The 55,549-nt window shown below is 63.0% G+C and carries 52 protein-coding genes, 2 tRNA genes and 1 pseudogene; 28 read left to right on the top strand and 27 right to left on the bottom strand.

All coding sequences use genetic code 11. The features are described 5' to 3' along the window. Positions 1-41: 41 nt before the first annotated feature. The 3 genes from AC0L2D_RS14365 to AC0L2D_RS14355 are packed head-to-tail and all read left to right on the top strand — an operon-like array spanning position 42 to position 1,756. Positions 42-707 (top strand): glutathione S-transferase family protein, encoded by a 666-nt coding sequence (locus tag AC0L2D_RS14365; protein WP_013532130.1) that lies wholly within the window; start codon positions 42-44, stop codon positions 705-707. Beyond that, on the top strand, positions 704-1,111 hold the full coding sequence (locus AC0L2D_RS14360; RefSeq protein ID WP_013532131.1) for a hypothetical protein: 408 nt from the start codon (positions 704-706) through the stop codon (positions 1,109-1,111). The genes AC0L2D_RS14365 and AC0L2D_RS14360 overlap by 4 nt, the downstream gene beginning before the upstream one ends. Before the next feature lie 3 nt (positions 1,112-1,114). After that, a complete protein-coding gene (locus AC0L2D_RS14355; RefSeq protein ID WP_013532132.1) occupies positions 1,115-1,756 on the top strand; it encodes a Pr6Pr family membrane protein in 642 nt (213 codons plus the stop codon). Positions 1,757-1,832: 76 nt separating this feature from the next. Here the strand turns inward: AC0L2D_RS14355 and AC0L2D_RS14350 are convergent, their stop codons facing one another. After that, on the bottom strand, positions 1,833-2,084 hold the full coding sequence (locus AC0L2D_RS14350) for a DUF1127 domain-containing protein (RefSeq protein ID WP_013532133.1): 252 nt from the start codon (positions 2,082-2,084) through the stop codon (positions 1,833-1,835). A gap of 92 nt (positions 2,085-2,176) precedes the next feature. On the opposite strand from AC0L2D_RS14350, the gene AC0L2D_RS14345 reads away from it, so the two are divergent. From AC0L2D_RS14345 to AC0L2D_RS14320, 6 genes are all read left to right on the top strand, one after another. Next, positions 2,177-3,586, top strand: coding sequence for an aminotransferase-like domain-containing protein (locus tag AC0L2D_RS14345; protein WP_473541382.1), 1,410 nt, complete (start codon positions 2,177-2,179; stop codon positions 3,584-3,586). A gap of 119 nt (positions 3,587-3,705) precedes the next feature. Then, a complete protein-coding gene (gene purL / locus AC0L2D_RS14340) occupies positions 3,706-5,937 on the top strand; it encodes a phosphoribosylformylglycinamidine synthase subunit PurL (RefSeq protein WP_473541381.1) in 2,232 nt (743 codons plus the stop codon). Next, on the top strand, positions 5,934-6,446 hold the full coding sequence (locus tag AC0L2D_RS14335) for a hypothetical protein (RefSeq protein WP_024504561.1): 513 nt from the start codon (positions 5,934-5,936) through the stop codon (positions 6,444-6,446). The genes purL and AC0L2D_RS14335 overlap by 4 nt, the downstream gene beginning before the upstream one ends. Before the next feature lie 125 nt (positions 6,447-6,571). Beyond that, positions 6,572-6,805: a BolA/IbaG family iron-sulfur metabolism protein gene (locus AC0L2D_RS14330; RefSeq protein ID WP_010909092.1), complete on the top strand. Its 234-nt coding sequence runs from the start codon at positions 6,572-6,574 to the stop codon at positions 6,803-6,805. A 141-nt stretch (positions 6,806-6,946) separates the two neighbouring features. Further along, positions 6,947-7,282 (top strand): Grx4 family monothiol glutaredoxin, encoded by a 336-nt coding sequence (gene grxD, locus AC0L2D_RS14325; protein WP_013532137.1) that lies wholly within the window; start codon positions 6,947-6,949, stop codon positions 7,280-7,282. 163 nt (positions 7,283-7,445) lie between these two features. Then, positions 7,446-8,714 carry a multidrug effflux MFS transporter gene (locus AC0L2D_RS14320; RefSeq protein ID WP_082826441.1) on the top strand — a complete coding sequence of 423 codons (1,269 nt, stop codon included), beginning with the start codon at positions 7,446-7,448 and terminating at the stop codon, positions 8,712-8,714. On the opposite strand, the gene AC0L2D_RS14315 is transcribed toward AC0L2D_RS14320, so the two are convergent. The 4 genes from AC0L2D_RS14315 to rpsD form a co-directional block, all read right to left on the bottom strand. Continuing rightward, positions 8,711-9,118, bottom strand: coding sequence for a hypothetical protein (locus AC0L2D_RS14315; protein WP_473541380.1), 408 nt, complete (start codon positions 9,116-9,118; stop codon positions 8,711-8,713). The two genes, AC0L2D_RS14320 and AC0L2D_RS14315, sit on opposite strands and share 4 nt — an antisense overlap. Before the next feature lie 59 nt (positions 9,119-9,177). Next, on the bottom strand, positions 9,178-10,005 hold the full coding sequence (locus tag AC0L2D_RS14310; protein ID WP_127384845.1) for an inositol monophosphatase family protein: 828 nt from the start codon (positions 10,003-10,005) through the stop codon (positions 9,178-9,180). Then, on the bottom strand, positions 9,995-10,882 hold the full coding sequence (ttcA, locus tag AC0L2D_RS14305) for a tRNA 2-thiocytidine(32) synthetase TtcA (protein WP_473541379.1): 888 nt from the start codon (positions 10,880-10,882) through the stop codon (positions 9,995-9,997). Before ttcA ends, AC0L2D_RS14310 begins: the two co-directional genes overlap by 11 nt. Before the next feature lie 107 nt (positions 10,883-10,989). Continuing rightward, a complete protein-coding gene (rpsD, locus tag AC0L2D_RS14300) occupies positions 10,990-11,607 on the bottom strand; it encodes a 30S ribosomal protein S4 (protein WP_013532142.1) in 618 nt (205 codons plus the stop codon). A 375-nt stretch (positions 11,608-11,982) separates the two neighbouring features. Here rpsD and AC0L2D_RS14295 point away from each other — a divergent pair, with 375 nt between their 5' ends. Further along, complete coding sequence (locus AC0L2D_RS14295) at positions 11,983-12,192, top strand: hypothetical protein (protein ID WP_013532143.1); 210 nt, start codon at positions 11,983-11,985, stop codon at positions 12,190-12,192. 112 nt (positions 12,193-12,304) lie between these two features. On the opposite strand, the gene AC0L2D_RS14290 is transcribed toward AC0L2D_RS14295, so the two are convergent. From AC0L2D_RS14290 to AC0L2D_RS14280, 3 genes are all read right to left on the bottom strand, one after another. Beyond that, positions 12,305-12,493 (bottom strand): DUF3008 family protein, encoded by a 189-nt coding sequence (locus tag AC0L2D_RS14290; protein WP_013532144.1) that lies wholly within the window; start codon positions 12,491-12,493, stop codon positions 12,305-12,307. A 64-nt stretch (positions 12,494-12,557) separates the two neighbouring features. Further along, the gene (gene murI, locus AC0L2D_RS14285) at positions 12,558-13,358 is read right to left on the bottom strand and encodes a glutamate racemase (protein WP_013532145.1); all 801 of its coding nucleotides are present in this window, start codon (positions 13,356-13,358) and stop codon (positions 12,558-12,560) included. Continuing rightward, positions 13,351-14,265, bottom strand: coding sequence for an RNA methyltransferase (locus AC0L2D_RS14280; protein ID WP_024504565.1), 915 nt, complete (start codon positions 14,263-14,265; stop codon positions 13,351-13,353). The genes murI and AC0L2D_RS14280 overlap by 8 nt, the downstream gene beginning before the upstream one ends. Positions 14,266-14,481: 216 nt before the next feature. Between AC0L2D_RS14280 and AC0L2D_RS14275 the strand changes: the two genes are divergently transcribed. Next, on the top strand, positions 14,482-15,693 hold the full coding sequence (locus tag AC0L2D_RS14275) for an NADP-dependent isocitrate dehydrogenase (protein ID WP_224619623.1): 1,212 nt from the start codon (positions 14,482-14,484) through the stop codon (positions 15,691-15,693). 12 nt (positions 15,694-15,705) lie between these two features. Next, positions 15,706-16,332, top strand: a complete 627-nt coding sequence (locus AC0L2D_RS14270) for a glutathione S-transferase family protein (protein WP_473541378.1) — start codon at positions 15,706-15,708, stop codon at positions 16,330-16,332. 52 nt (positions 16,333-16,384) lie between these two features. Here the strand turns inward: AC0L2D_RS14270 and alaS are convergent, their stop codons facing one another. Beyond that, positions 16,385-19,051, bottom strand: a complete 2,667-nt coding sequence (gene alaS, locus AC0L2D_RS14265) for an alanine--tRNA ligase (RefSeq protein WP_473541377.1) — start codon at positions 19,049-19,051, stop codon at positions 16,385-16,387. 292 nt (positions 19,052-19,343) lie between these two features. Then, positions 19,344-20,441, bottom strand: coding sequence for a recombinase RecA (gene recA / locus AC0L2D_RS14260; RefSeq protein WP_013532151.1), 1,098 nt, complete (start codon positions 20,439-20,441; stop codon positions 19,344-19,346). 280 nt (positions 20,442-20,721) lie between these two features. Here recA and AC0L2D_RS14255 point away from each other — a divergent pair, with 280 nt between their 5' ends. Next, on the top strand, positions 20,722-21,666 hold the full coding sequence (locus AC0L2D_RS14255) for a carbohydrate kinase family protein (RefSeq protein WP_473541376.1): 945 nt from the start codon (positions 20,722-20,724) through the stop codon (positions 21,664-21,666). A 74-nt stretch (positions 21,667-21,740) separates the two neighbouring features. Then, positions 21,741-22,658, top strand: a complete 918-nt coding sequence (locus AC0L2D_RS14250) for a pseudouridine-5'-phosphate glycosidase (RefSeq protein WP_473541375.1) — start codon at positions 21,741-21,743, stop codon at positions 22,656-22,658. A gap of 243 nt (positions 22,659-22,901) precedes the next feature. On the opposite strand, the gene AC0L2D_RS14245 is transcribed toward AC0L2D_RS14250, so the two are convergent. Further along, on the bottom strand, positions 22,902-23,225 hold the full coding sequence (locus AC0L2D_RS14245; protein ID WP_024504570.1) for a TfoX/Sxy family protein: 324 nt from the start codon (positions 23,223-23,225) through the stop codon (positions 22,902-22,904). Between the two features lie 90 nt (positions 23,226-23,315). Between AC0L2D_RS14245 and AC0L2D_RS14240 the strand changes: the two genes are divergently transcribed. Next, positions 23,316-23,813, top strand: coding sequence for a GFA family protein (locus AC0L2D_RS14240; protein ID WP_473541374.1), 498 nt, complete (start codon positions 23,316-23,318; stop codon positions 23,811-23,813). 183 nt (positions 23,814-23,996) lie between these two features. Here the strand turns inward: AC0L2D_RS14240 and sufA are convergent, their stop codons facing one another. From sufA to AC0L2D_RS14205, 7 genes are all read right to left on the bottom strand, one after another. After that, positions 23,997-24,377, bottom strand: coding sequence for a Fe-S cluster assembly scaffold SufA (gene sufA / locus AC0L2D_RS14235; RefSeq protein WP_013532156.1), 381 nt, complete (start codon positions 24,375-24,377; stop codon positions 23,997-23,999). Positions 24,378-24,480: 103 nt separating this feature from the next. Continuing rightward, the gene (locus tag AC0L2D_RS14230) at positions 24,481-24,873 is read right to left on the bottom strand and encodes an SUF system Fe-S cluster assembly protein (RefSeq protein ID WP_013532157.1); all 393 of its coding nucleotides are present in this window, start codon (positions 24,871-24,873) and stop codon (positions 24,481-24,483) included. 20 nt (positions 24,874-24,893) lie between these two features. Next, positions 24,894-26,138: a cysteine desulfurase gene (locus tag AC0L2D_RS14225; RefSeq protein ID WP_473541373.1), complete on the bottom strand. Its 1,245-nt coding sequence runs from the start codon at positions 26,136-26,138 to the stop codon at positions 24,894-24,896. A gap of 4 nt (positions 26,139-26,142) precedes the next feature. Continuing rightward, the gene (sufD, locus tag AC0L2D_RS14220) at positions 26,143-27,411 is read right to left on the bottom strand and encodes a Fe-S cluster assembly protein SufD (RefSeq protein WP_473541372.1); all 1,269 of its coding nucleotides are present in this window, start codon (positions 27,409-27,411) and stop codon (positions 26,143-26,145) included. Between the two features lie 19 nt (positions 27,412-27,430). Continuing rightward, positions 27,431-28,186: a Fe-S cluster assembly ATPase SufC gene (sufC, locus tag AC0L2D_RS14215; RefSeq protein WP_023810312.1), complete on the bottom strand. Its 756-nt coding sequence runs from the start codon at positions 28,184-28,186 to the stop codon at positions 27,431-27,433. Positions 28,187-28,213: 27 nt separating this feature from the next. Then, a complete protein-coding gene (gene sufB / locus AC0L2D_RS14210; protein WP_013532161.1) occupies positions 28,214-29,731 on the bottom strand; it encodes a Fe-S cluster assembly protein SufB in 1,518 nt (505 codons plus the stop codon). A gap of 242 nt (positions 29,732-29,973) precedes the next feature. Then, the gene (locus AC0L2D_RS14205) at positions 29,974-31,137 is read right to left on the bottom strand and encodes a cysteine desulfurase family protein (RefSeq protein WP_063167808.1); all 1,164 of its coding nucleotides are present in this window, start codon (positions 31,135-31,137) and stop codon (positions 29,974-29,976) included. Positions 31,138-31,373: 236 nt separating this feature from the next. Here AC0L2D_RS14205 and AC0L2D_RS14200 point away from each other — a divergent pair, with 236 nt between their 5' ends. Both AC0L2D_RS14200 and AC0L2D_RS14195 read left to right on the top strand, forming a co-directional pair. After that, positions 31,374-32,048, top strand: a complete 675-nt coding sequence (locus AC0L2D_RS14200) for an alpha/beta hydrolase (protein ID WP_013532163.1) — start codon at positions 31,374-31,376, stop codon at positions 32,046-32,048. A gap of 21 nt (positions 32,049-32,069) precedes the next feature. After that, positions 32,070-32,720: an FMN-binding negative transcriptional regulator gene (locus AC0L2D_RS14195; protein WP_473541371.1), complete on the top strand. Its 651-nt coding sequence runs from the start codon at positions 32,070-32,072 to the stop codon at positions 32,718-32,720. An 11-nt stretch (positions 32,721-32,731) separates the two neighbouring features. Here the strand turns inward: AC0L2D_RS14195 and AC0L2D_RS14190 are convergent, their stop codons facing one another. Then, on the bottom strand, positions 32,732-33,562 hold the full coding sequence (locus AC0L2D_RS14190) for a phosphatase PAP2 family protein (RefSeq protein WP_063171956.1): 831 nt from the start codon (positions 33,560-33,562) through the stop codon (positions 32,732-32,734). Positions 33,563-33,607: 45 nt separating this feature from the next. Next, a complete protein-coding gene (locus AC0L2D_RS14185) occupies positions 33,608-35,251 on the bottom strand; it encodes an ArnT family glycosyltransferase (protein ID WP_473541370.1) in 1,644 nt (547 codons plus the stop codon). 285 nt (positions 35,252-35,536) lie between these two features. On the opposite strand from AC0L2D_RS14185, the gene tyrS reads away from it, so the two are divergent. Then, a complete protein-coding gene (gene tyrS / locus AC0L2D_RS14180) occupies positions 35,537-36,790 on the top strand; it encodes a tyrosine--tRNA ligase (protein WP_063171954.1) in 1,254 nt (417 codons plus the stop codon). 6 nt (positions 36,791-36,796) lie between these two features. On the opposite strand, the gene AC0L2D_RS14175 is transcribed toward tyrS, so the two are convergent. Then, entirely contained in the window at positions 36,797-40,177 is a 3,381-nt protein-coding gene (locus AC0L2D_RS14175; protein ID WP_473541369.1) for a hypothetical protein, read from the bottom strand. A 95-nt stretch (positions 40,178-40,272) separates the two neighbouring features. Here AC0L2D_RS14175 and AC0L2D_RS14170 point away from each other — a divergent pair. Both AC0L2D_RS14170 and AC0L2D_RS14165 read left to right on the top strand, forming a co-directional pair. Continuing rightward, positions 40,273-40,739 (top strand): annotated as a pseudogene (locus AC0L2D_RS14170) (peroxiredoxin). 150 nt (positions 40,740-40,889) lie between these two features. Further along, on the top strand, positions 40,890-42,194 hold the full coding sequence (locus tag AC0L2D_RS14165) for a M23 family metallopeptidase (protein WP_063167800.1): 1,305 nt from the start codon (positions 40,890-40,892) through the stop codon (positions 42,192-42,194). Between the two features lie 49 nt (positions 42,195-42,243). Here AC0L2D_RS14165 and AC0L2D_RS14160 read toward each other — a convergent pair whose 3' ends face one another. Next, positions 42,244-43,473, bottom strand: coding sequence for a M20 metallopeptidase family protein (locus AC0L2D_RS14160; RefSeq protein WP_473541368.1), 1,230 nt, complete (start codon positions 43,471-43,473; stop codon positions 42,244-42,246). Beyond that, positions 43,460-44,638, bottom strand: a complete 1,179-nt coding sequence (locus AC0L2D_RS14155) for a M24 family metallopeptidase (protein WP_473541367.1) — start codon at positions 44,636-44,638, stop codon at positions 43,460-43,462. Before AC0L2D_RS14155 ends, AC0L2D_RS14160 begins: the two co-directional genes overlap by 14 nt. A gap of 222 nt (positions 44,639-44,860) precedes the next feature. Between AC0L2D_RS14155 and AC0L2D_RS14150 the strand changes: the two genes are divergently transcribed. The 6 genes from AC0L2D_RS14150 (at position 44,861) to AC0L2D_RS14125 (ending at position 50,473) form a co-directional block, all read left to right on the top strand. Then, positions 44,861-46,027 (top strand): ROK family transcriptional regulator, encoded by a 1,167-nt coding sequence (locus tag AC0L2D_RS14150; protein WP_013532174.1) that lies wholly within the window; start codon positions 44,861-44,863, stop codon positions 46,025-46,027. After that, a complete protein-coding gene (locus tag AC0L2D_RS14145) occupies positions 46,024-46,788 on the top strand; it encodes an ATP-binding cassette domain-containing protein (protein WP_013532175.1) in 765 nt (254 codons plus the stop codon). The genes AC0L2D_RS14150 and AC0L2D_RS14145 overlap by 4 nt, the downstream gene beginning before the upstream one ends. A 39-nt stretch (positions 46,789-46,827) precedes the next feature. Next, entirely contained in the window at positions 46,828-47,868 is a 1,041-nt protein-coding gene (locus AC0L2D_RS14140; protein WP_027162389.1) for a sugar ABC transporter substrate-binding protein, read from the top strand. Positions 47,869-48,013: 145 nt separating this feature from the next. Beyond that, on the top strand, positions 48,014-49,009 hold the full coding sequence (locus tag AC0L2D_RS14135; protein ID WP_013532177.1) for an ABC transporter permease: 996 nt from the start codon (positions 48,014-48,016) through the stop codon (positions 49,007-49,009). 13 nt (positions 49,010-49,022) lie between these two features. Then, on the top strand, positions 49,023-49,793 hold the full coding sequence (locus AC0L2D_RS14130; RefSeq protein WP_063171951.1) for an SDR family NAD(P)-dependent oxidoreductase: 771 nt from the start codon (positions 49,023-49,025) through the stop codon (positions 49,791-49,793). Further along, complete coding sequence (locus AC0L2D_RS14125) at positions 49,790-50,473, top strand: GNAT family N-acetyltransferase (protein ID WP_473541366.1); 684 nt, start codon at positions 49,790-49,792, stop codon at positions 50,471-50,473. Before AC0L2D_RS14130 ends, AC0L2D_RS14125 begins: the two co-directional genes overlap by 4 nt. On the opposite strand, the gene AC0L2D_RS14120 is transcribed toward AC0L2D_RS14125, so the two are convergent. Beyond that, positions 50,461-50,536 (bottom strand) — tRNA-Val (locus AC0L2D_RS14120). The two genes, AC0L2D_RS14125 and AC0L2D_RS14120, sit on opposite strands and share 13 nt — an antisense overlap. Positions 50,537-50,752: 216 nt before the next feature. Here AC0L2D_RS14120 and AC0L2D_RS14115 point away from each other — a divergent pair. Further along, positions 50,753-50,829 (top strand) — tRNA-Asp (locus AC0L2D_RS14115). A 145-nt stretch (positions 50,830-50,974) separates the two neighbouring features. Here the strand turns inward: AC0L2D_RS14115 and rbsK are convergent. Genes rbsK through AC0L2D_RS14100 form a run of 3 tightly spaced genes read right to left on the bottom strand, consistent with a single transcriptional unit; the run spans position 50,975 to position 53,441 of the window. Then, positions 50,975-51,904: a ribokinase gene (gene rbsK / locus AC0L2D_RS14110; RefSeq protein ID WP_473541365.1), complete on the bottom strand. Its 930-nt coding sequence runs from the start codon at positions 51,902-51,904 to the stop codon at positions 50,975-50,977. A gap of 4 nt (positions 51,905-51,908) precedes the next feature. Further along, a complete protein-coding gene (locus AC0L2D_RS14105) occupies positions 51,909-52,361 on the bottom strand; it encodes an RbsD/FucU family protein (protein ID WP_027162392.1) in 453 nt (150 codons plus the stop codon). Positions 52,362-52,382: 21 nt separating this feature from the next. After that, positions 52,383-53,441 (bottom strand): ABC transporter ATP-binding protein, encoded by a 1,059-nt coding sequence (locus AC0L2D_RS14100; protein ID WP_024504587.1) that lies wholly within the window; start codon positions 53,439-53,441, stop codon positions 52,383-52,385. Positions 53,442-53,730: 289 nt separating this feature from the next. Between AC0L2D_RS14100 and AC0L2D_RS14095 the strand changes: the two genes are divergently transcribed. Continuing rightward, positions 53,731-55,395: an ABC transporter substrate-binding protein gene (locus AC0L2D_RS14095; protein ID WP_473541364.1), complete on the top strand. Its 1,665-nt coding sequence runs from the start codon at positions 53,731-53,733 to the stop codon at positions 55,393-55,395. Positions 55,396-55,549 lie beyond the last annotated feature (154 nt).

The raw sequence follows: 55,549 nt of genomic DNA, 5'->3' as shown, positions 1-55,549 counted from the left end.
CTCTTTGGAGCAAGTCTGGTTCATTGGGGAGAGAGACGGTCATGAAACTCTATTCGCGGCCGTTGTCGCCCTACTCGTCGATCGTGCGGGCATTGGCCTACATCAAGGACGTACCACTCAAGATCATCGCGCCGCCGCCCGGTTTTCCCATCCCGGAAGAGTTTCGCGCCATCTCGCCGATGAACCGGATTCCGGTGCTGATCACCGGCTCGGGCGAGACGATCGTCGAATCGGTGGTCATCGCCGAATATCTCGAGGAACGGTTTCCGGAACCGGCGCTGCTGCCGCCCGATTCCAAGGACCGTGCGCTGGTGCGCATGTTCGCCCGCATCACCGATCTCGATGTGCTGACCCCGTTGATGAAGCTTTTCGAGCTTCATTCCGTGCCGAAGCGCAACAATGCCGAGATCGACGCTCAGTTCGCCCGCCTGCATCATGGACTGGCGGCAATCGAGGCCCGTATGGCGCAAGGGCCCTTCGCACTCGGCGACGACATCAGCTTCGCCGATGCCTGGCTGACGCCGACGCGGTTCATCTTCAACAATTTCCGCGCCATGACAGGACGCCACGACCTGCTCGACGCCTATCCCAAATTCGACGCCTACCAGCAGATCGCCTCGCAACACCCGGCATTGTCGCGTGTGTGGGGCGAGATGACCGACGGCTTGAAAATCTTCCTGTCCGAGCTTGAGATGGGTGCCGCTTGATCAAGTCGAGGACGATCGCGCTGGTCGCCGCGGCGGGCTTTGTGCTGGCATCCTGCCAGTCGACGCCAAAGAGCACGCCTGTTCCCTCGGGCAAAAGTGCTGCGCTGCTGGCCATGGAACAAGTGGCGATCGCCGCCCACAAATGCTGGATCGCCAGCAAGGACCCGGCCTTCAAACCGTATCAGATGGCCAATGAGCTGAATTCGTTCAGCGGCACGCCGCGTTTCCTGCTGGTTCCGGCCAAGCACTATGGCGGCAAACCTTTGCTGGTCGTGCAGGCGCAAGGCAATTCTAGCCGTGTCGACGTCTTCGGACCGCTGATGAACGATCCGCTCGGCGCCCGCATCGGCTCCGATATTTCCCGCTGGCAGGCCGGCAATCCGGCCTGCGCCGCGACGGCCTAGCCCATGGGCCGGTTCCTGCAGATTGTGGGGCTGGTCATCGGTCTGGCCGGGCTCATCCTGCAGTTCTGCATCAGCATTCCTGCATCGATGGAAGCAGGCCGCAGCCTGCTTGGCTCCGTCATTTTCGTCTTCAGCTTCTTCACCATCCTGACCAACATCGGCGCGGTGCTGGTGTACACGTCGCTGCTGTCACCCACCTTCTATGCCTGGCTGCCGGCCTTTGCAGGGGCGCGGATGCGCACCGGCGTTGCGGTTTCGATCGCACTGGTCTTCATCATCTACGCAACGGTTCTGGCACGACTCTGGCAGCCGCAGGGACTGTTCCTGCTCTGCGATGTTCTCCTGCACTACGTCACGCCGGTGCTGTTCGTGCTGTGGTGGCTGATATCGGGCGCCGACGGCCGGACACGCTGGAGCGACATTTCGTGGTGGGTGATCTATCCCATCGCTTATCTGGTCTATGCGCTGGTGCGGGCGCCGCTTGCCGGCGAGGTGCCCTACCCTTTCCTGAACATCGCCAAGAACGGCGCGACCAGCGTCGTCATCTCAGCTGCAGCCATCACCGGACTTTTCCTCGTGCTGTGCGTGGTCGCCGTCCTTGCGGACCATGCCGTTGCACGCACAAGGGCGTCGAGGGTCCGTTAGAACTGTGCGGACCTTCTGTCCGGATTTCCCGGGACCATCATCTTTCCCAAACCGGTTCCCACTTTTGGGATCACGGTCAGTCCCAGAACGGCCTGATGCCCTCGCGGTGGGCGTCGCAGCGCGTGACGCCGATATCCTTGAGCTGGTCGTCGGTCATCTCCAGCAGAGCCAACCGGCTGCGGCGGCGATCCAGCAGGTTGTCGATCCATCTTGCCAGCGACCTCAGCACGCGCACAAGGCGGCTGACAAAGCCGCGCTGAGCCGACGGGCGTGTCGATTGGGCCGATAATGCAGCGCTCGAATGACGTATTGTCGCGATTGTATTCATTTTCTTTCTGCCAAAGTCCTAAATTGTACCCTTTTGGCACGCGATCGATATGTATTGACTCATCTATCGGTGCAATATAGAAAATTGTCACCATGACAAATTGGCTTCCAGATCTCACTGCCGGCTCCGGCCCGCTGTATCAGCGGCTGGCGGATTCCATCGAGACGGACATCGATCGGGGCGTGATCGATGCCGGCGCAAAGTTGCCGCCGCAGCGCGACCTCGCCTACGACATCGGCACCACCGTCGGCACGGTCGGCCGGGCCTATCAATTGCTGCGCGAGCGTGGGCTGGTGAGCGGCGAGGTCGGGCGTGGAACCTATGTGCTCGGCCAGCGCGCGAAGCCGGATTTTCCGGCTCCGGACGTCGGCGGCGAAGGCACGCGCTATATCGATGCGCCTAAAGGCAAGCTGCGTTTCGACAGCACCGCAGCACCTGATATCGGCCAGGGCGACATTGCCGCCGGTGTCCTGTCGCGCACGGCGCAGGACCATCCGCATGAGATTTCGAGCTACACCAGGGATTTCCCCGAACGATGGTACGAAGCCGGCGCCCGCTGGTTGGCGCGCAATTCCTTTCGCCCGGATGCCGACACCATCGTTCCCACGCTCGGCACCCATGCGGCGGTGATGGCGGCGATCGCGGCGCTCACCATGCCTGGCGACTATGTTGCCTTCGAGCACCTCACCTACTCGCAGGTTTCCCGCAGTGCCGGCTTGATCGGCAGGCGCACCGCGTTGGTGGCATCGGACGATGAAGGCATCGATCCGCAGGATTTTGAGCGCGTCTGCGCGCAAAAGCATCCCAAGATGATCTTCCTGATGCCGACGGCGCAGAATCCGACGCTGGCCACCTTGTCGGCGGCGCGCCGCGAAGCGATCGCCCATGTCGCACGCGAATACAATGTCGTCCTCATCGAGGACGATCTCTACGGCAATCTGACCGATGATCCGACGCCGTTGCTGGCCGAATATGCTCCTGAGAGGACCATTGTCGCGGGCGGCCTGTCGAAGTCGGTCGCAGCCGGTGTGCGCGGCGGCTGGCTTTCCTGCCCGCCCGCCTACCGCCACCGCATCCGCGTCGCCCACAAGATGATGACCGGCGGCATGCCCTTCCTGCTGGCGGAGGTGAATACAAGGCTGGTGCTGTCCGGTCAGGCGGATGAGATACGCAAGCGCAGCATCGCCGAAATCAGCGCCCGCATCGCCATCGTGCGCGAGACTTTGGCCGGCTTCGCCTTCAAGTCACATGACAGGGTGCCCTTTGTCTGGCTGACCCTGCCCGACCCCTGGCTTTCCGGCACCTTCAAGAACGCTTGCCTGGAGCACGGCGTGCTGATCGACGACGAGGACGAATTCAAGGCCGGCCGTTCCGAGCAGGTTTTCCATGGCGTCCGCTTCGGCGTTTCGCAGCCGAGACAGCGCGGGGATATCGCTGAAGGCGTTGCGGTGATCCGGCGACTTCTCGATGAAGGCCGCGCCGGCTACGACAGCTTCTCCTGACACTGCGTGGCTTTGTCCGGTTTTCCGTCGTTTTTCGTCAATCCATGGGTGTATCGGCCGCAAGGCTTGCGATAAGACGGGACTCAAAATCCCAACGTCCCGGATAAAAATCGCCGCCCATGACCATTTCCAATTCCGTGCCGATCACCCCCGAGCTCATTGCCTCACACGGGCTCAAGCCCGACGAGTACCAGCGCATTCTCGACCTCGTCGGGCGCGAGCCGAGCTTCACCGAACTCGGCATCTTCTCGGCGATGTGGAATGAGCACTGCTCCTACAAATCCTCGAAGAAGTGGCTGCGCACGCTGCCGACCACCGGACCTCAGGTCATCCAGGGGCCGGGCGAGAATGCTGGCGTGGTCGACATCGGCGATGGCGACTGCGTCGTCTTCAAGATGGAGAGTCACAACCACCCATCCTACATCGAGCCCTACCAGGGTGCGGCGACCGGCGTCGGCGGCATATTGCGCGACGTCTTCACCATGGGCGCGCGGCCGATCGCGGCGATGAATGCGCTGCGTTTTGGTGCGCCCGACCATCCCAAGACCAGGCACCTCGTTTCAGGCGTGGTTTCCGGCGTCGGCGGCTATGGCAACGCGTTCGGCGTGCCGACGGTCGGCGGCGAGGTCAATTTCGATGCCCGCTACAATGGCAACATCCTGGTCAACGCCTTTGCAGCGGGCCTTGCCAAGACCGATGCGATCTTCCTGTCCGAAGCCAAGGGAGTCGGCCTGCCGGTCGTCTATCTCGGCGCCAAGACCGGCCGCGACGGCGTCGGCGGCGCCACCATGGCTTCGGCCGAATTCGACGACAAGATTGATGAGAAGCGTCCGACAGTGCAGGTCGGCGATCCCTTCACCGAAAAGTGCCTGCTGGAAGCCAGCCTCGAACTGATGGCCTCGGGCGCCGTCATCGCCATCCAGGACATGGGTGCGGCCGGCCTCACCTGCTCGGCGGTCGAAATGGGCGCCAAGGGCGACCTCGGCATCGAGCTCGATCTCGACAAGGTGCCGGTGCGCGAAGAGCGCATGAGCGCCTACGAAATGATGCTTTCGGAAAGCCAGGAGCGCATGCTGATGGTGCTGCGCCCGGAAAAGGAAAAGGAAGCCGAGGCGATCTTCCACAAATGGGGGCTCGACTTCGCCATCGTCGGCAAGACCACCGACGATCTGCGCTTCCGCGTGCTGCACCAGGGCGACGAGGTTGCCAACCTGCCGATCAAGGATCTTGGCGACAAGGCTCCGGAATATGACCGGCCGTGGACCGAACCGAAGAAGCCGGCGCCGCTGGCCGCCAATGACGTTCCGCAAGCCGATGTTGCAGACGCGCTCCTGAAGCTGCTCGGCGGACCGGATCTCTCGTCGCGCCGCTGGGTGTGGGAGCAGTATGACACGTTGATCCAGGGCAATTCGCTGCAGCTTCCAGGCGGCGATGCCGGCGTGGTGCGGGTCGAAGGCCATGCGACCAAGGCGCTCGCCTTCTCGTCCGACGTGACGCCGCGCTATTGCGAGGCCGACCCTTACGAGGGCGGCAAGCAGGCGGTGGCCGAATGCTGGCGCAACTTGACCGCCACCGGCGCTCTGCCGCTGGCCGCAACTGACAACCTCAATTTCGGCAACCCGGAACGGCCCGAGATCATGGGCCAGCTGGTCGGTGCCGTGAAGGGCATCGGCGACGCCTGCCGTGCGCTCGGATTCCCGATCGTCTCCGGCAATGTCTCGCTCTACAATGAGACCAACGGCCAGGGCATCCTGCCAACCCCGACCATTGGCGGCGTCGGCCTGATCGCCGATTGGTCGAAGATGGTGCGGACCGGCTTTGCGGCCGAGGGCCAAATGATCCTGCTGGTCGGCGCGCCGGCGTCCTGGGGAACGCATCTCGGGCAATCGGTCTATTTCAGGGACATACACGGCCGCACGGATGGACCGCCGCCGCCGGTCGACCTCGAGCATGAAAAGCGCGTCGGCGACCATGTGCGCGCGCTCATCGCCTCCGGCATCGTCACGGCGGCGCATGACGTTTCCGATGGCGGTATCGCGGTGGCTTTAGCCGAAATGGTGATGGCGTCCGGCATCGGCGCCACCGTTCCCGGCCTTGTCGGCACCGACCCGATCCCGGTCTGGTTCGGCGAGGATCAGGGCCGTTATCTGCTGACGCTGTCGATCGACCCGCATGGTGACGAATGGGACGCCATTCGCAAGCAGCAGGGCGAGCTTGGCATCTTCGCGCCGTGGATCGGCTCCACAGGCGGCAGCGCGCTGAAGCTTGGCGACGCCAGGGCAATCCCGGTCAGCGAACTCTCCTCGGCTCACGAAGGCTGGTTCCCGCGCTTCATGGATCAGGCTAGTTGACCACACTGGCTGCCCGGGCGCTGCTTGCAGTCGTTTTCTGGCCGTCGCTGTTCTTCTTCTGGTTCCTGGGACCGTTCGTCTTTTTCCTGCTGTCGACAACCTCGAGCGAGGTTTGTATGCGGCTGGAAACACGTGCGGAGTTCCTTGCCGCGGCGAACGGCGCCGTCCCGATGCTGGCGCTGCAGAACCTCCTCTACGCGGTCCCGATCATCTGCCTGGTGCTCTGGGGCCGCCTTTTCCCGGATCCGGCACGGGCAAGGCACATCGTCACCTGCGTCAAGCTTTTCGCCGGCACGGTGGTCGTGGGCGCGTTGTGGGAGTACGGCTCGTCGCTCATCTGCGACGGCCATGGCCAAGGGTTTTTCTCGCCGGCTTGGCAAATGACGAGCTATCTCCCCATTGTCAGCCTGCTGCTCAACGCGCCGCTCTATGTGCTTGCCTTCAGCCTTGGCCGCGCTTTCTCGACACGCGAGGACGTTGCCGAGGATGAAGCAAGCCCACCGGCCTAGTCTTTCTCTGAAGCCGTGTGGCCGTTGGCGGGACAGAACGGCTTCAATCCGGACCGGAAAGGCTTTAGGCTCACCCGACTCTCATCTTATGGCCGGCTACCGGCCGCTCGAAACAGGATTTTGCCATGGCAATGGATGCCCACGACATCGAAAAACTGATCAAGGACGGCATTCCGGACGCCAAGGTGACGATTCGCGATCTCGCCGGCGACGGCGACCACTATGCGGCCGAGGTGGTGGCCGAGAGCTTTCGCGGCAAGAGCCGCGTCCAGCAGCACCAGATGGTCTATGACGCGCTGAAGGGCAATATGGGCGGCGTGTTGCACGCACTGGCGCTGCAGACCAGCGTTCCCGACTGACCCTTAGCGCTTGGCCCAACACGGCTCATCCTTTGCGCCATTTCAGCCACGGCGCGGCTAACGTCTTGTTTCGAGCAATCGTTGGGTTTATTTGAAGGGTATGTTTCGAGCCTGACTCCCACAGGCGGGAAAGGATATTCCATGAGCGGCATCAACGACTACATCGACAATGAAGTGAAGGGCAACGACGTCGTCCTTTTCATGAAGGGCACACCTGGTTTCCCGCAATGCGGATTTTCCGGCCAGGTCGTCCAGATCCTCGACTATATCGGCGCCGACTACAAAGGCGTGAACGTCCTGGACTCGGCTGAACTGCGCCAGGGCATCAAGGAATACTCCAACTGGCCGACGATCCCTCAGCTCTACGTCAAGGGAGAATTCGTCGGCGGTTGCGACATCGTGCGCGAGATGTTCCAGGCGGGCGAGCTGCAGACGTTCCTCGTCGAGAAGGGCGTCAGCGTCAAAGGCGCCGCCTGATTTCTGTTTTGTGCATGCCCGAAATCGACGTTGATTTTCGGGCATCGAGCACCAGGCACCGGGGCAACCTCACCTCGGCAATTTTCATGTCCTGACCCCAGGACCAGGACGAGCCAATGCGCCGGCCCGCCGGCGCATTTTCGTTTGAAAGATCGGACTTGCCGTGGACCAGCCAAAACCAGCGCCGCAATCGGCAAGCAAACTGCCCATTCCGCGCTGGGAGTTCATCGCTCTGTGCGCGGCACTGATGGCGCTGAACTCGTTGGCCATCGATATCATGCTGCCGGCTCTGCAGCAGATCGGCGCCTCGCTCGGCGTCGAAAATGAAAACCACCGGCAGTATGTCATAACGGCCTACATTCTGGGCTTCGGCGGCGGACAGCTGTTCTTCGGGCCGATCTCGGATCGCTTCGGACGTCGCGCACCACTGGTCGCCGGGCTGGTGATTTATGTCGCCGCGGCTGCGGCCGCCGCCGTTGCACCAAGCTTTGAAACACTTCTGCTGTGCCGGGCCGTGCAAGGCATCGGTGCAGCCGCCACTCGTGTCATCGCGGTCTCGATCGTGCGCGATACGTTCGACGGCCGGCGCATGGCCGAGGTGATGTCGCTGATCTTCATGGTGTTCATGGCGATACCGGTCATTGCTCCCGGCATCGGCCAATTTATCATGCTGTTTGCGACCTGGCATTGGATCTTCGTCACCATGGCCGTCGGTGCGCTGCTCGTCTCGGCCTGGTCGCTGCTGCGCCTTCCTGAAACGCTGCATCCCGAACATCGCCGGCCGCTGACGCTCAACTCCATTGTCGGCGGGTTTCGTATCGTTCTCACCAACCGCATTGCGATCTGCTATGCCTTCGCCAGCACCTTCATTTTCGGCGCCATGTTTGGCTTCATCGCTTCGGCGCAGCAGATCTATGTCGACATTTTCAAAGTCGGCGAGATGTTCCCGGTCATCTTTGCTGGGGTTGCGGGCGTGCTCGCCTTCTCCAACTTTCTGAACTCGCGCCTTGTCGGCCGCATCGGCATGCGCCGCCTGTCGCAGAGTGCGTTGCTGCTGTTCCTGGTCATCAGCCTTGCCTGGCTGGTGATTTCGCTGGAGATGAAGATGCCGCTCTGGCTGTTCATCACCTTCTTTGCCTGCGCCATGCTTCCATTCGGTGCGCTCGGCGCGAACTTCAACGCGCTGGCCATGGAGCCGCTCGGCCAACTGGCCGGCACGGCTTCGTCGATCCTCGGTTTCATGCAGACGTTTCTCGGCGGCATTCTCGGCACGCTGATCGGCCAGGCCTTCAACGGCACGGTGACGCCGCTGGCCGCCGGCTTCTGCAGCGTCTCGGTCGCCGCGCTGCTGATGATCTTCATCGCCGAGCGCGGCAAGATGTTCCAGCCACAGAACCCGCCCGTTTCAGGGCACATCACCGACTTGCATTAGGACGCACCTTCAAGGGCTGCCGTGAACCGAGGGGCAAGCATGCGCCCCGCAATTGCTTCGCCCATGCTGTCCGAAAAGTGCAATGGCAGAGCGTCATCGAGTGCCCTGAGGATGGATGCCACGAAGGCCCGGCTGCGCTGGGCATCGGTTCCCAGATCGGAATATGTGGCGCGAGGTTTGCCGATCAGCGTGCCGTTGCGGCGAAGCGAGAACCGCAGCGTGAGGGACATGCCCGCGGTTCCGGGTGGCGGCTTCCAGCAGGCATAGATCGCGTCCGACATCTCCTTTATCGTGTCGACGAGATCGGTACTGCGACAGCTGCGCTCTTGCGACCTTGCTTCCAGGGAACTGGCGAACAGACCGGCGGCAAGAGCCACCGCGACAAATGCAAACTGAGGTTTCATTCGAGAGCCTCCGGATTTGCGCGAGATTGTACTGCTTTCGGCTAACGCAGCAATCGATCCTACTGCGCCCAGAGCTCGCGGCGCAATTCGTGCCAGCTTTCCTTGTCTGGCGCGACAAGTAGGCCGCCGCCGAGATGCGAGGGCAGATAGGCGCTGCCGTCGAAGCGCGCCGCATGGCCGCCGGCCTCGGCATGGATCAGCACGCCGGCCAGGTGGTCCCACGGCATCAGCTTGTTGTAGACGACGAAGTGGGCATGGCCGCTCGCCAGCAGGCGATATTCGTGCGCGGCGCAGCGATAGGCGAACTGCGACAGGATCTTGGTCTGGTTGCGCGCCAGCCGTGTCCGTTCCGGCTCGGCCATATATTGCCAGGAGACAGAGCCGGTCATCTCCGAGATCGGCGCGGGTACCGCTACATGCACCTTCTCGATGCTGCCATGCGCATGCCGGATATGGCTGCCGGCACCCCTGGCGCCAATCAGCCAGTCCTTGCCGACGGGATCGTGGATGATGCCGGCGACGGTCTCGCCCTTGACCACGACCGCCAGCATGACGCCGAACAGCGGCACGCCGGAGGCGAAATTGAAAGTACCGTCGACCGGGTCGATGACGAAGGCCAGATCGGCATCGCCCAACCCGTTTAAAAGCGCTGGATTGTCGGAACAGGCCTCCTCGCCGACGACCATCGCTGAGGGATACCGCTCGCGCAGCCGCGCGGTGATCAGCCGCTCGGCATTGACGTCGGCTTCGGTCACCAGGTCGGCGGCCGACGTCTTCTGCCTGACATCGCCATCGCCCAACCGGCGAAAGCGCGGCATGATCTCGGCAAGTGCCGCCTCGGCCAGAATGCCGGCCAGCCAGCCGATCGCGGTGTCGTCAAATGTCATCGGCTTGCCTTGTGGTGAAGGTCTCGTTGAGGGCAGCGAAATCGAACAGCTTTCTGTCGAGCAGATGCGATGGCCTGCTGTTCGACAGCGCGCGCAGCATCGTATCCTTGCGGCCCGGCATGCGCTTTTCCAGGTCCTCGAGCATCGCCTTCATGGCATTGCGCTGAAGACCTTCCTGGCTGCCGCAGAGATCGCAGGGAATGATCGGGAATCGCATGGCGGCAGCGAATTTTTCCAGATCGACCTCGGCGCAATAGCTCAAGGGCCGCAGCACCATGACGTCGCCTTCGTCATTGAGCAGTTTTGGCGGCATGGCGGCGAGACGCCCGCCATGGAAGAGGTTCATGAAGAAGGTTTCGAGAATGTCCTCGCGATGGTGGCCGAGCACCAGCGCCGAGCACCCCTCCTCGCGTGCAATGCGGTAGAGATGGCCGCGCCTGAGACGCGAGCAGAGCGAGCAATAGGTGCTGCCCGCCGGCAGCTTGTCGGTGACGACGGAATAGGTGTCCTGATATTCGATCCGGTACGCAATGCCGTTGCTGTCGAGATAGTCCGGCAGGATATGTTTGGGGAAATTCGGCTGGCCCTGGTCGAGATTGCAGGCCAGAAGATCGACCGGCAAGAGCCCGCGCCATTTGAGGTCGAGCAGCACCGCGAGCAGGCCGTAGGAATCCTTGCCGCCCGACAGCGCTACGAGCCAGCGCTGGCCGGGCTTGACCATCGAGAAATCCTCGATCGCCTGCCGGGTCAGCCGCAGCAGCCGCTTGCGCAGTTTGTTGAACTCGACCGAGGACGGCACGTCGGCGAACAGCGGATGGAAACCGCCTTCGCTGTCGGCGACCGGTTCGAGCGTTTCAATGTCTGGAAGCATGTTCATGGCATGTCGCTTTCAATGGCCCAGAGCGCCGGATTAGCGGACATGACCGACAAAGAAAAGGCCGCCTCGACGGGCGGCCTTCGCAGGATGTCGCAGAACGCGCTCGTTTAGCGCGAATAGAATTCGACGACCAGGTTCGGTTCCATCTGCACGGCGAACGGAACGTCCGCCAGGCCGGGGATGCGCGAGAAGGTCGCGACCATCTTGTTGTGATCGGCTTCGATGTAGTCCGGCACGTCGCGCTCGGCGAGACCGACCGCTTCCAGAACGATGACCAGCTGCTTGGACTTTTCGCGGATTTCGACGACATCGCCCGGCTTGCAGCGGTACGAGCCGATGTTGACGCGCTTGCCGTTGACGTTGACGTGACCGTGGTTGACGAACTGACGGGCGGCGAAAATGGTCGGCACGAACTTGGCGCGGTAGACGACCGCGTCGAGACGCGACTCGAGCAGGCCGATCAGGTTCTCCGAGGTGTCGCCCTTGCGGCGGTCAGCCTCTTCATAAACCTTGCGGAACTGCTTTTCCGAAACGTCGCCATAGTGCCCCTTCAGCTTCTGCTTGGCGCGCAGCTGCAGGCCGAAATCGGAAAGCTTGCCCTTGCGGCGCTGGCCATGCTGGCCGGGGCCGTATTCACGCTTGTTGACCGGGGACTTCGGGCGGCCCCAGATGTTTTCGCCAAGACGGCGGTCGATCTTGTACTTTGCGGATTCGCGCTTGCTCATCGCATTCCCTTTTCAAAACAACACACCCGGAACCTCATGGTCCGGGTGAAGGAAACGCGCCCTCCTCTGGCCTCCGTTTTCGAGACCTGACAGGGTTTTCCCACGCAACGCGGCGGAAAACCCACGGGACACGTCAGTTCAAACAAGATAGTAGAATTGGATTTCCACGCATCTTGCGCACATAAAGAAAACCACCGGGCATTGCGGCCCGGTGTTGGCGCGCTGATTAAACGGAGATTTAACCGGTGTCAAGCTTGTGGCTGGCGTAGGCCAGGGCGACGATATAGCGTCTCTGGGTTGAGTACAGTGCCGGATGTGGCGGGAGGTTGCGCCAGCGGCATCAGGAAGGGACCGGAGCAGAGGAGCTACATTCGCATGAAGAAATTCTTCCTTACCCTGACAGGAGCCGCTGTGTTGGCGGGATCCATGGCGGTCATGACACCGGAGCCGGCTGAGGCCAGGCATTGGCAAGGGCACCGGCATCACCAGGCTTGCCGCATCGTGATCAAGAAGAAAATTATCTGGCGGCACGGCCACAAGAAGGTCATCCGCTACAAGATCAAGCAGTGCAGAGGGCGCTGGTAGGCTCCAATCCGGTCTCAGGCGGCCGACATCATTTCAAAGCCCGCGGTTTGGCCGCGGGCTTTCGATTCCGGCTCGTGTTCTTCGGCGTTTCCCTTGAACGGCGGACCGCACTCTAGCCTTTCGACTTCTTCTCCGGCAGGCCCTTGCGCTTCGTCTCGGCGAATTCCTCGAGCTGCTTTTCGCTCATCGATTCGTACATTCCCTTGGAAGCGCCCTGGAGTTCGCTCTTCTTGGTCTCGCCGCGCTTGGCCGACAGAGCCGCGCCGGCGGCTTTCTGCTGGGCTTTCGAGGTGGCTGGCATGGCTCTTTCTCCCGTTGGCATCAGGAGAAAAACGCAACGACTGCCGTGATGTTCCGCTTCGCAATCACGACATCGCCAACCCGAACCCCTGCATCAGGCGGCGGGTGGGGAAATCGGCTCTTTTCGATGTGAAGACGGCAAGGTCGGGCCCTTCAGGCAACATCTCGCCACGACCGCTCGGATCGATGTCGGCGAGAAGCGACAGCGCCCGGCGCGCGATCGCTTCGGCGGGGTCGAGCCAGTCGACCGGCCAAGGCGCCGTCTTGCGCATACGATTGGCCAGAAAGGGGTAGTGTGTGCAGGCGAGCACGACGATATCCGTACGCAGCGCATCACGTTCGACGAAGCATGGCGTGATCTCGGCGCGCACGGCCTCCTCATCGACGAAGCCCTCACGCATGTAGATCTCAGCCAGTCCCGCCAGCCTGTCGCTGCCGACCAGGCGGACATGGCATTTCTGCGCCCATTTGCTGATCAGGTCGCGCGTGTACTGGCGCTTGACGGTGCCAGGCGTCGCCAGCACCGAAACCAGCCCTGAGCGCGTGCGTTCCGCCGCCGGCTTGATCGCAGGCACCATGCCGACAAAAGGATGCTCGGGAAATCTGTCGCGCAGCGCGTCGATCACCAACGTCGAGGCGGTGTTGCAGGCGATGACCGAAATGGCCGGCGCAAACCGCTCAAGCAGTTTGCCGAACAATTCAAGGATATGCACCCTCAGCGCCGGCTCTTCCCAGGCGCCATAGGGAAACGCAGCGTCGTCGGCGACATAGATGAAGCGGCGGTCGGGCATCAGCACGCGCGCCTCGCGCAGTACGGTGAGCCCGCCGATGCCCGAATCGAACATCAGGATCGGCCGCTCAGTCATTGTCGGTTCCTTTTCCGCCAAGCGGCGGTATGTCATCGTCCTTGCCGGCGCCGGCAAGGCGCGCCGCTTCCGCCTTGCGGGCCCGCGCGGCGGCCGCGGGCAAGCGCCGTGGATCATCGCCAGGGGACCCGTCGCCGCGCGGCATCGCCGGCGAAAACCTGTCGAGCGACGAGATGATGCCGCGCAGCACCTTCAGCTCCGGTTCGGCAAAACCGGCGCGCGTCAGCACCGCACGCAGATTGTCGATCATTTTCGGCTTCTTCGGTGCCGGCCGGAAATAGCCGCGTGCTTCCAGTGCGCCTTCGAGATAGGCGAACAGGCCGTGCAATTCCTCCTTGCTTGCCGGCTTCATGTCCGGGCCGGAAAAATTGGTCTTGGTCTCGTCTTCCAGGCCGGACTTCATCCATTCGTAGGACATCAGAAGCGCGGCCTGGGCGATGTTGAGCGACGAGAAATCGGGATCGACCGGGAACGTGACGATCTCGTCGGCAAGGCCGACCTCGTCATTGTAGAGGCCGAAGCGCTCGCGGCCGAACAGGATGCCGGTGCGCTGGCCCATTGCGTGACGGGTCCGAAGCATCCTGCCCGCCTCCACCGGCCCGCGCACGGATTTGAAGCCGTCGCGCTGCCTGGCCGTGGTGGCGAAGACGAAGTTCAGGTCGGCGAGCGCCGAGGCTAGATCGTCAAAGACGGTGACGGCGTCGATGACATGATCGGCGCGGCTGGCCGCCGCGCGTGCCTTCTCGCTCGGCCAACCGTCACGCGGATTGACGAGGCGCAGCTCCGACAGACCGAAATTGGCCATGGCGCGCGCGACCATGCCGATGTTCTCGCCAAGCTGAGGCTCGACGAGGATGATCGCCGGGCCGGCGACTGCAATGCTATCAGGATCTTTGGTGACGGGCATGATTGTCAATGAACTGCTGTTTGCGGCATTTCAGCGTCCCCTGCCATATTCGGCCGGGAAAATGAAGCATTCGCAAATGACGACGGCTCTGGCCTCCAATTCGTGACCGATCGCCGTTTGCGTGGCCAAAAGCGCTTTGATATACGGGCGACATCTCCCGGCCCAACGCCACGCGGGCAAGGCCGTCCCACATCCCAGCAACGAGGCATTCTTTCCATGGCGAAGATCAAGGTGGCGAACCCGGTCGTCGAACTCGACGGCGACGAGATGACCCGCATCATCTGGCAGTTCATCAAGGACAAGCTGATCCACCCATATCTCGACCTGAAACTCGAATATTACGACCTCGGCGTGGAACACCGCGACGCCACCAACGACCAGGTGACCATCGATTCGGCCAACGCCATCAAGAAATGGGGAGTCGGCGTGAAATGCGCGACGATCACGCCTGACGAGCAGCGCGTCGAGGAGTTCAAGCTGAAGAAGATGTGGAAGTCGCCGAACGGCACCATCCGCAACATCCTCGGCGGCACCATCTTCCGCGAGCCGATCATCATGAAGAACGTGCCGCGCCTGGTGCCCGGCTGGACCAAGCCAATCATCGTCGGCCGTCATGCTTTCGGCGACCAGTACCGCGCCACCGATTTCCGCTTCCCCGGCAAGGGCAAGCTGACCATCAAGTTCGTCGGCGAGGACGGCCAGGTGATCGAGCACGATGTATACGACGCGCCCGGCGCCGGTGTCGCCATGGCCATGTACAATCTCGATGAGTCCATCCGCGAGTTCGCCCGCGCCTCGCTGAACTACGGCCTGCTGCGCAACTACCCGGTCTATCTGTCGACCAAGAACACCATCCTCAAGGCCTATGACGGCCGCTTCAAGGATATCTTCCAGGAGGTCTACGAGGCTGAATTCGAGGCCGAGTTCAAGTCGAAGAAGCTGTGGTACGAGCACCGCCTGATCGACGACATGGTGGCCTCCGCCCTGAAATGGTCGGGCGGCTATGTCTGGGCCTGCAAGAACTATGATGGTGACGTGCAGTCCGACACGGTCGCGCAAGGTTTCGGCTCACTCGGCCTGATGACCTCGGTGCTGATGACGCCGGACGGCAAGACCGTGGAAGCGGAAGCCGCGCACGGCACCGTCACCCGCCACTACCGCCAGCATCAGAAGGGCGAGGAAACCTCGACCAATTCGATCGCCTCGATCTTCGCCTGGACGCGTGGCCTCACCCATCGCGCCAAGCTCGACGACAATGCCGAGTTGAAGCGCTTTGCCGAGACGCTGGAAAAAGTCTGCATCCAGACGGTCGAGTCCGGCTTCATGACCAAGGACCTGTCGCTGCTGATCGGCCCCGACCAGCCTTGGCTGTCGACCACCGGTTTCCTCGACAAGATCGACGAGAACCTGCAGAAGGCGATGGCCTGATAAGTAAGCAAGATGGGCAAGCCCATCGTCTACGGGGCGGATTACAGCGTCTATGTACGCATCGTCCGCCTCGTATTCGCGGAAAAAGGCATCGACTACGAGCTTGTGCCGGTCGATGTCTTTGCCGCCGAGGGCGTTCCCGCCTGGTATTTCGAACATCATCCGTTCGGCCGCATCCCGGCCTTCGAGCATGACGGATTCCGGCTGTTCGAGACGAGCGCGATTGCCAGATATGTTGACGAGGCGTTCGACGGGCCAGCGCTGCAAGCGACGGAGCCTCGTGGCCGCGCAACCATGAACCAGATCATCGGCATGCTCGATGCCTATGCCTACAGATCGATGGTCTGGGATGTTGCCGTCGAGCGGCTGGAGAAGGAGGCGCCCGACGAGGCGTTGATCGCCGGCGGCCTTGCTCAGGCGAGCAAAGCGCTTCGGACGCTGTCCGCGCTGAAAGCGCCGGGACCGTGGCTGCTGGGCGACCAGCTGACGCTGGCCGACCTGCATGCCGCACCGATCATCGGTTATTTCGTCAAGGTCGCCGAGGGGCGAAATCTGCTGGCCGAGTTCCCTGATATCCGGGACTGGTATGCGCGCATTGCGGCTCGGCCGAGCTTCGTGCGGACTGAAAAAATCGGCTGATAAGAGACGTCCGCTGTCCCTCCAACCGTTGCTTTAAATTCAGTCCACTCGCCTACGCCGCTTCGAGTGCCGCCCTTACCGCAGCAATCGCATCATCGGCCTTGGAAGCGTCGGGGCCGCCGGCCTGGGCCATGTCGGGCCGTCCGCCGCCGCCCTGCCCGCCGAGCGCCGCCGAGGCCACTCGGACAAGGTCGACAGCGCTGAAGCGGCCGACGAGGTCGTCGGTGACGGCGACGACGACGCTGGCCTTGTTGTCCTCACCGGAGCCGACGAAGACGACGACGCCGGAGCCGAGCGACGTCTTGCCGGCATCGGCCAGCGGCTTCAAATCCTTCGGTGAGACACCTGAGACCGTCTTGCCGAGGAAGCCGACACCGGCGACCGTCTCATTGGCGGCTGGAGCATCGGCAGACGATCCGCCGCCCAATGCCAGCTTCTTGCGCGCTTCGGTCAGTTCCTTTTCGAGCTTCTTGCGCTCTTCGAGCAGCGTCTCGACGCGCGCCGGTACATCGGCCGGCGAAATCTTCAACACGGCTGCCGTCGCCTTCAAACGCCTGTCCTGCTCGTCGAGATGTTTGCGCGCGGCTTCGCCGGTCAATGCCTCGATGCGGCGCACGCCGGCGGCGACCGCGCTGTCCGATACGACACGCACGAGGCCGATATCGCCGGTCGCCCGGACATGGGTGCCACCGCAGAGCTCGACCGAATAGGGCCGGTTCGCCTTGGCGCCGTGCAAGCCGGTGCCCATCGACACGACGCGCACTTCGTCGCCGTACTTTTCGCCAAACAGCGCCATGGCGCCCTCGGCGATGGCATCGTCGACCGACATCAGGCGCGTGGTCACCGGGCCGTTCTGGACGACGATCTCGTTGGCCATGCGCTCGACCTCTTCGAGGTCTTCGGCCGAAATCGGCTTGTTGTGCGAGATGTCAAAGCGCAGGCGCTCGGGCGCGACCAGCGAGCCCTTCTGCGCGACATGGCTGCCCAGCACTTCGCGCAGCGCCTCATGGATCAGATGCGTCGCGGAATGGTTGGCGCGCAGCCTCGAGCGCCTTGCATGATCGACCTTCAGCTCGACAGCCGCGCCCGTCTTGACGGTGCCGCTGGCCACCTTGCCGATATGCACGAACAGCCCGTCGGCCTTCTTCTGCGTATCCGAAACCTCGATCGAGAACCCCTCGCCGGAGATGACGCCGGTGTCGCCCATCTGGCCGCCGGACTCGGCATAGAACGGCGTCTGGTTGACGACGATCGCCACCGCGTCGCCCTTGCCGGCGCCGTCGACAGCCTTGCCGTCCCGGACAAGCGCCTGGATGATGCCTTCCGCAGCTTCAGTCTCATAGCCGAGGAACTCGGTGGTGCCGGCCTTCTCGCGCACCGAGAACCAGATGGTCTCGGTGGCGGCGTCGCCGGACCCGGCCCAATGCTTGCGCGCCTCGGCCTTCTGCTGCTCCATCGCATTGGTGAAGCCGGCAATATCGACCGAGATGCTGCGCTGGCGCAGTGCGTCCTGCGTCAGGTCGAGCGGGAAGCCATAGGTGTCGTAGAGCTTGAAGGCCGTCTCGCCATCCAGCATGTCCCCGGCATGCAGCGTTTCGGTCGCCTCGGAAAGCAGGCCGAGGCCGCGCACCAGCGTCTTGCGAAACCTGGTCTCCTCGAGCTTCAGCGTCTCGGTGATCAACTGTTCGCCGCGCAGCAGCTCCGGATAGGCCTGCCCCATCTCGCGCACCAGCGCCGGCACCAGCTTCCACATCAGCGGTTCGTTGGCACCGAGCAGCTGCGCATGGCGCATGGCGCGGCGCATGATGCGGCGCAGGACGTAGCCCCTGCCTTCGTTCGAGGGCAGCACGCCATCGGCGACCAGGAAGGAGGACGAGCGCAGATGATCGGCAATGACCCGGTAGGAGGCGACCGTCTCCTTGTCGGGACCATGCCCGATCGCGGACGAGGCCGCGTCGATCAGATGACGGAACAGATCGGTCTCGAAGACGCTTTCCACCCCTTGCAGGATGGACGCCATGCGCTCCAGGCCCATGCCGGTGTCGATCGAGGGGCGCGGCAGGTCGATGCGCTCCTCCTTCGTCACCTGTTCATACTGCATGAACACGAGGTTCCAGAATTCCAGGAAACGGTCGCCATCCTCCTCCGGGCTGCCGGGAGGGCCGCCCCAGATGTGCTCGCCGCGGTCGATGAAGATCTCCGAGCACGGCCCGCAGGGTCCGGTGTCGCCCATCGCCCAGAAATTGTCCGAGGTCGCGATGCGAATGATGCGGTCGTCGGAAAAACCGGCGATCTTCTTCCAGAAGCCGGCCGCCTCGTCATCCGTGTGATAGACGGTGACCAGCAGCTTGTCCTTGCTCAGCCCGAATTCCCTGGTGATCAGGTTCCAGGCAAGCTCGATGGCGCGCTCCTTGAAATAGTCGCCGAAGGAGAAGTTGCCGAGCATCTCGAAGAAGGTCAGATGACGCGCGGTGTAGCCGACATTGTCGAGATCGTTGTGCTTGCCGCCGGCGCGAACGCTCTTCTGGGCGGTCGAGGCGCGCGAATAGGGCCGCTTCTCCAGGCCGGTGAAGACGTTCTTGAACTGCACCATGCCGGCGTTGGTGAACATCAGCGTCGGATCGTTGCGCGGCACCAGCGGACTTGACGCGACGATCTCGTGACCCTCCTTGCGGAAGTAGTCGAGAAATGTCGACCGGATTTCGTTCACGCCACTCATGAATGCTGCCTTTTCGGAAGGGCCGCCGGCAAACCGGCGGAAATGGGCTCTGCGTTTTAGAAGATTAGGACTTGGCCTTTTAGCCGCCGCGCTTCACCCTGTCCAGAAACACGGAATTCGTCCAATCCACGGCCTTTGCCGGCCGTTCGAACCGGCCTGTTTTCGCCGCCGAAACGCAAAACCGCCGGCACTGGGCCGGCGGTTTCAAAACGCATTAACGCGGAACTCGATTACTTAAGCCTGAGATAATAGAATGCGATTATGGCCGAACTCCGGCCGACCTCGCGAGTTGTCACATCGCGCCGGATTCCTCCTCGAACCCGTCGTCGCCACCTTCGGAGCCGCCATTCTCAAGGAACTTTTCGGCGATCAGCCCGGCATTCTGTCGGAGCGCCAGCTCGATCTCGCGTGCGGTGTCGGGATTGTCGCGCAGGAACAGTTTGGCATTCTCGCGGCCTTGGCCGAGACGCTGCGAATTGTAGGAGAACCAGGCGCCCGACTTCTCGACCACGCCGGCCTTGACGCCGAGATCGACCAGTTCGCCGGTCTTGGACACGCCTTCACCATACATGATGTCGAACTCGACCACCTTGAAGGGCGGCGCCAGCTTGTTCTTGACCACCTTGACGCGGGTCTGGTTGCCGACGACTTCGTCGCGGTCCTTGACCGAGCCGATGCGGCGGATGTCGAGGCGCACCGATGCGTAGAATTTCAGCGCGTTGCCGCCGGTCGTCGTCTCGGGCGAACCGAACATGACGCCGATCTTCATGCGGATCTGGTTGATGAAGATCACCATGGTGTTGGAGCGCGAGATCGAGGCGGTCAGCTTGCGCAGCGCCTGGCTCATCAGGCGGGCCTGCAGGCCGGGCAGCGAATCGCCCATCTCGCCTTCGATTTCGGCGCGTGGCGTCAGCGCCGCGACCGAATCGACCACCAGCACGTCGATGGCGCCGGAGCGCACCAGCGTGTCGCAGATTTCCAGCGCCTGCTCACCGGTGTCGGGCTGCGAGATCAGCAGGTTTTCGAGATCGACGCCAAGCTTGCGGGCATAGACCGGGTCAAGCGCGTGCTCGGCATCGACGAAAGCGCAGATGCCGCCCTTCTTCTGGGCTTCGGCCACGGTGTGCAGGGCCAGCGTCGTCTTGCCCGAGCTTTCCGGCCCGTAGATCTCGATGATGCGGCCGCGCGGCAGGCCACCGACGCCAAGCGCGATGTCGAGGCCAAGCGAGCCGGTCGGCACCGTTTCGATCTCGACGACCTGCTCGTTCGCGCCGAGCCGCATGATCGAGCCCTTGCCGAAAGCCCGCTCGATCTGCGACAGCGCCGCATCCAGAGCCTTTGATTTGTCCACTGCCTTGTCCTCTACCAGCCGCAAAGAATTCTGAGCCATGATACATCACCCCTTGGTCGTCAATGAAGGCCGGACAATCCGTAATCCCTGCCTATTTGTACCTTTTTTGTTCTCATTTGGCAAGAGGGATCAAATATCTGAAAAACAAGCATTATCCGGATTTGTTCTTTTTTTGTCCAAGGATTCGATCAGGAATGCACCGCACGTTGGGCCAGACGGCTCGGTTGTTTCGACCTGCCGAATCGCCGCCTTGCATGCGAAGCTCGGTCGCACAGCCTAGCGCTTGTGCGGCTGGAATAACAAAGGTCATATCGCCGGCATGCTGAAATCCGCGAAAATACTGGCCGTAGGCGGCGCCCATATCGACCGGCGCGGCCAGGTGTCCGGCGCCTACGTGCCCGCCGCCTCCAATCCGGGCACGATGCGCGAGGATGTCGGCGGCGGCGTCTTCAACGCCTTGCGCAGTGCCGTGCGGCGCGGCGTCTCCGCGTCGCTGATGTCGGTTCGCGGCGGCGATCCCGCTGCCGACACCGTTTCGCGAGCCATCGCCGAGGCAGGCATTGCCGACCTGTCGGCGGTTTTCCTCGACCGCACGACGCCGAGCTACACGGCGCTGATCGACAGCGAAGGCGAACTGATCGTCGGCTTTGCCGACATGGCGCTCTACGACCTGGCGTTTCCCAAGCAGATCAGGCGCTCCAAGGTGCGGGAGGTGATCGCTGCCGCAGATGCCGTCTTCTGCGACGCCAACCTGCCGACGACGGCGCTGGAGCGGCTGGTCGCGCTCGCCGCGGGCAAGCCGGTTTTCGCGATTGCCATTTCGCCGGCCAAGGTGGTGCGGTTGCTACCGGTGCTGAAGGAGCTTTCGCTGGTCTTCATGAACCGCCGCGAGGCCATGGCGCTGGCCGGCGTCGCCGCGAATGCCACGGAGCGCGAGGTCGTCGACGGGTTGCGATGCAGCGGCCTCGTCAGCGGCGTGGTGACGGCAGGCGGCGGGCCCATGCTGGGCTTCGATGAAGCCGGCGCCTTCTCTATCCTGCCGCCGCCACCAAGAAAAGTCGCCGACGTCACCGGCGCCGGCGATGCGCTGGCGGGCGCAACGGTCGCTGCCTTGCTGCGAGGACTGCCGTTGCGGGCAGCTCTGCGCGAAGGCATTGCCGGGGCGACGCTTGCCATCGAAAGCGCCGCCGCCGTTCCGGAGTTCACCGCGGCGAGCTTCGCGCAAGCGTTGGCTCTTGTGCCGGATGCCAGGGAAATGGCATGAGACCGGCGAATTCATAGTGCCGCGATGTTGCCGAGCGTCCGACGGACGCGCCGCATTCCGGATAGGAGACCTTGATGACCCCTGAGACCGCCCGCCCCTTCATCGATGTCCACGCGCCGGTGGCGCAGGCCCTGGCCGACGGCCGGCCGGTGGTGGGGCTGGAAAGCACCATCATCACCCATGGCATGCCCTACCCCGACAATGGCGCCATGGCGGCCGATGTCGAAAAGATCATCAGCGATGGCGGCGCCGTGCCGGCGACGATCGCCGTGGTTGGCGGCCGCATCAAGATCGGGCTTTCGGACGGCGAGCGCGAATCGCTGGCGATGACGGGCGACGCCATGAAGCTGTCGCGCGCCGATCTCGGTTTTGCCGTGGCGCAAGGGCGCACCGGTGGCACCACGGTCGCCGCCACCATGATCGCGGCGCATATGGTCGGCATAAAAGTGTTCGCCACCGGCGGTATCGGCGGTGTGCACAAGGGCGCCGAAAAGAGCTTTGACATTTCCGCCGATCTCGACGAGCTGGCGCGCACCCCGGTGATTGTCGTCTCAGCCGGTGCCAAGGCCATCCTCGACATCGAAAAGACGCTGGAGGTGCTGGAAACGCGCGGCGTGCCGGTGATCGGCCATGGCTGCGAGACGATGCCGGCCTTCTGGTCCAGGCAATCGCCGTTCCGCGCGCCGCTGACCTTGCACGAGCCGGAAGAGATCGCGCATTTCTACCAGACGCGGGCAGCACTTGGGCTTGCTGGCGGCATGCTGATTGCCAATCCTGTGCCGGAAAACGAGGAAATCCCGGCTGCGGAGATGGCGGGCTATATCGACGCCGCGCAGAAGGCCGCCGAAGCGCTCAACGTGACCGGCAAGGCGGTGACGCCGTTCCTGCTGGGAAAAATCCTCGAACTGACCGGCGGCAGGAGCCTGAAGACCAACATCGCGCTGGTGGAAAACAATGCAAGGTTGGCGGCGAGGATAGCCAGGGCTCTGTAGGGTGGGATAGGCGTTCGGCAATGCACGGCTAAACGCAACCGCCGCGTTCCTTCTCGCGCCCCCCTCTGTCCTGCCGGACATCTCCCCCTCAAGGGGGGAGATTGGAAGCTTCGGCGCTCCGTTCATTCCTTCACCATCGAAAGATTGGCGAAGGTCGCGATGACGTCCGATCTCCCCCTTGAGGGGGAGATGTCCGGCAGGACAGAGGGGGGGTTAACTCGCGCCAGCGCCCCAAGGCTGGCGTCACTTCCCCGCCCGCCGCCCCGCCTCATACGCCCGGCGTGCCCAGACCGTCATCTCGTCGGGATCATCAAAAGCGCTGTCGGGAACGCTCCAGTAGGGCATGGCGACCAGCTTGCCGTGGCGCGAGCCGGTATAGGTCCATTGCGTGCAGCCGGCGGCCTCGAACTCGGGGGCGCTTTGCTCGTCGGCTTTCAACAGCAATTCGCCGCGCAGCACGATGGCGACGATGACGCCGTCGAAATAGATGCCCTTGCCGCCGAACAGTTTGCGGATGCTGACAGGGCCGAGACCCTCGAACAGTTCGGCGATGCGTTCATTGTCCATGCCGCGATCATGTCACCGGCATCTGGCCTTGTCATCGCCGCAACCAAAATCATGCTGACAGGTTGAGAGAGGTATCGGAGTTTTCCCGCCATGCCGCTTCTGCTGGAAGGGTCCTGTCGCTGCAATGCCGTGCGTTTCGAGGTGGAAAGCCACACGCCGGCGCCGTTCATGCTGTGCTACTGCTCCATCTGCCGCAAGCAGCAGGGCGGCGGCGGGTTTGCCATCAATCTCGGTGCCGACAACGAGACACTGAACATCAGGGGCAAGCGCAGCCTCGGCGTCTTTCGGGCGGAGATCGAGGACGACGAGCATCCGCATTGCGAAATCTCAACCGGCGAGCGCAATTTCTGCAAGAAATGCGGCTCAGCCCTTTGGCTCTACGATCCGACATGGCCGGAACTGGTGCACCCCTTCGCCTCAGCGATCGACAGCGATTTACCCATTCCGCCGAGCCGAGTGCACCTGATGCTGAAATACAAAGCGAACTGGGTGGAGCCGGTGGTTGGCAAGCACGACAAGGTCTTCGACGTCTATCCCGAGGAATCGATCGCCGATTGGCACAAGCGGACGGGCATGTGGGTGGAGTGAGTTTCTTCGCCCCGTTTACGGGGAGGTGAGGAGTGATCCGCGCAGCGAACGAAAAGCCAATTGCTTGGATTTTCTAACGACGTACGCCGGCAGGCTGGGCGGAGCTAACTCTGGAAAGGCTGGCGCTGCCCCTCATCCGTCACTTCGTGACACTTTCTCCGCGTAAACGGGGCGAAGAAAAAATCAGGCCGAAGCGCGTGCCTCTGCCAGTGCCTTCAGGTCGGCCGGCTTCAGTTCGACGGATTCGCCGCAGCCGCAGGCCGAGCTCTGGTTCGGGTTGTGGAAGGTGAAGCCGGTGCGCAGCGTCGTCTGCTCGAAATCCATCTCGGTGCCGAACAGGAATAGCGCAGCCTCGGGCGCGACATAGACATGAGCGCCGTCGCGCTCGATATGGTCGTCCTTGGTGTTGGGCTCGGTCACCAGATCGACCGTATATTCCATGCCGGCGCAGCCGCCCTTCTTGATGCCGAGGCGGATGCCATGCGCGTTGTCGCGGGTGGCGACGATCTCGCGCACCCGGTCGGCGGCCTTTTCGGTCATGGTGATGACGGCGAAGCGTCCCATTCTTTTTCCTTCCATTCCATGCAGGTTCAAGGCCTGCCGAATGATTCCTCACCTAAAATGGTGAAGTTTTATCCATGGCGCAAGTGCACCAGCCTCTGTCGGGCTAGTACCAACCCACCGCCACCTGCGCCTCTTCCGACATGCGGTCGGCCGACCAGGGCGGGTCGAAGGTCATGTTGACCTCGACGCCGGACACGCCTTCGACGGCGCCGACGGCATTTTCGACCCAGCCGGGCATTTCGCCGGCGACAGGGCAGCCGGGAGCGGTCAGCGTCATGTCGATCTTGACCGAGCGATTGTCCTCGATGTCGATCTTGTAGATGAGGCCGAGCTCGTAGATATCGGCCGGGATTTCCGGATCGTAGACCGTCTTCAGCGCCGATACGATGTCGTCGGTCAACCGCGCCAGTTCGTCGGCTGGGATGGCCGATCCCGAAACCAGCGCATTGGGCGCGGTTTCCGGAGTGGTCTCGGCAGCGATGCTTGCATCATCCATGGTCGTCACCCAAAAAAACGTCATCCGAAGAATTTGCGCGCTTTTTCAAGCGCCTCGGCCAAAGCGTCGACTTCGGCCCTGGTATTATACATGCCGAACGATGCCCTGCATGTGGAGGTTACGCCGAAACGTTTCAACAGCGGCTGGGCGCAATGGGTGCCCGCGCGGACTGCAACGCCCTGTCTGTCTATCACCATCGACACGTCGTGCGCATGAATGCCTTGCAGTTCGAACGAGATGATGGCGCCCTTGCCGGGCGCATCGCCGAAGATGCGCAGCGAATTGATGGCGCGCAGCCGCTCATGCGCATAGTTCTTAAGGTCTTCCTCATGCGCGGCGATGCGCTCGCGGCCGATCGTTTCCATATAGTCGAGCGCGGCACCCAGTCCGATCGCCTGCACGATCGGCGGCGTGCCGGCTTCGAAACGATGCGGCGGCTCGTTGTAGGTGATGATGTCTTCCGTCACCTCCTCGATCATCTCGCCACCGCCCATGAAGGGGCGCATGCCCTGGAGAATGTCCTTCTTGCCGTAGAGCACGCCGATGCCCGAAGGGCCATAAACCTTGTGCCCGGTGAAGACGAAGAAGTCGCAGTCGAGATCCTGCACATCGATCGGCATATGCACGGCGCTCTGGCTGCCGTCGACGAGGACGGGAATTCCACGCGCATGCGCGATGCGCACGATTTCCTTGATCGGCGTCACCGTGCCCAGCGCATTCGACATCTGCGTGACGGCGACCAGTTTGGTGCGGTCGGTCAGCCGTTTTTCGAATTCCTCGATGTGGAAGACGCCGAGATCGTCGACCGGCACCCAGACCAGCTTGGCGCCCTGCCGCTCTCGGATGAAATGCCAGGGAACGATGTTGGAGTGGTGCTCCATGATCGACAGCACGATCTCGTCGCCCTCGCCGATGTTGGGCATGCCATAGCCATAGGCCACGGTGTTGATGGCCGAGGTCGTGTTCGAGGTGAAGATGATGTTGTCGGTGCTTGGCGCGTTGAGGAAACGGCGTACCGTTTCGCGCGCCTTTTCGTAGGCGTCGGTCGCGGCGTTGGACAGGAAATGCAGGCCGCGATGGACGTTGGCGTATTCCTGGCTGTAGGCGTACTGGATAGCGTCGAGCACCACCTGCGGCTTCTGTGCCGAGGCGCCATTGTCGAGATAGACCAGCTTCTTGCCATAGACTTCCCGCGACAGGATCGGGAAATCGCGGCGGATCGCTTCGACGTCGTAGAAATCTCCGATCTTGCCCGGTGCGTTCATCAGGTCACCCGTGTGCCAGGAACCAGCCGTCGAGCCGCGCTTCCAGCGCTTCGACGATCGCCTCGTCGTCCAGTTCCTCGATCACCTCGGCGACGAAGGCCTTCACGAGCAGCCCCCGCGCGCTTTTCTCGTCGACGCCGCGCGCCATCAGGTAGAACAGATGATCGTGGTCGATCTCGGTGACCGTCGCGCCATGGCCGCAAATCACGTCGTCGGCGAAGATTTCAAGCTCCGGCTTGGTCGAGAACTCGCCGTCGTCCGACAGCAACAGCGTGTTGCATGCCATCTTGGCGTTGGTCTTCTGCGCATATTGATGGACGTTGATGCGGCCCTGAAACACGCCGCGCGCCTTGCCCGTCACCACGTTGCGGATGATCTCCGTCGAGGTCGTGTGCGGCACGGCGTGGTCGAGAACCATGGTCACGTCGGTATGGGTGTCGCCGGCCAGGAGGTTGATGCCGCGCAGCTTGAAATCGGCGCCTTCGCCAGTCGTCCTGACCATGATCTCCTGGCGCACCAGTCTGCCGCCGGCGTTCATGACGAACAGCGTCAGCTTGGCATTCTTGCCGATATGGGCCTTGAACTGCGCCAGATGCGTCGCCGTTTCCGGCTGTTCCTGGACGATCAGCCACGTCACCTCGGCGCCTTCGCCGAGCACGAGCTGGCTGACCGAGCTGCCCAGGGCAGCGCCGTCACCCGTCTGCCGTTCGACGATGACGGCCTTGGCGCCGGCGCCGACGCGCACTGGCAGGCGCACATGGGTCTGGCCGCCGGCCTGCAGGTTCTGCAGCTCGACCGGCTTTTCGAGTTCCACGCCATCGGCGATGTCGACAAAATATCCGTCGGCGACGAAAGCCGTGTTCAGCGCGCCGATGGCGTCGTCGCTGCCATAGGGATCGAGCCCAGTTGCTGCGCTGCCGTCGACCAGCTTTTCCGACAGGCGCTGGAAAGAGACGCCTTCAAGAACCGGCACTTTGGCGTCGGACTTGCCGTTCAGGATCGACACCACAGTGGAACCGTCAACGATCGGCGCAATGGCTTTGGCCATGGCGGCAGGGTCGAAGTCCGGCACGGTATTCAGCAACCGGCGCAGGTCGGTGTAGTGCCAGGATTCGACGCGCCGCGTCGGCAGGCCGTGCTTGATCGTCTCGATGGCGTCGTCGCGCTTCAGCATCACCGCGCCGTCACCCGGCAGCAGCGACAGCCGGTCGCCGAACGCGTCGATCAACGCTGTTTCGGCCGGTGTCCGCTGCGGTTGTGTGTGCATGTTCATCGGTATTACCTCTGGCATCTCACGCGGCTTCGCCGATCACGCCGGCGTAGCCGTTGGCTTCCAGGTCAAGCGCCAGCGACTTGTCGCCCGACTTGATAACCTGGCCCTTGTAGAGCACGTGCACGGTGTCGGGCACGATGTGCTCAAGCAGGCGCTGGTAGTGGGTGATGACCAGGAACGCCCGGTCCGGCGCGCGCAGCGCGTTGACGCCGTCGGACACGATCTTCAGCGCATCGATGTCGAGGCCGGAATCGGTCTCGTCGAGCACGCACAATTTCGGCTCCAGCAATTTCATCTGCAGGATCTCGGCGCGCTTCTTCTCGCCGCCGGAAAAGCCGACATTAAGCGGCCGCTTCAGCATCGCCATGTCCATGCTGAGCGAGGCGGCGGCTTCCTTCACGCGCTTCAAAAATTCCGGAATCTTCAGCGGCTCCTCGCCACGCGCCTTGCGTTGCTCGTTCATCGCCACCTTCAGGAATTCCATGGTGGCGACGCCCGGTATCTCCATCGGATACTGGAAGGCGAGGAAAATGCCTGACGTGGCGCGCTCGGCCGGATCCATTTCGAGGATCGACTGGCCGTTGTAGAGGATGTCGCCTTCGGTCACCTCATAGTCCTCGCGGCCGGCAAGGATGTAGGACAGCGTCGATTTGCCCGAGCCGTTCGGCCCCATGATCGCGGCAACCTCGCCGGCTTTCACCGTCAGGTTCAGACCGCGGATGATTTCGGTGCCGTCATCGACGATGCGGGCGTGCAGGTTTCTGATTTCAAGCATTTTATCGTTTCCTGAATATCTGTCCGGTCAGCCGACCGAGCCCTCAAGCGAGATCCCAATAAGCTTCTGCGCTTCGACCGCGAATTCCATCGGCAGTTGCTGGATGACGTCCTTGACGAAGCCGTTGACGATCAGCGCGATCGCTTCCTCTTCAGGGATACCGCGCTGCATGACGTAGAACTTCTGGTCCTCGGAAATCTTCGACGTCGTCGCTTCGTGCTCGAACTGCGCCGTCGAATTCTTGGCTTCCATGTAGGGCACGGTGTGCGCGCCGCACTGGTCGCCGATCAGCAGGGAATCGCAGTTGGTGAAGTTGCGGGCGTTGGTCGCCTTGCGGTGCGCCGAGACCTGGCCGCGATAGGTGTTCTGCGAGAAGCCGGCGGCGATGCCCTTGGAGATGATGCGGCTCGACGTGTTCTTGCCGAGGTGGATCATCTTGGTGCCGCTGTCGACCTGCTGATAACCGTTCGAGACAGCGATCGAATAGAACTCGCCCGAGGAATCGTCGCCGCGCAGGATGCAGCTCGGATATTTCCAGGTGATCGCCGAGCCGGTCTCGACCTGCGTCCACGAGATCTTCGAGCGATCGCCACGGCAGTCGCCGCGCTTGGTGACGAAATTGTAGATACCGCCCTTGCCCTCGGCGTCGCCGGGATACCAGTTCTGCACCGTCGAATATTTGATCTCGGCATCGTCGAGCGCCACCAGTTCGACGACGGCAGCATGCAGCTGGTTCTCATCGCGCTGCGGCGCCGTGCAGCCTTCGAGATAGGAGACGTAAGCCCCCTCCTCGGCGATGATCAGCGTGCGCTCGAACTGGCCGGTGTTCTTCTCGTTCATGCGGAAATAGGTCGACAGCTCCATCGGGCAGCGCACGCCCTTGGGCACGAAGACGAACGAGCCGTCGGTGAACACGGCCGAATTCAGCGTGGCGTAATAATTATCGGAGGTCGGCACGACCGAGCCGAGATACTTCTTCACCAGTTCGGGATGCTCGCGGATGGCTTCCGAGATCGAGCAGAAGATGACGCCGGCCTGCGCCAGCTCCTTCTTGAAGGTGGTGACGACGGAAACGGAATCGAACACGGCGTCGACGGCGACGCGGCCCGATTTGTAGACATTGTCGCTGACTTCCTCGAGTTCCGAGGCGTCGGTCTTCTGCACGCCGGCGAGGATTTCCTGCTCGCGCAGCGGAATACCCAGCTTCTCGTAGACCTTCAAGAGTTCGGGATCGACATCGCTGAGCGAGGTCGGGCCGGGCGTGCTCTTGGGCGCCGCGTAGAAGTAGATGTCCTGGAAATCGATCTTGGGATAGTGGACGCGCGCCCAGGTCGGCTCGTCAAGCGTCAGCCAACGGCGATAGGCTTCCAGACGCCATTCCAGCATCCAGGACGGTTCGTCCTTCTTGGCCGAAATGAAACGGATAATGTCTTCGCTGAGGCCTTTGGGGGCCTTATCCATCGCGATTTCGGTCTGGAATCCATATTTATATTGGTCGACGTCGATCTTTCGGACCCGATCGATCGTGTCCTGCACAGCAGGCATATGCGTTCTCCATCCACGCCGGGGTCAAGGCCCGACAGTTTTCAAACTATGGCACCGCCAAAACGAACCCCAAAAAGGCGCTTGCGGCAGCGTAAGTTTCATATAGTGCGCTTCGACCGGAAATTCACCCGGCCAGCATGAAACGCACGGCTCTACCAGGCCGAATGGCCCAAATCATTTTCGTCAAGCATCGGATTTTCCCGAAAACCGCTACGCGCTTTTCGGTCCGATGCCCCAACCGCTCACGCGGCTTTTTCTCTATCCGCCCGACGCGCGGCGATTCCCGTCAGCGCAACGCGAAACAACTCGATGTCTTCCGCGCCCGTCGCCGGACCGATCGACACGCGCAAGGCGCCAAGGCTGTCACCGTATCCCATGGCTTTCAGCACATGGCTCGGTCCGACCTTGCCCGACGAACAGGCAGAGCCGGCCGACAGCGCTACACCGGCCAGGTCGAAGGCGATCTGCGCGGTTTCGGCTTTGACGCCCGCAATAGCGAAGAATGCCGTATTGGCAAGCCTTGGCGCACCGGTTCCGAAGATTTCCGCGTCCGGCACCAGCGTTTTCACGATGGCCTCGATCTCGTCGCGGCGCCGGCGCACCGCATCTATGGCCGGCAATCCGGCCAGGGCCTCGCGGGCGGCCGCGCCAAAACCGGCAATGGCAGCGAGGTTTTCAGTCCCGCCGCGATGGCCCTTTTCCTGACCGCCGCCATTGATCAACGGCTTCGGCATCATCAGATCCGAAGCCGCGACGATGGCGCCGACGCCCTTGGGACCACCGATCTTGTGCGAGGACAGAATCAGATAATCGGCGTAACCCGCTGATAGATCGATCGAAACACGCCCGGCGGCCTGCACGGCGTCGACCATGAGGATGCCGCCCGCCGCCTTGACGATCCCGGCGATGCGATCGATCGGCTGGATGACGCCGGTCTCGTTGTTGGCGGCGTGGATGGCAACCAGCGGCAGGCCTTCGCTCTTGTCATGACCACTGAGCGCTGCCGCCAAAGCGTCGAGATCGGCGATACCGTTGGCGTCGACGCCGATCCGGTTTACCTGCACTGCCGGGAAATGTCCGCCGTTCAACAGGCAGGGATGATCGGCCTCCGACACGTAAAGCCGGCTCATGCGCACCGTGCCGCGCCCCATCTGCCAGTCGGGTGACAGCAGCGTCGAGGCTGCTTCCGTGGCACCGGAGGTGAACACGACGTGCTCGGGCTTGGCGTTGACGAGCGCCGCCACGTCGCGCCTTGCGGTCTCGATCAGACGGCGGGCCGCCCGCCCCTCGGCGTGAACCGATGACGGATTGGCGGCGACATCGAGCGCCGCGACCATAGCTTCGCGGGCCGCGGCAAGCAGCGGCGCACTGGCATTGTAGTCGAGATAGGCGCGTTTTGCGGCCATTTTCGTCCGTCAAGTCCCGTCAGAAGCCATTCCGCTGTCGTATGGCGTTATTTCCTTGAAATTCCAAGGCGAGCCGTCCTATTTACGCGGCTTGCGGCGCGGGTGGCCCGGCTCGATGTCTTGCCACTCAGTTTTGAACAATTCTAAACTAGCTTCTAAGAAGACGCTCGCCCTGCGTCAAGGCCAGAGGAAACGTTCCAGGCACCGCGCATTCGTATACCCAAGTGGAGTATTTTATGCCTGAGGTCATTTTCACCGGTCCTGCCGGCCGCCTGGAGGGTCGCTACCAGCCTTCCAAGGAAAAGAGCGCGCCGATTGCCATCGTCCTGCACCCGCACCCGCAATTCGGCGGCACGATGAACAACAAGATCGTCTACGACCTCTTCTACATGTTCCAGAAGCGGGACTTCACCACGCTTCGCTTCAATTTCCGCGGCATCGGCCGCAGTCAGGGCGAATTCGACCACGGCACCGGCGAGTTGTCGGATGCCGCTGCGGCGCTGGATTGGGTGCAGTCGCTGCATCCCGATTCCAAGAGCTGCTGGGTCGCCGGCTACTCGTTCGGATCCTGGATCGGCATGCAGCTTCTGATGCGCCGGCCCGAGATCGAAGGCTTCATCTCGATCGCGCCGCAGCCCAACACCTATGATTTCTCGTTCCTGGCGCCCTGCCCGTCATCGGGCCTGATCATCCATGGCGATGCCGACAAGGTGGCGCCGCCAAAGGATGTGCAGGGCCTGGTCGACAAGCTGCACACGCAGAAGGGCATCACCATCACCCAAAAGACGTTGCCCGGCGCCAACCATTTCTTCTCCAACGATGCCGACCTGCTGCTCGAGGAATGCGCCGACTATCTCGACCGCCGGCTGGCCGGCGAATTGTCGGATCCGCGGCCGAAGCGGCTGAGATAAGCAAAGAAAGCAGGGACGGCGATGTACGAACCTCCTCATTTCAGGGAAACGCGGCCGGAAATCCTGCACGGGCTGATCCGGACGCATCCGCTGGGCCTGTTGATTTCCAACGGGCCCGATGGGCCGGTCGCCAACGCCATCCCGTTCCTGCTCGACCCGGAAATCGGGCCGAACGGCCGGCTGCGCGCCCATCTGGCGCGGGCCAACCCGCAATGGCGCCTGTTGGCCGACAACCCGGCGTCACCCGTGCTGATCGTCTTCCAGGGCAGCGATGCCTATGTGACGCCGTCCTGGTACGAGACCAAGCGCGAGACCGGCAAGGTGGTGCCGACCTGGAATTATGCCATCGTGCAGGTTCGCGGCACCGTCAAGGTGATGGATGATCAGGACTGGCTGGCGCAGCAGATCGCCGATCTGACCGTCTCCCAGGAAGGCGCCCGCGCCGCGCCCTGGGCGGTGACCGATGCGCCGGAGCCCTTCATCCAGTCGCAGATCAAGGGCCTTATCGGGCTGGAAATCGAGATCAGCGAAATCCACGGCAAGTGGAAGGTCAGCCAGAACCGGCCGGTCGCCGATCGCGTCGGCGTTGCGCAGGGGCTCGAAAGCGAAGACCACCAATCGCCCGGCATGGCCGACCTGGTCAGATCCTATGGCGGACTGGACGGCAACTGAACTTCGAATGCTCAGGCAGCCTTCCTTGTCGGTCCGATCAGCCGAAAAGTTCTCTTGCGGACCGGCAGTCCCGACGGCGTCGGCCGGAAGATGAAGCCGAGCCGGGCAAAGACCAGCCCGCAGGCAAGCGCGAAACCGCAGCCAAGGCCGAAGCCGGCGACGGTGTCACTGGGATAGTGCGCGCCAACGAAGATACGGGTCGAGGCGATGCAGGCGGTGATCGCCAGGGCGATGTACCAGCGCCGCGGAAACAACAGCAAAGCGACCCCGAACACCGCGCCCATTGTCGTACCATGGCCGGACGGAAAGCCGGCGAAGCGCGCATCGAACGCGAAGGGGTGCAGGGTCAGCACGCCAAAGTCCTCGTAATAGAGCGGGCGAGCCCGGCCAATGGCATATTTCAACACATTGACGGCGATCCCCGACAGGCCGGTGGCGCACAGCACCAGAAAAGCCAGGCAGGTCCAGTTGTAGAGCAGCATCAGCGAGCGCCGCGACAGGCTTCGCCAATCCGTCAGGTTCGCGGCGACAAGCAGAAGCACTGAGGGAATGATATACCAGCCTCCCAGGCCGAACTGGGTGAAAAAGTCGGCAGTCCGGGCAAATCCCGCCGACCACTTGCCGTGAAGCATTCCGGCCGGAGTGTCGAGACGAACAAACGCCGCCGCCGTCAGCAAGACCCAGACCAGCACCCAGACCGACCACAAAATATTCGGGTATCTGGCCGGCCGGGTGGCAAGGCGGCTTTTGGCGATCTGCATCGTATCGCGAAAGTTGTCGAGCGACCGGCGCCCTATGCCAAGGAGCAGGCTCGAAACGGGCGGGCGTGATTTCACCAGCATAGGAAATTCGACCCCATTGTTGCCGTCATGGGCATCGGCGAGCCGTCACTGGCTTACACGATAGAGGCCGAGCGACAGTTTGTCTCCCGACGAATAGTTGAGGCCGTCGACCTCGGCAACGCGGCTCGCCGACTTGCCTTGCGCCTCCAACAGGCCATTCAGCTTCTGCTCGTCGCCGATTTGTGCCAGCGCCAGCGCGCAGGCCGGATCGCCGAGCAGATGCTTGGCGACGCCATCGACATCGGTCAGGACCGTCTTGGTGCCGACCAGGAACACCAGGCTCGGCTCGTGATATTCCGCTGAGGCGAGCACCGTGGTGTCGCAAGGCCTGTTGGCCTGGACTGCCGCCTCGATCGCCGGGCTCAGCCAGATCGGTTTCAGCGAAGGCGCGATGACGCCGAACAACAATCCATAGGTGATGCCGGCGCAGACCGCGATGGCGCCGATGCGGGAGAGCGGCACTTGCAGCTGTCGCGAAAAAGCGAAATACCCTGCCGCCAGCGCCGCCGCGGCGGCCGGGATGCTCAACCAGGAAAAGGAGCCGGTGAGATAGATCGGCGCTCCGACGCAGACCGCCGCCAGGCCAAGGCTGACCACGGCAAGACCGAATGCGGTCGACCACCACAACCAGTCCTGCCAGCGCCTGAGCGGCGCATTCGCCTCCTGCGGCGACAATGTCAGCAGCCAGCCGATCAGCAGCGCCATGCCGGGATAGGCTGGCAGGACATAGTGCGGCAGCTTGGTCGGGATCAGCTCGAATACCAGCCAGAACGGAATGTACCAGGCGAGGCAGAAACGCAGCCGGGGATCGTCGCGCAGACGGTTGAGGGCCTGCAGCCCGGCGCCGACCGCGATCAGGCCGAACGGCCACATGAACAAGGAATAGGTCAGCATGTAGAAACCGGGCGGCAGGCCGTGCGATTCCTCGCCCGAGGCGACCTTGGCCATCATGTCCTTGCCGACGGCATCGCTGAGAAAGGTGCCGCCGCTCTTCCAGGTGATGAGGGCGACCCAGGGCAACACGATGAGCACCACCAGAGCGACACCGCGCACCAGCTTCAGCTTCAGGAGCCAGCGCCAGTCGCGCTCGAAGGCAAACAGGGCGGCGACCGTGAGCAACGACAGGAGCGGAGCCACCGGCCCCTTGATAAGGATTCCAAGGCCTTGAGCGGCCCAGAATATCCACGGCAGATGGGCGGCTACCGGTTCGTTGCGGCGCGATGCCAGATAGATCTGGGCGAGCGCGCCTTGCGCCGCCACGCAGCAGGCCAGCAGCATGGCGTCGGTCTTGGCGTCACGGCCCTCGAAGGCGGTGGCGAAGATCGCCGCCATCATCAGGCCGGCGGCGAGACCGGCATTGGCCCCGAACAGCTTCGTGCCCGTCCAGGCGATGCCGACGACGGCCAAGGCAATGCCAAGCATGGAGACGAGGCGGTAGACCCAGATCGGCGCCGCCGCCCCCTCGCCGCTCAGCGCCACGGCCGCCGATTGCAGCCAGTAGATGCCGATCGGCTTCTTGTAGCGCGAGGCATCCTGAAAACGGATGTCGACATAGTCGGAGGTTTCGACCATCTGCTTGGTGGCCTGGACAAAACGGGATTCGTCGCGGTCGATGGGTGGAAGGCTCGCCAGTCCGCTGAACGTCATCAGCATGCTGAACAGAAAGAGAAAAAGATAGTTCCTGTTCATCGCGGAGCTTTCCGGATCTGATCTGCGGGATGGCCCCGTCGCGGCGCCTCAGGCCCTGCCCTGCGCGGCGCCTCAATACGCCAGCCCAAACGACGAAGCAAGGATTCGCAAACGCCCTCCGCGCGGGCTGCAAACCGGAAAGCACTTTTGCTGATGCTGGACCTTTGTCTGGCGCGATCAGTCGCAAAACCGGAAAGCACTTTTGCTGATCGCGCTTGGATGCTAAACGCGCGCGTTCATGCACGCCTGAGCCACAGCGGCCGGACGCTTTCGGGAATAGAAAAAATGCCTGCCTTCAAATCGGATTTCCTGCGCACGATGAGCGAGCGCGGTTTCATCCACCAGACTTCGGATGATGCCGGTCTCGACAATATCTTCGCCAAGGAGACTGTGACCGCCTATATCGGCTTCGACGCGACCGCCAAGAGCCTGCACGCCGGCTCGCTGATCCAGATCATGATGCTGCACTGGCTGCAGCAGACCGGTCATCGGCCGATCGCGCTGATGGGCGGCGGCACCTCGATGATCGGCGACCCGTCGTTCAAGGATGAGGCGCGCAAGCTTTTGACCCCGCAGGACATCGAAGACAATCTTGCCGGTATCCGCCGCAACTTCATGCCCTACCTCAAATTCGGCAGCGGTCCCAACGACGCCATCATGGTCAACAACGCCGATTGGCTGATGGAGATCAACTACGTCAATTTCCTGCGCGATGTCGGTCGTCACTTTTCCGTCAACCGCATGCTGGCGTTCGATTCCGTCAAGCTGCGGCTCGATCGCGAGCAGTCGCTGTCGTTCCTCGAATTCAACTACATGATCCTGCAGGCCTATGATTTCGTCGAGCTCTACAAGCGTCTCGGCTGCCGCCTGCAGATGGGCGGCTCCGACCAGTGGGGCAACATCATCAACGGCATCGATCTCGGCCGCCGCATGGAGGACGCGCAGCTCTATGCACTGACCACGCCGCTGCTCACCACCTCGTCGGGCGCCAAGATGGGCAAGTCGGCTTCGGGCGCGGTCTGGCTCGACGCGGAGATGCTGAGCCCCTACGAATTCTGGCAGTACTGGCGCAACACCGAGGATGCCGACGTCGCCCGCTTCCTGAAGCTCTACACGACGCTGCCGCTGGACGAAGTGGCGCGGCTCGAGCGGCTCGGCGGATCCGAGATCAATGAGGCCAAGAAGATCCTCGCCACCGAGATCACCGCCCTGCTGCACGGCCGCGCGGCCGCCGAGCAAGCCAGCGATACGGCGCGCAAGACGTTCGAGGAAGGCGCGCTCGCGGAGTCGCTGCCGACCGTCGAGGTCGACAGGACAGCGCTCGAAACCGGCGTCGGCATCCTGTCGCTGCTGGTCACCGCCGGACTGGCGGCGTCGAACGGCGAAGCGCGGCGGCATGTGCAGGGCGGCGCCGTGCGCCTGAACGACGAGCCGGTGAGCGACGAGCGCCGGCTGGTGACCCCTCAGGATTTGAGTCCGGAAAACGTCGTAAAGCTTTCCTTGGGAAAGAAAAAACACATTCTGATACGGCCGATTTGAACTCGGTCACCGATACTCAAAAATCGACCTGAATATTCCGGGCGCGATCACCGACAGCGGATTGATGTCCAGCAACGGCTTGTTGGCGTTGCCCTTGAGCCGGTAGGTGACGCCGATCAGGCCACGGTCGCGGCCATTGCCGAGCAGCGCGCCAACGATGGGCAATTCGCCGAAGATGCGATTGAGGCCATAGACCGGCATGAACGTGCCGGTCATGTCCATGTTGTTGTTCTGGTCGTAGAGCGTCCCCTGGAACGTCGTGCCGATGCGCGGTCCGCGCAGCACGCCATTGGCCAGTTTCAGATAGCCGCTGCCCTTGTCGATCTCGGCGTAGCCGCGTTCGAACTTCACCCGCGACGTGTCCAGCTTGCCCTTGACCGCCTGGTTGAGGCTGCGGTTGTCGCCGGCCGGCGTGGTCGAGACGATGGAGGCGAGCTTCGGTTCGTTGACGACGAAAAAGTTGCTGGTGTCGACCTTGCCCTTGAGCGATCCGTCGCTCGGCCCGGCCAGTGCGAGCGTGATCACGCCGCCTTCCATATGTTCGTAGATGTTGAGGAACCTCAGGATGGCGCCGGCGTCCGCGGACTGCATGTTGAGCGTGCGCCGGCCGGCGCCGGTCGTGTTGCTGATCGATATGGCCGCACCTGAACTGGCCGTGGCGCTGACCTTCAGCCCGTTCACCCGCGAGCCGGCCGCGCTGTAGTCGAGCTTCAGATTGGACAATTGCTCGTCGTGGAAACCGGTCAGCCGGTCGACATCGGCGCTGACGGAAATGGCGTCGGAACCGGTGGTTTTGGTAGCCGTGTCGACGTCGGAGGTGAACTGCTTGATGAGCGAGCGGGCATCGAGCGCATTGCCCGATATGTCGACCGCATAGCCCTTGCCGGACCGCTTCACCGACACAGCAACGTCGTCGCCTCTGTTCAAGGTGACCTTGCTGAACCGCGCCGACGACAAGGCGCCATTGACCAGCACGATGCTGCCGTCGACGGAGAACGTCTTTCCGTCGAGATTGAAATCGGACAGCGTCGTGGTGTCGCCGGACTTGGTCATGACGAAGGTGACGTTGGCGGGCACCCCCGCCCCCTTGCTCCAGCCCGCCCAGGGAATGTCCAGCCTGGCGTTGGTCAGATCGGCCGAGACGTTCTGGTCGCCGCTGCCGTTCTTGTCGATCGCCACCTTCACCGTTCCGGCAAGCAGCGGCTTCAGGCCGGGCATGGCGGCGGCGCGGATCTTGTCGTCGAGCACCAGGGCCACCTTGCGGCTGCGCGCCGGCCCCTCATCCCTGAGCGGCTCGATCAGATCGAGTTCGGCCGGAATGCCGTTCAGCAACGCCTTGGCGGCGATCACCGCCTTCTCGGGGTCGACCGTGATCGAACCGTCGGCATCCGTCACGACCTGTCCTTCGAAGGGCTTGGCCAGGGACATGCCGGTGTAGTCGAGCGACACCAGCCAATCGAGCTTCGAGGAGTCGACGCCGGACTGCAGCGGAATATCCGCCTTGACGTGACCGGTGACGCTGCCCGACAGGTCCTCCGGCAGAATGCCGACATGGCGCATGGCGTTGATCGGCTCGTAGGATGCGAGTTCGGCAACGGCGGATGCGTCGCCGTCGACATCGATGTCGAGCGCGCCGACGACCGGCGGGCGGTTGGCCGCCTTGACCGTCAGCGTGCCGTTGCTGGCCGCCACGGTGCGGCCGCTGGGCATGTAGACGGTGCCCGAGGACAGCGAGATATCGACATCGTTGCCGTGGAAACCGACGACGCCGACCGCATCGCGTATCGGAGGGATGCGGCCGGCGGTGTCGAAGCGCGATCCCTCGATCTGGAAGCGGCCGAACACCTCATCGGCCGAAAGCGGCACGCCGTTGCCCAGCCGGCCCGGCACCACCTGGAACTGAAGGTTGGCGTCGACGACACGGCCGCCGAACAGATTTGCCAGCACCCACAGCCGGGCATTGCGCGCCGAAAACCACGGCCATAGCTGCTTGACGTGAGAGACCTGCATGTCGTGGATGTTGAACGCCAGATTGATCCCCGGCACTTTGCCGTCGACGAACGCCACGGCGGCGGTGCCAAGCATCTCGCCCGAGCCGGCGGACCGAAGCGCGATCTGCTCGGCCACCAGTTTGTGGCTCACCGTGTTGTAGACACCGGCGATCCGGGCGAGGAAGGTGAGCGCCGGCTCGGGCGACTCCGAAGGCGCAAGCGACGACCCGTCGCTGGTCAGGTCGTAGCGATAGGAGGGCTCTTCACCCACCGCTCCGCTTGCCGGCTTCGGCCCGATCGAACCGGCGAAATCGAATGTCGAGCGGCCGGTCTTCAGCAGCAATCTGTCGACCTGGACCTTGTTGCTGCCAGCAACCAGCGTCGCATTGATATCGACGTCCGCCGGCAGCAATCCTCGCGTGCCGAGATCGAGGACAGAGCCCGTCGATGACAAAGCGGCCGTCAGCCGCGATGCGTTCACGCCGAACCCTTCCGATCCCGTCAGCTTCAACGCGACGGGTCCCAACTTGCCGGCAGCGGCCGCCGCGTCGCCGGTGTCGGCCAGATCGACGCTCGCATCCAGCGCCGTGACCCGGTGCGCCGCGATATCACGGGTGGCGGTAGCGGCAACCGTAAGCGTCCTGCCGTCGATATCCGCCTTCGAGGAAAACTGCATGCCGCCCGGTCCCGACTGCACGACGGTGGCGTCGGTGATCTTGACGAGCTTGATCGCTCCGGTTTCGGGCAGCACGAATTCGACATTGCGAAGATCGATGCGACGCAGCGAATCCTCCCGCACGGCATCGAGTGCGTGGTTGATGTTTCCGAACACCGCGGCGGACAGCTTCTCCGGATCGATGAGGCCGTCCGCATTGCGCAGGCCGGCGGTCCAGTCGCCGCCTGACGGCATCGCCGCCACGACGATGCGGGCATCCGAGATCCTGGCGCTGGTCAGCCGCACATCTCCCCACAGCAGCGGGAACAGACGCACGCCGAAGCGCACGCGGCCGGCATCGGCCATCGGCTTGCCGTCTGATGTCTTCAAGCTGACGTCGCTGACCTGAAGCGCGATGAAACTCGAACCGTCGAGCGTGATGCGGGCAGGCCCGACCGCGACATTGACATCGACGCCCGCCAGTTTCTCAAGCGCCGTTTCCGCCTCGGCGCGAAGCCGGTCGGCTCCGATGCCGGAGGCGCCAACCAGATAAACGAGCACGGCGGCCAGCAGCACGAAAGCGACCAGACCGGCGAACAGTCGCGACAGGATGCGAAAACCGCGTCCGATCGACGCCTGACCAAGCGGCGGCACACGGCAGGCGGACGGAAAGGTCCCCAGGTCGGTGATCTCATCACGCCTGAACCGGATCTTCTCGTGCTGCGGTCGCTCCTGATCCACGCAATTTTCCGTTGTACGAACTCGATCGTGGACGAATCCCCGTCCGACACTATATCGGTGTGGCTTCGCGCGTAACCTCAAACAAGGGCATCGGTATGGCTGACCTCGACGTAGGCGATCTTGCGCCGCAATTTGACCTGCCGCGGGACGGCGGCGGATCGGTCAGCCTTGCCGCATCGTCCGGCAAGCCCATCGTGCTCTATTTCTATCCGCAGGACGACACAACAAGCTGCACGCAGGAGGCGATCAGCTTCTCGCAGTTGAAGCCAGAGTTCGAGAAGGCCGGCGCCGTGGTGATCGGCCTGTCGCCCGACCCCGTCAAGAAGCCGACAAGTTCAAGTCGAAATACAATCTCACCATCGACCTCGCCGCCGACGAGGAGCGCAAGGTGATCGAGGCCTACCATCTGTGGGTCGAGAAATCGATGTATGGCCGCAAGTATATGGGCGTCGAGCGCGCGACCTTCCTGATCGGCCGCGACGGACGGATCGCCAGGATTTGGCGCAAGGTCCGCGTCAAGGGCCATGCCGAAGAGGTACTCGAGGCCGTTCGCGCGCTTTGAGGTTTGCCGGCGAGGCTGGCCCAGGTTCCCTTGCAACCTTACGCACGCCTGGCGGGCAATCGCTGTGAGCAAGCTATCGCGGCAAGCCTTTGTTAACCCTAATAATGTGTAATCAAGCTGTCGTGGTGTCGTAAACGAAAGCTTGGTCCCGTGAACGCAACCGGTCAGTCCGCAGTCTTCGGCAAGCGTAAGGAGCCCCATACGGTCATCATCGCCCGGGGCAACGAGATCAGGCATTTTACGATCCGACCGTGGCTGGCGGCCTTTATCGGCTCGGCGCTGGCCGCCATTGCCGTCGGCTACCTCATGGCCACCTCCTATCTCGTGCTGCGCGACGATTTGATCGGCGCCACAACGGCGCGTCAGGCGCGCATGCAGCAAGCCTATGAAGATCGCATTTCGGCGCTTCGCGCCCAGGTCGACCGCATCACCAGCCGGCAGTTGCTCGACCAGCAGCTGATGGAAACCAAGGTCAGCGAACTGCTTGAACGCCAGAGCCAGCTGAGCCAGCGTCATGGCCGCCTTGGTCCGCTGCTCGAACGCGCCGAGAGCGAAGTCGGCGCAGCGCCGGCCGAAGATCCGGCAGCGGCTGCGAAGCCGGACAAACGCGCCGAAGTGACCGGCAGCATCAAGGAGCCCGCGCGGAATTATGCGGTCGCCAGCCTGAGCGCCGATCTCGGCGCCGGCGACACAAGGCCGTTCTCGCTGTGGTCAACCCGCTCCGATCCGCTGCCCAATGATTCAGCCGCCGATCGTGCCGACAAGCTCTTCGTCTCGATCAACCAGTCGTTGAAATCCATCGAGAGTGATCAACTGACCCGCATCAGCACGCTTGCCGACAATGCCTATAAGAGCGCCGATGCCATCACCCAGGCGCTCGAGGCGGCCGGACTGCCCGTCGACAGCGACTTCGGCAAGGGCGACAGCGACGTCGGCGGACCGCTGATCCCGCTCGACAGTTCGATGATGTTCGACAGCAAGGTCAAGGAATTGGACGAAGCGCTTGATGCGCTCGATCATCTCAAGAAAGAAGCGCGCCAGCTGCCGCTGACCAACCCCGCGCCGGGCCACTCCGTCACCAGCCCGTTCGGCGTGCGCACCGACCCGATCCTCGGCACCGCAGCACTGCATTCCGGCATGGATTTCAGGGCGCCGATCGGCATGGCCGCAAAGGTCACGGCGCCTGGCACCGTCACCAAGGCAGGCTGGAACGGCGGCTATGGCCGCATGGTTGAAGTCGACCATGGCAATGGTTTTGCGACACGTTACGGGCATCTCAGCGAGATCGACGTGACCGTCGGCGAGAAACTGGACGCCGGCGCCGTCATCGGCAAGACCGGCAGCAGCGGCCGCTCGACCGGCCCGCATCTGCACTACGAAGTCCGCCACAATGGCGAAGCGATCGATCCCTTGCGCTTCCTCACGGTCGGCAAGAAGGTCGCCCAGTATCTGTAAGCGATCCCAGGCTCCTGCCCCATGCGCCGATGACCATCATGATGGCTGACTAAGGCGCTCCCGTCGACAGAAACGCCGTCGCTGCCGCAACCAAGGTGGTCGCGCCGACCTTCAACGCGGCCTCGTCGATACGAAACCGGGCGTGATGGAGCGGAAAGACCGATCCGATCTCCTCGTTCCGGATTCCCAGCCGAAAATAGACCGAAGGACGTTTCTCGCTGTAGTAGCCAAAGTCGTCCGCGATCGTCCATCCGGGCGTGTTGAGGACGTTGTCGGCACCGATGCAGGCCTTGGCGCTGGCGGCAATCAGCTCTGTCATCTCGACATCGTTGACGACGCCGGGTTCGCCCTTGTGGATGTCGACCTCGACACGCGCGCCGTGGCTCGTCGCCATACCCTCGGCTATCGTACGAACGCGGTGCCAGGCCCGCTCGCGGGTTGCATCGCTGCCGCTGCGGATGGTGCCTTTCAACGTGACCCTGCCGGCGGTGACATTATATGCGTTGCCGCCATTGATGGCCGTGACGGAAATCACCAGCGGATCGTACGGATCGGTCTCGCGCGAAACGATCTTCTGCAATTCGCTCACCAGGGAGCAAGCCACGGCCAACGCATCGACACCTTCATGCGGTTTTGCCGCGTGTGCCGCCGAGCCGATGACGGCCACATCGAACGTGTCACAGGCCAGAGTGTGGGGACCGGAGCCGACGGCGATCTTGCCGGTCGGTGTGTACGGATCGACGTGGACGCAGATGGCGGCGTCGATGTCGTCGAGAAGCCCCTCTTCCACCACCCGCTTGCCGCCCGACGGTTCGTCCTCCTCCGCCGGCTGGAAGATCAGGCGAACGGTACCGCCAAAACTGTCCCGCGACTGGTGAAGATGCGCGGCCACCGCGAAAGCCATCGATGCATGGGCGTCGTGACCGCAGGCATGCATCACGCCTGGATTCGTCGATGCATAATCGACACCGGACTCCTCCTCGATCGGCAAGGCATCGATGTCGGCGCGAATGGCGATCTTTCGATTTGACGGCCTGCCGGCGCCGACAATATCGACGGCAAGGCCAAAGCCGGCGACGTCGCGAATGTCGACGATTCCCTGATCCACCAGCATCTGCCTGAGGTAACGCTGCGTGCCGGCCTCCTGGTTCGAAAGCTCGGGATTGCGGTGCAGATGGCGACGGACCTCGATCATCCGGTCGAGAATTCCGGCGTCGATATCGGTCGTCACGGTTTTCGCAACACCACCCGCCGTGGCCGAACCCTCAGGATTTGACATGGATCTCTCGCGGGAACTTCGTCAGGGTCTCGTGGCCGGTTTCGGTGACCAGGATGGTCTCGCTGACCTCGATGCCCCAGCCGTCCATCCACATGCCAAGGATGGAATGAACGACGTTGCCCGGTTCAAGCACCGTCTTGTCGCCCGGCCTGAGGCTGATCGTGTGTTCGCCCCAATCCGGCGGATAGGCGACGCCGATGGAGTAGCCGATGCGCGATTCCTTCTTCAGTCCATAACGCTGGATGACCTTGCGCCAGGCAGCTTCGACCGCTTCGGCAGTCGTTCCCGGCCTGACCGCGTTGAGCACCGCGTCCATGCCCTCGATCACCGCTTTGGCGGTATCCGAGACATTTGTCGGCGTCTTGCCAAGCTGCATGGTCCTGGCGAGGCCGGCGGCATAGCGGCGGCAAACACCGGCAAGTTCCAGCGCAATCGTCTCGTTTTCTCCGAACCGCCTATCGCTCCACATGATGTGCGGCGCCGAGGCATTCTCGCCACCGAGGATTGTCGGCGGAAGTGCTGTGATGTCGCCGGCAAAATCCGGGCTGCCCGCGATCTGCGCCGCCTGGATGGCGGCGATGGCGTCGCATTCGCGAACGCCCGGCGCGATCACCTCGAAGGCTCGCGTGACGGCAGCTTCGGCGAGCGTCGATGCCTTGCGCAAATAGGCGATCTCCGGCGCCGATTTGACCGCCCGGATCCAGTTCACCAGCAGGTCGGCATCGTGCCATTTTGCATTGGGAAGTCCGGCGACAAGCCGGGCGTGCGCCTTGGGGGAGAAATAATAGGCTTCGAGTTCGATGCCGATATGGCGGCTCCCCCAGCCCCTGGCGACAATCCAGTTCGCAATCCAGTCCATGGGATGGCGATCGCCTCGCTGGACATGGTCTTCCGGAAAGCCGACCACGTTTTCCGGTTTCATCCAGGCTGTCAGAAGACCGCCGGCCGCATCCATGGCGCGCCCGATCCAGACCGGCTCGACCTCCTCGATTGGAACCAGCACCATTTGCGGCGTGTAGAACGACCAGCCGTCATAACCGGTGATGTAATGCTGGTTGGCAACGTCGTTGACGACAAGAAGCTCGAGACCGCGCTTGGCCATCTCGGTGCGGATCTTGCGAAGCCGCTGTCGGTACTCGTCGCGGGCAAACGGCAATTCGATCATCTTTGCTCCATGCTTTGTCATCAACGGTCGCGGGTTCGCTCACCATTGAAGAGGTTTCGCCATGGCGGCAATCGGCCAGGGCGGCGTGTGGGCAGGTCCTGAACCGGGTACGTCCATACCCGGCCTTCCCAAGATTTGTGTTTCACTATCATTTATTTTTGAATTCCATTTGACTGAATAAATAAGCGGTGCCAAGCTATCCTCTCCTAAGGGGCGCAAGGCATGGCACTGCGGGGGACCAATCAGGAGTTCGGGCGGCCATACAACCGGCGCATCGTGCTTGAGTCCATCCGCCTGCACGGGCCGATCGCGCGCGGCGAGATCGCCCGGCGCGTCGGCCTCACCGTCCAGACCGTATCGACCATCGTTCGCGAACTGGAAGATCAGGACTACATCCTGTCGCTGCGCGAAGAGCCGAAGGGGCGCGGCCTGCCGCCGGCGACGCTCCGGATCAACCCCGAGGGCGGCTATGCCGTCGGCATCCACATCACCCCGCTTGGTATCAGCGCCGCCTTGATCAATCTGAGCGGCGACGTGATCGAGAGCATCTACCGCGAAGCGCCGAACGCGACGCCGGACCACGCCTTCGAGTTGATCGGGGCGATGGTGGTGGAATTGACCAGACTGCGGGCTGGCGGACGGGTGCTGGGCGTCGGCATGGCCCTGCCCGGCCCCTTCGACGTGGAGTCCATGAGTTTCGTGGGGCCGACCACCATGACCGGCTGGAAGGACGTGGCGCTGCGCGAACGGCTGGCGGCCTCCACCGGATTGCCGGCCTTCTTTGAAACCGATATGGCCGCGGCCGCCATGGGCGAGCGCCTCTATGGCCTCGGCGCCCAGTTTTCCGAATACTACTATCTCTATTTCGGCGTCGGCCTTGGCGGCGTCATGGTTCATGACGGCAGCGCCTTGCGCGGCGCCTGGGGAAATGCCGGCGAGATCGGACACATTCCCGTCATTCCCGGCGGCGAAGCCTGCCCTTGCGGCAACAGCGGCTGCCTCGAAAGATATTTGTCGCTCGAGGCGCTCCGGCGCTGGAACGGCAGCGAGGCGGACTGGGTGGCCGAAGTCGCACCGATCTTTCACAACGCCGTCGCCGTCATCGAGAACCTGTTCGACCCGGAGACGGTCATCCTCGGCGGGCTGGCGTCCACCGACCTGCTCGAAATGCTGGCTGGTTCGGCCGCGGGCCTGCACAACTCCGTCTCGGCCCGCAAGGACCGCACGACGCCCAGGGTCGTGGTCGCGCGCGGCGGACAGCATTCCGTGCTGCGCGGCGCCGCCGCCCTGGCGGTTTCCGGGGTTCTGTCACCTCGCTTCGGGCAGATGTTCGCGGCCGAACGCGAACGCGAGCGCGACCTTCTCAAAGGCAGGGAGATTGCGGCATGAGTGAACCCCTGCTGGTGCTCGACAACGTCACCAAGAACTATGGCGCGATCGAAGCGCTCAAGGGGATCAGCTTCTCGATCGGCAAGGGCGAGGTCGTGGCGCTGCTGGGCGACAACGGCGCCGGCAAATCGACACTGGTGAAGATCATATCAGGCGGACTGGAGCCGACATCGGGCCGCATGCTGTTCGAGGGCAAGGAATTCCTCGCCAAATCACCGGCCGAGGCCAAGGCGGCCGGCATCGAGACCGTCTACCAGGATCTCTCGCTGTGCACCAATGTCGACGTGGTCGCCAATTTCTTCATGGGCCGCGAGATCACCCGCAAGTTTCTCGGCATTCCCGTGCTCGACGAGCGCGCCATGGAAGCCGTCGTCGGAAAGGCGCTGGCCAATGCCGGCACCCGCATTCCCTCGCTGCGCGCCAATGTCGAGCATCTTTCGGGCGGCCAGCGGCAAGCCATCGAACTCAACCGCTTCGTGCACTGGGGCGGCAAGCTGGTGCTGCTCGACGAACCGTTCGCCGCCCTCGGTGTCGAACAGACGCGGCGCGGTCTCGACATGATCCGCCAGGTGGCCAACCAGGGCATCGGCGTCGTCATCATCACCCATATCATGCAGCAGGCTTTTCAGGTCGCCGACCGGATCGTGGTGATCCGCCAAGGCGTCGTGGCCGGCGATGTCGCACGCAATAAAACAAGTCCCGACGCGGTGATCAACATGATCACCGGCGAGACGCTTGCCGGTGCCGGACCGACAGGCTGAGGGACAAAAGAGGGGTCCGGCTTAAGAGGAGCGAACGACATGAAGCGAATACTTCTTGCTGTCTTCGGTATCCTTGCACTGGCCTTTGCCACGCTCACGCCGGCATTCGCCCAGTCCAAGGGTATCGTCTACTATATGGTGCCGACCCTGCTGGACGAGTTCCAGACCGGCTCGGTGAGCGCGCTGGAACTGTTCCTGAAGCAGACCGGCTACGAGATGAAGACGCTGAACGCCGACAACAAGACCGACGCCCAGCAATCGCAGATGAACGACGTCATCGCGCTGAAGCCGGCGGCCATCATCCTGGCTGCAGTCGACTTCAATGCGCTGAAACCGTCCATCGAAGCCGCGCGCGCCGCCGGCATCCCGGTGGTCGAGTTCGACCGCCAGATCACCTCGACCCCGTCCGACTTCACCTCTGTCGCCGGAACGGTCGAGATCGGCTACGTCGCCGCGGATCAGGCCGAGAAGCTGCTGAAAGCCAAGAACGGCTCGGTGAAGGGCAAGGTTCTGCAGGTGCTCGGCGATCCCGGCGATCCCTACACGCTCGACATCCAGAAGGGTTTTGAGGAGAAGATGAAGGCATTTCCGGACGTCAAGATCATCTCGCTTCCGGCCATGCAATGGGAAGCCAGCAATGCCGGCACAATCGTTGCCGACCAGATGCTAGCCAACCCCGACATCGACCTGATCTTCAGCCATGCCGCGCACCTATCGGTCGCCGCCGTCGCCTCGCTCGAGGCGGCCGGCAAGAAGCCGGGCGACGTCATGCTGATGAGCTCGAACGGCGCTCCGGTCGGCCTCGACCTGATCCGCAAGGGCTGGCTCAACGCCGAAATCGAGCAGCCGCTTTACGCGCAGGCCGCGGCTGTCGCCATGTTCATGGACAAGATCGTCAAGAAGCAGGAAATCAAGCCCGGCGAATACGACGTGCTCGGCCTGAAATCGACCGTGACCAAGGAATCCTGGGGTCCGAACATCAAGATCCCCGGTGCCGCCATCACCAAGGAAAACGTCGATAATCCGGCCTTCTGGGGCAACCAGAAGCCGCCGACGGATACCGTCAAGTCGGTCGAATAGTCATCTGAAGCGCTCCGGGCCGTAGCGGCCCGGAGCCTGCCTTTTCACAACGCCGCGTCCGAAAGGATGCCGTGGCGAATTTGAATCCGCGCCTGAACCCGACGGAATCGAGTTGATTTCGCGGGGGCGCCAACCGGATCAGCCCATGAACCCGCGCACACGCAAAGCCCTGGAGTTCGTACTCGACAACCTCGTCTGGTTCATGCTGCTGTTCGTGCTGGTGGTCTTCTCCATCTTCGTCCCGAACTACTTTCAGCTCGGTATCTTCGCCAACATCATCGAGGCTTCGAGCGTGCTCGGCGTCATGTCGATCGGCCTGGCGCTGGTGATCATCGCCGGTCACATGGATCTGTCGGTCGAATCCGTCGCAGCGCTCAGCGCCATGGCGGTCGGCATCCTGTTTTGCTCGTCGGGCATCGGCATGGGCGTGCAGCTGCATCCCGAGTGGCTGATGGTTCCGGTTTCGCTGCTGCTGGCGCTGGCAGTCGGGGGTCTCATCGGCGCCTTCAACGGCTATCTGGTGGTCAAGGTGAAGATGAGCGCCTTCATCATCACGCTGGCGTCCTACATCTGGGTGCGCGGCCTCGTGTTGGTCGTGTCGGGCGGCCGCTCGGCGCAGGACCTGGCGCCGGCCATCCGCTGGTTCGGCATCCAGCGCCTTGTCGGCCTGCCGCTCACCGCCTGGATCGCGGTTGGCTGTTTCGTGGTCTTTTCGCTGATCATGGCCAAGACGCCGTTCGGCCGGCATCTGGTGATGATCGGCGGCAACGAGACGGCGACCTTCCGCGCCGGCATCCGGGTGAACCGCAATCTCATCATCGCCTTCGTGCTCGCCGGCGCCATCGCCGGCCTCGCTGGCTGGCTGCTGGCGATCCGCACGTCGGGCGCCACCGCCAATCTCGGCGTCGGCTTGCTGTTCAACGCCTTCGCCGCGGTCGTCATCGGCGGCGTCAGCCTCAAAGGCGGCGTCGGCACCCTCCCCGGCGTCTATGCCGGCGTGCTTTTGCTCTCGGCCATCAACACGGCGATCAATTTGATGGGCCTGCCGGCCAATTTCACCCAGGTGATTCATGGCCTGCTGGTGCTGGCCGCGGTGCTGCTCGACGCCTTCAAGCAAACCATTCGCCAAAGACTCGCATGACAGGACGGCTCGCATGACAGGACGGCTAAAAGACAAGGTGGCGCTCATCGTCGGCGCCGCCCGCGGCATCGGCAAGGGCATTGCGCTCCGCTTTGCCGAAGAGGGAGCGCAGCTGGTGCTCGCCGACACCGAAGTCGAAGCCGGGCAAGCGACCGCTGGCGAGTTGGGCGTCCCCTTCATCCGCACCGACATCTCGCAAATGAGCGACGCCAAGGCCGCCGTGGCGCTGGCGCTGAAGCAGCATGGCCGTCTCGACATCATCGTGCAGAATGCGGGCATCTATCCCTGGCAGCTGATCGAGAACACCAGCGCCGACGACTGGGACCGAGTCATGGCGGTCAATCTGCGCGGCACCTTCAATGCCAGCCGCGCGGCCCTGGTGCCGATGAAGGCGCAACGCTTCGGCCGCATGCTCTACACCTCCTCCATCACCGGTCCGCATGTCACCAGCCCGGGCCATGGCCACTATTCGGCCAGCAAGGCCGGCATCAACGGCTTCATCCGCGCCGCGGCACTGGAATTCTCCGGCTACGGCATCACCGTCAACGGCGTCGAGCCCGGCAACATCCTGACCGAAGCGATCGAGCTGCATCGCGGCGAGGCGTTCATCAAGAACATGGAGGATTCCATCCCGCTTGGCCGCCTCGGCAGCCCGCGCGACGTCGCCAATGCCTTCCTGTTCCTCGCCTCGGACGATGCCAGTTACATCACCGGCACGACCATCGTCGTCGATGGTGGGCAGTTGCTGCCCGAAGGCAGCGATTTCCGGCTCGTTCCGCCATGATCATCGATTTCGGCGATGGCTTCTTCCTGCGCCAGGCGACCGAGGCAGACCATCCAGCACTTGCCATGATCTGCCTCAAGACCGGTGATGCCGGCCAGGATGCAACCGGTCGCGAAGACGCTCCGGATCTGTTGGGCCAGATCTACACCATCCCCTACCAGGTGCTGGAGCCCGACCTCGCCTTCATCGTCGATGGGCCAACGGGCGCCGCGGGCTATCTGCTGGGTGCAAAAGACACAAAGGCTTTCAATGCCGGCCTGGCAGCAAAGTGGTACCCGCGCCTTCGCGCGCGGGTGACCGATCCCGGACCCGACCGCACACGCTGGAGCGGCAGCGACTGGGCTCGCCACCAGATCCATCATCGCGACTTCACCATTCCGCCGGCCCTGGCTGCCTACCCTTCGCACGGTCATATCGACCTGTTGCCGCAAGCGCGTGGAAAAGGCATCGGCCGGCGGGCGATGGCTTTTCTCGAGCAAAGGCTCGCCGCGCTCGGATCACGCGGGCTTTGCCTCGAAGTGATGCCGGACAATCACAACGCGCTGCGCTTCTACAGGGCCATCGGATTCGCAGTGTTGCGGGAGCCGGGATTGCCAGACCACAGCATCTATGTCGCCAAACGGCTGACAACCGCACCGGAGATCGTGCGCACCGGAGATCGTGTGAATGGTGGGCGATGACGGGCTCGAACCGCCGACATCTTCGGTGTAAACGAAGCGCTCTACCAACTGAGCTAATCGCCCGCTCCGGGCCGGACCTTTAAGCGGTCAGGGTCCGCTTCGCAAGGCCAAATGAGCGCAGGGCGCCCTGGTTGGATGCCGGTTTTGCCAACAAAACGCCGGCTGTCAAAAAACCTTCTCCTGTTTGCTGTTATGATGGTTTGGTGCGCTTGACACCCGGTGGCGAACCCCTTATCCAGCGCCCCAACGACGAACACGGCTGACACGTGTTCGCCATGCGCGGGTGTAGCTCAGTTGGTTAGAGTGCCGGCCTGTCACGCCGGAGGTCGCGGGTTCGAGCCCCGTCACTCGCGCCATTTCTCTCAAGGGTATCAAGCCCTTGGCTTTGGAGAAATGTCGACATTGATTGTCAAAAATGTTGTCTTGCAAGAGACCTGAGGTCCAAGAGACCTGAGGTCACTCAGGTCCGTTCGGCCCGTGCAGACGTCTGGCCGCGCAAGATCATCCTCTCTCCAGCAGCGCCTCGACCTCCCGAAGCGTCGGCATAGATGGCGCGGTCCCTGGCCGGGTCACCGAGATTCCGGCGACGGCGCAGGCGAAGCGCACCGCCTGCAGCGGCTCCACGCCCCTCGAAAGTGCTGCGGCAAGCCCGCCATTGAAGGCATCGCCTGCCCCCGTGGTTTCGACCACCGGGCCGGCGCTGACGGCTGGAACGTGGTCGGAGCGATCTTTCGAGTGCAAAAGCGCGCCCTTGTCGCCGAGCGTGACGATGACTGTGCCGACCCCCTTTTTGAGCAGACTGTCGGCGACGGCTCGCGCCTCGTCGACCGAGGACACCTTCATCCCGGTCAGTTCCTCCGTCTCGGTCTCGTTGGGGGTGAGGTAGTCGCAGAGCGTGTAGATGCGGTCGGGAAGCTTTGCCGCAGGGGCTGGGTTGAGGATCGTCGTCACCCCTGCCCCACGCGCGATCTCCAACGCCCGCATGGCTGCTTCGATCGGCTGTTCGAGCTGCGTGACAAAGACACCGGCATTGCTGATCAATGCGGCATTGGCTTCGATATCGGCTGGAGAGATCAGCATGGCAGCACCGGGGCTGACGATGATGGCGTTGTTGCCGGTCGTCTCCTCGACGAAGATGTAGGCCGCGCCGGTGTAGCTTTCCGGCGTATCGATGACGGCATCCTTGACGCCCGCCTGCGCCCAGGTCTGCCTGGCCATGTCGGCGAAGGGATCGACGCCGAGGCGGGTGAGGAAGGTGACGTCGGCGCCGAGCTTGCCGGCGGCCACCGCCTGGTTCGAGCCCTTGCCGCCGGGACCCAGCGTGAAGGATGTGCCGAGGATCGTTTCGCCCATGCGCGGCTGCCGCTGCGCCCTGTAGGCGGTGTCGGCGACGAACACACCCAATATGACGACCGGCTTGCCCGAAGCCATGCCGCTACTCCGCATCCGGCGGCACGACGCCCTTGCGGAAGGCGAAGCAGCCATAGAAGCGGCGTTCGCCGGTCTGGATGACACAATAGGCTTGTTTGGCGCGCTCGTAGAAGGCGTAGCGCTCGACCGCGATCATCGGCCACGACTTGCCCTCGGCCTTATCGACTTCCTTCTGCACTTCCTTCTGCACTGCAGGAATCTCATCCGGCTTGCCGACGATTTCCATGCGCGCGGCCGAATCGTCGACGAACGTGTCGAGCGGGTAGAGCGACAGCACCGCCTTGACCACTTGCGCGGCCGAGGCATCGATGCGCAGCACGCGGCCGAGCGCCGTCTGGCGCGCCACCGAATCGGACGGAAAATTGGTGTCGGCGATGATCAGATCATCGCCATGCCCCATTGCCCGCAATGCCTGCAGCACGTCGGCATTGAGCAGCGGGTTGATGCCTTTGAGCATGGTATTCCTCGTGAGTTGGGATCAGAGACGCTTGCCGGTCTCTGCGTCGAAAAGATGGATCTGGTCGAGCCTTGGCTTCAGCTTCAGCGTATCGCCCGGCTTGAAGTCGTGGCGCTCGCGAAACAGCGCCACCATCTCGCCTTCGCCGAAGCGCAGGAACACCAGCGTTTCCGAGCCGGTCGGCTCGACCACCGAAATCTTCGCCGGCACGCCGTCGGGATGGATCTCGAGGTGCTCCGGTCGCACGCCATAGACGACCGCTTGACCGTCCTGCGCGGCATTGCCCGATCCGATCGGGAACAGCGTGCCTGCGATGTCGACACCGGGCTTGTCGCCCTTGCGCATGGTGCCCTTGAGCAGGTTCATCGAAGGCGAGCCGATGAAGCCGGCGACAAACAGGTTGGCCGGGCGGTCGAACAGTTCCAGCGGCGCGCCGACCTGCTCGATGCGGCCGTCGCGCATGACAACGATCTTGTCGGCCATGGTCATGGCCTCGATCTGGTCGTGGGTGACGTAGATGGTGGTGGTCTTCAGCCTCTGGTGCAGTTCCTTGATCTCGGTGCGCATCTGCACGCGCAGCTTGGCGTCGAGATTGGACAGCGGCTCGTCGAACAGGAACACCTGCGGATTGCGCACGATGGCGCGGCCCATGGCCACGCGCTGGCGTTGGCCGCCGGAAAGCTGGCGGGGATAGCGCTTCAGATAGGGGTTGAGGTCGAGGATGTCGGCGGCGCGCTTGACCCGCTCGGCGACCACGGCCGGATCGGTTTTCCTGAGCTTGAGCGCGAAGGCCATGTTCTGCTCGACCGTCTTGTGCGGATAGAGCGCATAGTTCTGGAACACCATGGCGATGTCGCGCTTGGCCGGCGGCAGATGATTGACGACGCGGTCGCCGATGGCGATCGTGCCGGCGGAGACGGTCTCCAGCCCGGCCACCATCCTGAGCAGCGTGGACTTGCCGCAACCCGAGGGGCCAACCAGCACCACGAACTGTCCGTCTGCGATGTCGACGCTGACTTCGTGCAGAACCTTGACCGTTCCAAAGGCCTTGGCCACCTTGCTGATCGCGACTTGCGCCATGTCTCCCCCATCGGCTCCATTAGCCGTAGGCGCAGAAGCTAACCAACGCGACCTGCCAGGGCAAGTCGGTCCCTTATAGATAAAAACCCGCTCTCGTTGACACGGCGTTGGGTTGTGAGAATAGTGGCAGGCGCTGGTCAAAATGTCGGTGCCCGATCCGCAATCGGAACTTCAATCGACGCAGAGTGGGGTCCTGCCTAATTCGTTTCCGAAACGGGAGCATCGTTGGCGCTCCGGCGTCCGACAGTTGGCCGATTTATTCACACTGATGTTCTGGGAGGAATAGGCGATGAGAACGGGTCTTTACGACAAACTGGTTCGAGCCGGCGCCACAAGGCGCGACATATTGAAGGGTGCGGCAAGCATGGCCGCGATCGCAGCCGCATCCGGCGCCGGACTTGGCGCCTTGATGCGCCCGGCCTCCGCGGCAAGCGAATTGCGCACAAAAATCCTGCAGATCCCCGGCGTCGGCAAAGGCCAGCCGACGGACGCCGATTTCCAGAAGGTCGGTGAACTCTGCCTCGAAGCCACCAAGGCCAATGTCAAGGAAGGCGAATTCGCCGGCGTCGAGCTGACCTTCATGGGTCTCAACAACCAGAACCTGCACAATGTGCTGTTCCGCGGCTTCCTGAAGCCATGGGAGACCTATACCGGCGCCAAGATCAACTGGATCGACCTGGCGCAGGCCGACTACAACGCCCGCCTGCAGCAGTCGATCGCGACCGGGACCGTCGACTTCGACATCATCGAAATGGGCGCGCCGTTCGAAGGCGATGTCTGCGGCAAGGGCCTGACGTCGGAAATGCCCGACTGGGTCAAGACCCAGATCGATTTCGACGATCTGGTCAGCTATCTGAAGCCGCCGGTCGGCACCTGGGACGGCAAGCAATACCGCGTGACCGTCGACGGCGACGCGCACAACTTCAACTACCGCACCGACGTGTTCGCCGATGCCGACCTCGCCAAGGCCTGGAAGGACGGCGGCGGCGAAGGTGAATGGGGCGTGCCGAAGACCTGGCAGCAGGTTCAGGCGGTGACCAAGTTCCTAAAGGGCAAGAAGCTCAAGGACCAGGACGTCTATGGCTATCTCGACGCGCCGAAGCCCTGGGGCGGCTTCGGCTTCTATTTCCTTGGCAGCCGCGCCACCGCCTATGCCAAGCACCCCGACGACAAGGCCTGGCTGTTCGACGCCGACACGATGAAGCCGCGCGTCAACAATCCGGCCTGGGTGCGCGCCATCCAGGACGTCATCGACGCGCTGCCCTCCGAACCCGCCGACCAGATCAACGCCGATCCGAACACGACCGCCTTCCAGCAGTTCCTGGCCGGCACCGGCTCGATGGTCACCTGGTGGGGCGACGTCGGCTCCAACGTCAAGACCAACGACTCTTCCGTCGTCGGCGACGTCACCGGCTTCTCGATCCTGCCGGGCTCGGACGATGTCTACAATGCGAAGACCGGCGCCTGGGACAAGCTCCCCAGCGGCCCGAACTATGCGCCCAACTGCGCCTATCTCGGCTGGGGCGTCTATGTCATGGCCCGCGTCGATGCCGACGAAAAGAAGAAGAAGGCGGCATGGTCCGCTGCAGCCCATCTCGGCGGCAAGGACCTGTCGATCTGGACGGCGATGTATCCGTCGGGCTTCCAGCCTTACCGCAACTCGCATTTCGATATTCCCGAATGGGTGGCGGCCGGCTACGACGAGGCCTTCATCACCTCCTACCTCAAATCCGAATCCGACAGCTACAACCATCCGAACGCGGCGATCGAGCCACGCATCCCCGGCATCTTCCAGTACTACAGCGCCGCCGAGGACATCCTGGCCAACACTTTCGCGGGCAAGATGAAGGCGCAGGAAGGCGCCGACGCCATCGCGGCGGCATGGGAGAAGCTGACCGACCAGATCGGGCGCGACAACCAGATCAAGCTCTACAAAGCTTCGCTCGGCATGTAGGCTGGCCTATGAACCGTGGGGCGGCGGGCCCCCCGGCCCCCGGTAGTCCGGCGCCCGCGGCGCGCGCGGCGGGCCACCGGGGCGGGTTGTGGGGGGCCCCCCACCGCCCCCCCCCCCCCGGCCCGCGGCGGGCGGGCCGGACCCGCGGCGGGAG

This window comes from Mesorhizobium sp. WSM4833, assembly GCF_055811095.1.
Note: the sequence above shows the minus strand (reverse complement) of the source record. Positions and strands in the feature narration are given on the sequence as shown.

What these genes read in the sequence shown, in the direction of transcription:
- AC0L2D_RS14365 (WP_013532130.1), top strand. Translation starts at nt 42, where the DNA reads ATGAAACTCTATTCGCGGCCGTTGTCGCCCTACTCGTCGATCGTGCGG.
- AC0L2D_RS14355 (WP_013532132.1), top strand. Translation starts at nt 1,115, where the DNA reads ATGGGCCGGTTCCTGCAGATTGTGGGGCTGGTCATCGGTCTGGCCGGG.
- AC0L2D_RS14350 (WP_013532133.1), bottom strand. Translation starts at nt 2,084, where the DNA reads ATGAATACAATCGCGACAATACGTCATTCGAGCGCTGCATTATCGGCC.
- AC0L2D_RS14345 (WP_473541382.1), top strand. Translation starts at nt 2,177, where the DNA reads ATGACAAATTGGCTTCCAGATCTCACTGCCGGCTCCGGCCCGCTGTAT.
- purL (WP_473541381.1), top strand. Translation starts at nt 3,706, where the DNA reads ATGACCATTTCCAATTCCGTGCCGATCACCCCCGAGCTCATTGCCTCA.
- AC0L2D_RS14330 (WP_010909092.1), top strand. Translation starts at nt 6,572, where the DNA reads ATGGCAATGGATGCCCACGACATCGAAAAACTGATCAAGGACGGCATT.
- grxD (WP_013532137.1), top strand. Translation starts at nt 6,947, where the DNA reads ATGAGCGGCATCAACGACTACATCGACAATGAAGTGAAGGGCAACGAC.
- AC0L2D_RS14315 (WP_473541380.1), bottom strand. Translation starts at nt 9,118, where the DNA reads ATGAAACCTCAGTTTGCATTTGTCGCGGTGGCTCTTGCCGCCGGTCTG.
- AC0L2D_RS14310 (WP_127384845.1), bottom strand. Translation starts at nt 10,005, where the DNA reads ATGACATTTGACGACACCGCGATCGGCTGGCTGGCCGGCATTCTGGCC.
- ttcA (WP_473541379.1), bottom strand. Translation starts at nt 10,882, where the DNA reads ATGAACATGCTTCCAGACATTGAAACGCTCGAACCGGTCGCCGACAGC.
- rpsD (WP_013532142.1), bottom strand. Translation starts at nt 11,607, where the DNA reads ATGAGCAAGCGCGAATCCGCAAAGTACAAGATCGACCGCCGTCTTGGC.
- AC0L2D_RS14295 (WP_013532143.1), top strand. Translation starts at nt 11,983, where the DNA reads ATGAAGAAATTCTTCCTTACCCTGACAGGAGCCGCTGTGTTGGCGGGA.
- AC0L2D_RS14290 (WP_013532144.1), bottom strand. Translation starts at nt 12,493, where the DNA reads ATGCCAGCCACCTCGAAAGCCCAGCAGAAAGCCGCCGGCGCGGCTCTG.
- murI (WP_013532145.1), bottom strand. Translation starts at nt 13,358, where the DNA reads ATGACTGAGCGGCCGATCCTGATGTTCGATTCGGGCATCGGCGGGCTC.
- AC0L2D_RS14280 (WP_024504565.1), bottom strand. Translation starts at nt 14,265, where the DNA reads ATGCCCGTCACCAAAGATCCTGATAGCATTGCAGTCGCCGGCCCGGCG.
- AC0L2D_RS14275 (WP_224619623.1), top strand. Translation starts at nt 14,482, where the DNA reads ATGGCGAAGATCAAGGTGGCGAACCCGGTCGTCGAACTCGACGGCGAC.
- AC0L2D_RS14270 (WP_473541378.1), top strand. Translation starts at nt 15,706, where the DNA reads ATGGGCAAGCCCATCGTCTACGGGGCGGATTACAGCGTCTATGTACGC.
- alaS (WP_473541377.1), bottom strand. Translation starts at nt 19,051, where the DNA reads ATGAGTGGCGTGAACGAAATCCGGTCGACATTTCTCGACTACTTCCGC.
- recA (WP_013532151.1), bottom strand. Translation starts at nt 20,441, where the DNA reads ATGGCTCAGAATTCTTTGCGGCTGGTAGAGGACAAGGCAGTGGACAAA.
- AC0L2D_RS14255 (WP_473541376.1), top strand. Translation starts at nt 20,722, where the DNA reads ATGCTGAAATCCGCGAAAATACTGGCCGTAGGCGGCGCCCATATCGAC.
- AC0L2D_RS14250 (WP_473541375.1), top strand. Translation starts at nt 21,741, where the DNA reads ATGACCCCTGAGACCGCCCGCCCCTTCATCGATGTCCACGCGCCGGTG.
- AC0L2D_RS14245 (WP_024504570.1), bottom strand. Translation starts at nt 23,225, where the DNA reads ATGGACAATGAACGCATCGCCGAACTGTTCGAGGGTCTCGGCCCTGTC.
- AC0L2D_RS14240 (WP_473541374.1), top strand. Translation starts at nt 23,316, where the DNA reads ATGCCGCTTCTGCTGGAAGGGTCCTGTCGCTGCAATGCCGTGCGTTTC.
- sufA (WP_013532156.1), bottom strand. Translation starts at nt 24,377, where the DNA reads ATGGGACGCTTCGCCGTCATCACCATGACCGAAAAGGCCGCCGACCGG.
- AC0L2D_RS14230 (WP_013532157.1), bottom strand. Translation starts at nt 24,873, where the DNA reads ATGGATGATGCAAGCATCGCTGCCGAGACCACTCCGGAAACCGCGCCC.
- AC0L2D_RS14225 (WP_473541373.1), bottom strand. Translation starts at nt 26,138, where the DNA reads ATGAACGCACCGGGCAAGATCGGAGATTTCTACGACGTCGAAGCGATC.
- sufD (WP_473541372.1), bottom strand. Translation starts at nt 27,411, where the DNA reads ATGAACATGCACACACAACCGCAGCGGACACCGGCCGAAACAGCGTTG.
- sufC (WP_023810312.1), bottom strand. Translation starts at nt 28,186, where the DNA reads ATGCTTGAAATCAGAAACCTGCACGCCCGCATCGTCGATGACGGCACC.
- sufB (WP_013532161.1), bottom strand. Translation starts at nt 29,731, where the DNA reads ATGCCTGCTGTGCAGGACACGATCGATCGGGTCCGAAAGATCGACGTC.
- AC0L2D_RS14205 (WP_063167808.1), bottom strand. Translation starts at nt 31,137, where the DNA reads ATGGCCGCAAAACGCGCCTATCTCGACTACAATGCCAGTGCGCCGCTG.
- AC0L2D_RS14200 (WP_013532163.1), top strand. Translation starts at nt 31,374, where the DNA reads ATGCCTGAGGTCATTTTCACCGGTCCTGCCGGCCGCCTGGAGGGTCGC.
- AC0L2D_RS14195 (WP_473541371.1), top strand. Translation starts at nt 32,070, where the DNA reads ATGTACGAACCTCCTCATTTCAGGGAAACGCGGCCGGAAATCCTGCAC.
- AC0L2D_RS14190 (WP_063171956.1), bottom strand. Translation starts at nt 33,562, where the DNA reads ATGCTGGTGAAATCACGCCCGCCCGTTTCGAGCCTGCTCCTTGGCATA.
- AC0L2D_RS14185 (WP_473541370.1), bottom strand. Translation starts at nt 35,251, where the DNA reads ATGAACAGGAACTATCTTTTTCTCTTTCTGTTCAGCATGCTGATGACG.
- tyrS (WP_063171954.1), top strand. Translation starts at nt 35,537, where the DNA reads ATGCCTGCCTTCAAATCGGATTTCCTGCGCACGATGAGCGAGCGCGGT.
- AC0L2D_RS14160 (WP_473541368.1), bottom strand. Translation starts at nt 43,473, where the DNA reads ATGTCAAATCCTGAGGGTTCGGCCACGGCGGGTGGTGTTGCGAAAACC.
- AC0L2D_RS14155 (WP_473541367.1), bottom strand. Translation starts at nt 44,638, where the DNA reads ATGATCGAATTGCCGTTTGCCCGCGACGAGTACCGACAGCGGCTTCGC.
- AC0L2D_RS14150 (WP_013532174.1), top strand. Translation starts at nt 44,861, where the DNA reads ATGGCACTGCGGGGGACCAATCAGGAGTTCGGGCGGCCATACAACCGG.
- AC0L2D_RS14145 (WP_013532175.1), top strand. Translation starts at nt 46,024, where the DNA reads ATGAGTGAACCCCTGCTGGTGCTCGACAACGTCACCAAGAACTATGGC.
- AC0L2D_RS14140 (WP_027162389.1), top strand. Translation starts at nt 46,828, where the DNA reads ATGAAGCGAATACTTCTTGCTGTCTTCGGTATCCTTGCACTGGCCTTT.
- AC0L2D_RS14135 (WP_013532177.1), top strand. Translation starts at nt 48,014, where the DNA reads ATGAACCCGCGCACACGCAAAGCCCTGGAGTTCGTACTCGACAACCTC.
- AC0L2D_RS14130 (WP_063171951.1), top strand. Translation starts at nt 49,023, where the DNA reads ATGACAGGACGGCTAAAAGACAAGGTGGCGCTCATCGTCGGCGCCGCC.
- AC0L2D_RS14125 (WP_473541366.1), top strand. Translation starts at nt 49,790, where the DNA reads ATGATCATCGATTTCGGCGATGGCTTCTTCCTGCGCCAGGCGACCGAG.
- rbsK (WP_473541365.1), bottom strand. Translation starts at nt 51,904, where the DNA reads ATGGCTTCGGGCAAGCCGGTCGTCATATTGGGTGTGTTCGTCGCCGAC.
- AC0L2D_RS14105 (WP_027162392.1), bottom strand. Translation starts at nt 52,361, where the DNA reads ATGCTCAAAGGCATCAACCCGCTGCTCAATGCCGACGTGCTGCAGGCA.
- AC0L2D_RS14100 (WP_024504587.1), bottom strand. Translation starts at nt 53,441, where the DNA reads ATGGCGCAAGTCGCGATCAGCAAGGTGGCCAAGGCCTTTGGAACGGTC.
- AC0L2D_RS14095 (WP_473541364.1), top strand. Translation starts at nt 53,731, where the DNA reads ATGAGAACGGGTCTTTACGACAAACTGGTTCGAGCCGGCGCCACAAGG.